Source organism: Amaricoccus macauensis, assembly GCF_014201905.1.
GTDB classification, from domain to species: domain Bacteria; phylum Pseudomonadota; class Alphaproteobacteria; order Rhodobacterales; family Rhodobacteraceae; genus Amaricoccus; species Amaricoccus macauensis.
Genome location: NZ_JACHFM010000003.1, coordinates 1 through 54,832, shown reverse-complemented (window position 1 = coordinate 54,832; position 54,832 = coordinate 1). Strand labels below are relative to the sequence as shown.

The following is a 54,832-nucleotide window of genomic DNA, read 5'->3' as shown; positions in this document are numbered from 1 at the left end:
CGAACGCCGCCACGGCGCTCGATGTCGCCTGGGTGCACTCCAACGCTGCCGCCCAGTCGGAACAGCGCGTCGAGGACGGCTTCAAGCAATGGCTCTCGGAGACCGGCAAGTCCGACTGGAACGTGAGCTTCCTCGACAGCGGCGGCTCGGGCGAGGCGACCGCCTCGAACATCCAGGACGCGGCTAACCGCGGGGTTGGCGCGATCATCATCACCATGTCCGACCTGCGCGCCTCCCGTGCCGCGATCGACGCCGCCCACGCAGCGAATATCCCCGTCTTCGCGGTCGACTCCGGCTACGTCGACGGCGTGGTTGTCGACGTCACTACCAACAACTGGGCGATGTCGGCCGACGTCTCGACCTACCTGCTCGACCAGATGGGCGGTGAGGGCAACCTCATCTTCTTCCGCATGGCCGAGCACCACGGCACGCGCAAGCGTGGTGACACGATGGCGGCGATCCTCAAGGAGTATTCGGGCGTCAAGGTGCTCGCCGAGCACAACATCGATTACACCGCCTTCTTCGAGGACACGAGCAAGTCGATGGAAGACTACGCCGCCCGCTTCGGCAGCGAGATCAATGCGGTCTGGGCACCATGGGACGAGCCGGCGCAGGCCGCCATCAACGCCATTCAGGCGGCGGGGCTCACCGGCGTCAAGGTGGTTGGCATCGACGGCCACCCGCAAGCCATCGCCGAAGTCTGCAAGCCCGACAGCATGATGATCGCCACCGTCTCCCAGCCCTTCGAGAAGATGGGCGTCCAGGTCGGCGAGTGGATCCAGGCGATCGTCGTCGACGGCAAGCCCGCGGCGGAGGTGATCCCCGCGCACACCGTCTACATGGACGCGCCGCTCGTCACCAAGCAGAACTGCGCCGACTTCATGTAATCCCGGCCTCTTCCGATCCCGTCAGGGGCAGGCCACGCGCCTGCCCCGCCCTCCCCTTCAGCGACCGGGCGCGAGTCCGGCGGGAGTCGTCACGTGGACGTCCGTCTTTCCGGCATCACGCAGCAGTTTCCCGGAACGCGCGCACTCAGCGACGTTACCGTCACTTTCCACAGCTACGAAGTCCACGGGCTCATCGGCGAAAACGGCGCCGGCAAGTCGACTCTCGTCAGCGTGCTCGGCGGCAGCCTTCAGCCGACCGCCGGCACAGTCGAGATCGGCGACGCGCCCGTCGCTCTTGCAAGCCCGCGCGACGCGCTCGTTCGCGGAATCGCCCACGTCAGTCAGGAAGGCAGTCTCGTCCCGGCACTGACCGGTGCCGAGAACATCCTGCTCGGCGACGAGCCGCGCGTCGCCGGCGGCGTGATCCGCCGCGGCGCGCTGCGCCAACGGGCTGCAGCGCTCGTGGCACGCTGGTTCCCCAAGGTCGCGATCGACCTCGATCGCCCGGTCGGCGAGCTGCCGATGGCCGACCAGAAGATCATCGAGATCGTTCGGGCGCTCCGGGGCGATGTCTCCCTCGTCATCCTCGACGAGCCGACCGCGACCCTTCCCGCCCGGGAGAAGGAACAGCTCTGGGACATCATCCGCAGCCTGCCCGCCCAAGGTGTCGGGGTGGTGCTGATCAGCCACTTCCTCTCGGAGATCAAGGCGCTTTCCGACCGCATCACCGTGCTCCGGGACGGCCGTCTCATCTGTACCGAGGATGCCGCGCGCCTGGATGAGGGCGCTCTCGTCGACATGATGCTCCGCCGCACCGGCGGCGATACATCTGTACGCGCCAAGGCGCAGGCGCGCGCTCCCGGGCCTGTCGCCCTCGCCGTTCGGGACTGGCGCGTTGGCGGTGTGCGAGTGCCGGAGTTCACCCTTCGCGCTGGCGAGATTGTCGGCCTCATCGGCCTGACCGGCTCGGGCCACTTCGGCTTCGCCCGCTCACTCTACAACGGGTCCGGCGTTACCTGCGCGGCCTTCGAGGTCGCCGGCCAACCGACCTTCCCCGGCCCGCCCCGCACCATGCAGCAGGCCGGCATCGCCCTCGTCCCCGATCATCGCATGGAAAACGCCCTGATCGGCGACTGGGACCTGCGCGAGAACCTCGGCCTCGTCCATCCGGAGCATGCGGCGACCGGTGGCGTGCTTTCCCGCCGCCGCGAGGAAGCCGAGAGCAGTCGCGTCATGCGCCTCCTCAACGTCAAGGCGCACTCCTCGGGCCAGCTCCTGCGCACCCTCTCCGGCGGCAACAAGCAGAAGATCTCGATCGGCAAGTGGCTCTATGGCGCCGAGGGCCGCTACCGGGTGATGATCTTCATCGAGCCGACCGAGGGTGTCGACATCGGCGCCAAGGCCGAGATCTACGCCGAGATGCGCCGCCTCGCCGAAACCGGTGCGGCCATCCTCATCGCCTCTTCCGATCTGCTCGAGATCGAGACCGTCGCCCACCGGGCCGTGCCCTTCGTCAGCCTCGCGCCTGGTGCGGACATTTCCCGCGACCGCTTTTCCGAGGCCACCTTCATCGCTGCCATTTCCGGAGCCGCCGCATGAGCACCACCGCCGTGCCCACCGAAGACCGCGTTCTCGGATTTCGCAAGGAGCACGTCCAGCGCTACAGCACCCTCGTCGTGCTCATTGTGATGTTCGTCGTCTTCGCGCTGACCGTCGACCGCTTCCTCACCCCGCAGAACCTGCTCAACATCGCCCAGCAGATTTCCATGCTGACGATCGTCGGCTGCGGCCTGACCTTCGGCTTTGCCGCCCGCGAGATGGACCTCTCGGTCGGCTTCACCGTCGGCTGCGCGGGCATCCTCGTGCCGCTCCTCCTCGTCGCCGGCACGCCCCTGCCGCTTGCCCTTCTCGCCGGGCTCGGCGCGGGCGTCGTCATCGGCGCGGTGAACGCCGGCCTCGTCACCCTCGTCGGCATCCCGTCGCTCATCGCGACCCTCGCCACCGGCTCGGTGATCTTCGGCATCAATTTCCTGATGACCGGCGGCCGAGCCGTCTACGGCGGCTTGCCACCGGCGTACCTGTGGCTCGGCCAGGGCCGCGTCGCCGGCATCCCCGTCCTCGCCTTCTTCATGCTCGCCGCGGTCCTGGTCGCCTGGTTCGTGATGGAGCGCACCGTCTTCGGCCGCTACGTCTATGCGGTGGGTGGCAACCAGAAAGCGGCCGAGCTCTCGGGCGTCCAGGTCCGGCGCTACAAGTCCGCGGCCCTCGTCGTCTGCTCGGTGTTCGCCGTCCTCGCGGGTGCGCTCCTCGCCGCCCGTCTCGGGTCCGGCCAGCCCAACGCCGGCGAGCGCTATCTCCTCGACGGGCTTGCCACGGTCTTCATCGGCATGACGATGCTCCGGCCGGGAACCGCGACCGTGCTTGGCACCTTCTTCGGCGCCCTCTTCATCGGCATCATCAACAACGGCCTGAACCTCGTTGGCATGGACACCTACGTCCAGTCGATCGTGAAGGGTCTGATCATTCTCGCCGCCGTGGCCGTCGTGTCGCGGTCAACCAAGCTCCAACTGCTCTGAGGCCCGCGCAATGACGAACACCAGCCCCATCGAGCGAACCGGAGAGCGCCCTGGCGCGAGCAACTCCAGGCTGCCCGAGTTCTACCGCACGATGCGCCGCATCCGCACGTTCGAGGAGCGCGTCGGCGAGCTCTTCGTCCGCGGCCAGTCGGCGGGTTCGATGCTGCACCTCTCGATCGGCGAGGAGGCGGCGGCTGCTGGCGTGTCGGCGGCGATGCGGCCACAGGACACCTTCACCACCCATCACCGTGGCCACGGCATCTTTCTGGCGCGCGGCGCCGAGCCCGCCCGGATGATGGCCGAGATCGGCGGCAAGGAAGCCGGCTACTGCCACGGCAAGGGCGGCTCGATGCACATTGCCGACATGGGCCTCGGCCATCTCGGCGCCAACGCCATCGTCGGGGGCGGCATTCCGGCCGTCGTCGGAGCCGGCCTCTCGGCCCGCCATCACGCCAGCGGGGCCGTGAGCATCGCCTTCTTCGGCGACGGCGCCACCGGCCAGGGCGTTCTTTACGAAAGCATGAACATGGCCGCGCTCTGGGGCCTGCCTGTGGTCTTCGTCTGCATCAACAACCAGTACGGCATGGGCACCCGCATCGACCAGGCGACGGCGAACACCGCGCTGCATGAGCGTGCCGCCGCTTTCGGCCTCGAAGCCATGTCCGTTGACGGCATCGACGTCGAGGTCGTCGCCGACGCCGCCCGCACCCTCGTCGAGGGCGCCCGCGCCGGCCGACCGGGCTTTCTCGCCATCTCCTGCTACCGCTTCTACGGTCACGCCCGGAAGGACAAGTCGCCCTATCGCGACGAAGCCGAGGAAACCGCCGGCCGCCTGCGGGATCCCGTCGGCCATGCCCGGGCCCGCCTGATCGAGACCGGACTCGCCGCCCAGGCCGAACTCGACGCGGTCGATGCCGACGTCGCCGCCGAAATGGATGCGACGATCGACTTTACCATTGCCGCCACCGAGCCACCGCTCGCCTCGATGTTCCGCGACGTCTACGCGCCCGACGAACCCGAGCCCGAGCCCGTCCGCACCCGCATCGACCGCGTCCTGGCGAGGGACTGACCATGATCGAACTCACCTACCGCGACGCCCTGCGCAAGGCTCTCGCCGACGCCATGACCGAGGACCCGAGCGTGATCCTCATCGGCGAGGAGGTCGGCCGCTACGGCGGCGCCTACGGCGTGACGAAGGATCTGATCCGCGAGTTCGGCCCCGAGCGGGTCATTGATACGCCGATTTCCGAGCCGTCGATCGTCGGCGCCGCCGTCGGCGCGGCGATGACCGGGCTCCGGCCCGTCGCCGAGCTCATGTACGTCGACTTCATCGGCATGACCATGGACCAGCTCGGCAACCAGGCCGCGAAGATCCGCTACATGTTCGGCGGCCAGATCGGCGTGCCGATGGTGCTCCGCACTCAGGGCGGCACCGGCCGCTCCGCCGGCGCCCAGCACAGCCAGAGCCTCGAAGCCTACGTGATGCACACGCCAGGCCTCCGGCTCGCCATGCCAGCGACCGTCGCGGACGCCTACCACCTGCTGCGCCAGGCGTTGAGGCGGCCCGACCCGGTCGTCTTCATCGAGCACAAGGCGCTCTACACGATGAAGGAGACGGTCGACCTTGATGCAGAGCCCCTGCCGTGGGGCAGGGCTGCGGTGCGCCGCGAAGGCGGAGACCTCGTGATCGTCACCTACTCCCGACAGCTCCACTACGTCATGGACGCCGCGAACCGGCTTGCTGAACAGGGCGTCGAGGCGACGGTGATCGACCTGCGCACCCTGAACCCGCTCGACTTCGACACGATCCGCGAGCGGGTGAACGCCGTCGGCCGCGCCATGGTGGTGAGCGAGGGCGTGATGACCGCGGGCGTCGCCGCTGAACTCGCGGCCCGCATCTCCGAGGAATGCTTCGACTATCTGGAGGACCCGGTCGTCCGGGTCGCCGGGGAGGACATCCCGATTTCCGTGTCCGTGGCGCTCGAGACCGGCTCCGTCCCGGGGCCGGGCCTGATTGCCGAGACCGCGCTGCGCCTCACGGGCAAGCGGGCCGCGGCATGACCACCCTGACCCTGACCCTGACCCTGACCCTGCCACGCCTCGGCGAGACGATGGAGGAGGCGACCGTCGTGAGCTGGCTCGTCGAGCCCGGCGTCGCCTTCCGCCGCGGCCAGCCAATCATCGAGCTCGAGACCGACAAGACCGTCGTCGAGTACCCGGCCCTCGGCGACGGTGTCCTCGACGAGATCCTCGCGGCGCACGGCGCCCGCATCGCCGTGGGCGCACCACTCGCCCGCGCCACCGTCCGCGATGCCGCCGAGTGGGCCGACGAGATGGCTCCCGCAGGCGCTGGCCGGCCAGACACCGATGCCGAACCCGCCGTTGGCATGGCGGCCAGCGTCGCGATGCTGCTGATGCCGCGGCTTGGCGAGACGATGGACGCGGGCACCGTCATCCGCTGGCTGGTGGCCCCCGGCGCCTCGTACGCCCGCGGCGAAGCGCTGCTCGAGATCGAGACCGACAAGACCGTGGCGGAGGTACCCGCGCTCTCCGACGGCCGCATGATCGAATACCTTGTCGCCGAAGGCGCGCGCGTCGCTGTGGGCACGCCGATCGCTACCCTTGAGGGCGAGGTCGAGGATGCTGGCGGACTCGCCACCAACTTCGCCGCCGCCGGGGTAGAGCCCAAGCCGGTCGCGCCCGCCGCGCCCGCGCCCCGCGCCACCGTGGTGCCGGGCACCCGCCGTCGAGCGACGCCGGTGGCCCGACGCCTCGCCCGCGAGGCGGGTGTTTCCCTCGACGCGATCGCAGGCACCGGGCGTCGTGGCCGGATCGAGGCCCGCGACGTGCGGGCGGCCGGGAGCGTTCGGGCGGCGAGCGGCGCCGGCCCGATCGCGTTCGACGCCGTCGGGGCGGAGCAGGCCGAAACCATCCTTCTCCTCCACGGCTTCTCCGGCGATCGGCGCGCCTGGGCGGCGATCTCTGCCATCCTCGCCCGCGCCGGCCGCCGCACCGTCGCCCCCGACCTCCCCGCCCACGGCGAGACGGCAATCGAGGCCGACACCGTCGCCGCGGTCGTGGACGCCATGACCGCCTTCGCCGACGCGCTGCCCGGCCGCCTGCATATCGTGGGCCACTCGTTCGGCGCAGTCATCGCCACGGCCCTTGCCGGTCGCCTCGGTGGGAAGGTCTCCCGGCTCACGCTCGTCACCCCGGCGGGCTGCGGGCGCGAGATCTCCGACGCGTTCGTGTCCGGCATGGCCGCGGCCAGCTCCCCGGGCGAGGTGACGCATCTTCTGCGCCTCCTCGGCCCGAATGGCGGCGCGCTCTCCGATGCCGCCCTCGGAGCGATGGCGAAGGAAACTGCGCGCGGCCGCCTCGTCGCTCTTGCCGCGGATTTTACCGGCCCGCTCGGCCAGCGGCACGACATCCTCCGTCCCCTCACCGCGCTGGCGGGACGCCTTCCGGTCCGCGCGCTCTTCGGCACGGAGGACCGCGTGATCCCGGCCACCCATGCCCTCGCCCTGCCCCCGCAGGCCGCGGTTCACTTCCTGCCGACGGGCCACATGCCGCAATGGGACGCCCCCGACGTGATGGCAAACCTCATTCTCGGAGATACCGACCATGGATGATCCCAAGGTCGCCCTCGCGGCGGCACGGCGCCGCCTCGGTGATCTCGCGGGCACCGCGCCCGCCACCATGAAGGCGATGACCGAACTCACCCGCGCCACCGGCACCGAAGGTGCCTTCAGCCCCGCGCAGAAGGAACTTGTCGCCGTGGCGATCGCGGTGACGAAGGGTTGCGAGGACTGCATCCTCTTCCACGTCGACCTCGCCCGCCGTCACGGTGCCAACGAGGCCGACCTTGGTCAGGCGCTGTCGGTCGCAATCGAGATGGGCGGCGGCCCCGCCGCGATGTACGCGAGCAAGGCTCTCGCTGCGTGGCGAGGCCTCGTCTGAACGCGCGAAAGACGCGGGCGAGATGAATGGGAGGAAGACTTGGCCTTTTACCTGACCGCGGACGGCGGAACCGAAAGCCTCCGGGCCCGCGTCTATGATCTCGCCGGCACCTGCCTCGGGCAGAAGGCTGTCGCCTACCAGACCTCCTTCTCGCCGGGCGCGCGCGCCGAACAGGAGCCCGAGGACTGGTGGCGTGCCTTCGTCGAGGCGGCGCGCGGCGCGATCGCCGAGGCCGACGTCGCTCCTTCCGAGATCGAGGCGATCGCCTATGCCACCACGAGTTGCACGGTCGTCGCGCTCGACGGCGCGGGCCGGGCGCTGCGCCCGGCGCTCCTGTGGATGGACGTCCGCGCCCACGCCGAAGCTGACGCCGTCCTCGCCACCGGCGATCCCGCGCTGAAGATCAACGGCGCCGGCGGCGGCCCGGTTTCCGCCGAGTGGATGATTCCGAAGGCGCTCTGGCTCAAGCGCAACGAACCCTCCGTCTTCGACGCCGCCGCGACAATCTGCGAGTTCCAGGATTTCCTCACCTTCCGCCTGACCGGCGAGCGGGTCGCCTCGCTCGATAACGCCGGTCTGCGCTGGCACTATGACAATCGCGGCGAAGGCTGGGCCCGGGGCATCCTGAGGGCCCTCGACCTCGAGGCGCTCGAAGGCAAGTGGCCGGACCGCGTCGTCCCGCCGGGCGAGGTGGTCGGTACGCTGACCGGCCCCGCCGCCGAAGCCCTCGGCCTGCCGCGGTCGGTCAAGGTCGTCCAGGGCGGCGCGGATGCCCTCATCGGGATGATCGGGCTCGGCGTCGCGCGACCGGGCCAGCTTGCCCTCATCACGGGGTCCTCCCACCTCCAGTTCGGTGTGACCGAGGCGCCGATACATGCCCGGGGCGTGTGGGGCGCCTACCCCGACATCGTCTATCCCGGTCGCTACATCGTCGAAGGCGGCCAGACCTCGACCGGTTCGATCATCAACTGGCTCCGGCGATTCTGCGGCGGCAATCTCGACCTCGCCGTCCTGAACGAAAAGGCCGCCGCGCTCGAGCCCGGTTCCGAGGGTCTCGTCGTGCAGGACCACTTCCAGGGCAACCGCACTCCACATACCGACCCGCTCTCCCGCGGGGCCATCGTCGGGCTCACCCTCGCCCACGAACCTCATCACGTCTTCCGTGCGATGATCGAGGGCATTGGCTTCGGAACCCGGTCAATCCTCGACGCCTTCCGCGCAGGCGGCTACGGCTCGTCGGAGATGACCGTGGGAGGCGGCGCCACCGCCTCGCCGCTCTGGATGCAGATCCACGCCGACACTGCGGGGATACCGGTGCGCATTCCCGCCTCCCCGGACGCGCCCTCGACTGGCTCCGCTGTCCTCGCGGCCAGGGGCGCGGGGCGTTTCGCCTCGATAGACGAGGGCATCGCCGCGATGGTCCGGCCAGGCACCTGCATCGAGCCCCGGCCTCGCGAGGCCGCGCTCTACGAGGAAATCTACCAGCGCTACCTTGCCCTCTACCCGGCGCTGAAGGGTGCGCTCGCATGAACGGATTCCCCTCGCGCTCCAGTGGGCTGGCAAGGTCGACGTCAAAGCCGCCACGCCAGGCCACCCCGGTAGCGACGTCAGCCTTGTCGGCCGCCCGAAGCCTTGGTGGTTCGAGACCTGGCTCGTCGGCGCCGCGGTCGGACGCCTGACGGAACCGTGCCACATCGCCCTCGCGGCAGCTTTTCTCGCCGCTCGCCCCCGATCCCGCGTCACCGGCACGGTGCTGACGGTCGGCGGCGGCCACTTTGCCATCTGAACAGGGAGCTTCACATGACCACCAGGAACGGCCGCGTCGCCCTCGTGACCGGCGCGAGTCGCGGCATTGGCCGCGCGATCGCCCTCGGCCTCGCCTCCCGCGGCTTCGATCTCGCCCTGAACGACATCTCTCGCCAGCGCCCGGAGCTCGAGGCGGTCGCAGCCGAGGCCCGCGCGCTCGGCCGCAGCGCCATGGCCGTCTGCGCCGACGTGTCGAGCAAGCCCGAGGTCGAGGCGATGGTCGGTCAGGTTGCAGCCGAGCTCGGCACCATCCACGCGCTCGTCAACAACGCCGGCATCCTCATTGCCGGCAAGGTCGAGGCCCTGCCCGAGGAAGCGTGGGACGCAGTGATGGACGTGAACGCCAAGGGCGTCTTCCTCGTCACCCAGGCCGTGCTGCCACTGATGAAGGCCCAGGCCTACGGCCGCATCTGTACGATCGCCTCGATCGGCGGCAAGCACGGCGCACCGGAGCAGGCCCACTATTCAGCCTCCAAGGCCGCGGTCATGGGCTTCACCCGCGTCCTCGCGCAGGAAGTCGGCCCTCTCGGGATCACCGCGAACTGTGTCTGTCCGGGCATCATTCTGACCGACATGGGCCGGGTGAACCTTGACGACGCCACTGTCCGGAATGCCTGGCAGGCGAAGACCGCGATGGCCCGCATTGGCGACCCGGAGGATGTCGCCGGCCCGGTCGCATTCTTCTGTTCTGACGACAGCGCTTTCGTGACCGGCCAGTCCCTGAACGTCGATGGTGGCATCGTTCTGAACTGAAAGGGCTGCAAGGGCACTCCGTCGGACGAAGCCCCCCGCCCGGACATTGGGTCCGGGCGATCTGGCTGGCGGCGGACAAGGCCGCCCGGCCTGTCGCGACGACGGGCACTGGCAACAGGAAGGGAACGAATGCCACTGTTCCCGGCTCACTCCCGAAGGGCACAGGATGGCACGGACGGGCAGCGAGACCAGAGAGACCACCATTCGCGCCGGAACGGGTCTCGGCAGCACCGATTTTCAGAGATAGGTCGTCGGCACAACCGTGGTGAACTTCAGCTCCTCCATGGAGATCGACGCGTTGATCTGCGAGAATTCCAGGCGCTCGATCAGGGTCTTGTAGACGGTGTCGTAGGCCTCGATGTCCGGCACCAGGACCTTGAGGAAATAGTCGGTCGAGCCGGTGAGACGATAGGCCTCGACCACCTCCGGGATGCTCTCGACCAACTCCCGGAACTGGTTCAGCCAGGACGTTTCGTGACGCGGCGCGGTGATCCCGATGAAGATGGTCAGCGGCACACCGACCCGCTTCGGATCGACGATCGCGACGCGGCCGCGGATGACGCCGGCCTCCTCGAGCCTGCGGATGCGACGCCAGCACGGTGTCTGCGAGAGCCCGATCTCCTCGGCGAGGAGCGCGACGGGGCGGTCGCGCTCCTGCAGGAGGTCGAGGATTTGCCGGTCGATCGCGTCGAAGCTCGCGCCCTCGCCTGAGCGGCGGCGCGTCCCCGGGGACTTGCGGCCCGCCTGGCTCATGCGCGGACGAACTCAACGATCGTGCCGCTGGCGTCGCCGGGGGCGACCCAGAACGACCCGGCCCCGTCGTGGACCGTCACGCCCGCAGCCAAGGCGGCGCGCGCCCGGTCCGGGTCCGCGACCGCGATCTGCAGGGCGGCGAAGCCGGTGGCCGGGGTCGCGCCAACGGCGGCCCCATCGTAGCGGGCCGCCGCCGCCGTCCGGGACAGACAGAGGATGGCGGCCGATGCGGGGCCCGTCGCGACCGAGAACCCGCCCTCGACCGCGCTGACCTCGCCGGCGGCGAACAGGCGCGCGAATCCCGCCGCCATGCGCTCCGGGTCGTCAGCGGCGGCGACGACGCCGGCGATCCCCGTCGCACCGTTCGGATGCACCTGAAGCTCTGGCCGCCAGACCATGTCCCGGGTCTTGTGCTGGCACATGAAGACGGAGCCGGTCGGGATCTCGTCCGGGGCGAATTCCGTCGTCGCGAAGGCCGCCACCCCGGCGGACCCGTCGGGCAGCGGCAGCGGGCGCGAGAACTCCCCGACCGGGCCGGCCTCTATGCCGATCGCGGCGAGCGCGCTCCGTGCGGCGTTTGCGTCGTCGATGCGGCAGGCGATGGCGCGCAGCCCCTCGCCGTCGCGGGCGATCCGCTCGCGGTGACGCAGGTTGCGGGGGGTGTCGGCGATCATCCCGAGGAGTTCGACGTAGTCGCGCCCGAAGATCATCGTGTAGTTCGCCGAGCCCATCTCGGGGCTGTGGGTGCCGCGCGGCGACAGGGTGAAGCCGAGCCGGCGATACGCCGCGGCGCTCGCGTCGAGATCGGCGACCAGCAGGAAGACGTGATCGATACCCTTGACGGGATGGGTCATGACGGGGTCCTTCACCGGTGATCGCTCTGGACGGGCGCCAGAACGATCTCGTGGATTGCGACGTGGGGGTTCATCCGGGCGACGGCCAGCGCGAGGTCTGCCATGTCCGCGGGCTGGATGGCGCGGGCGGCGGCGGCGGGGTCGTAGCCCGGGCGCCTGAGCAGGAGCGGCGTCGCCACGTCACCCGGACAGAGCGCGGTGGAGCGGATGCCGTTCACGCCCTCCATCGCGTTCAGGCTGGCGCTGAGGCTCGTGAGTGCGTGCTTGGAGGCGCCGTAGGGAACGCCGCCGAGGGGAGCGTGGAAGCGGCCGGCCCAGCTCGACGTGTGAATCATGACGCCCCCGCCTGCGGCCCGCATGATCGGCAGCGTCGCCGCAATCACGTTCATCGCACCCGTCAGGTTGGTGCCGATGATCGCGTCCCACTCGGCAAAATCAATGTCGTCCCAGCGCCGGTGCGACGTATTCAGTCCGGCATTGTTGCACAGGACGGCAATTCCGTTTCGCCAGTCCGCGATTTCCCGGGAAGATTTCACTACGCCGTCGCGATCGATGACGTCGAGCGGAAAGGCTGCGGCATCTCCGCCATCGGCACGAATCCGGGCGGCGAGATCGTTGATCCCACCCTCGGAACGGGCTGAAAGTGCAACGGCATAGCCCTCCGCGGCGAAGCGAATCGCCATCGCCTCGCCGATGCCCGATGCCGCGCCGGTGATCCAGACGGTCTTGCCCCCGATGGAGGGGAAGGATTTTTCATATCACCTCCATTGGGTAGATATATCCACCATCATTGGATCGTATACCGCATCCGTTGACACGCTGAAAGCCAGGTTATTAGTGAATTACAATTGACACGACCCGGGGAAAACCCCCACAAGTGACCTCCGGTCAGGATCGCAGCTTGAAGGGACGATCCGCCCAACAGGAAGGAAGGCCCGATGCAGACACCCCTGACCCGACTCCTGAGTGCGGCCGGCGCCCTTGCGCTGGCGCTGCCCGCCTTCGCGCAGGAGACGCCGCCCGAGGTCAAGCGAGGCGGTACGATCTTCAGCCACATCATCGCCGAGCAGGGCGTGCTGAACCCGGCGCTCAGGGCTTCGACCGGGGTCTATCAGATCACCGGCAAGATGATCGAGCCGCTGATCGACAAGACTTACGATGGCTACGTCGGCGTACTCGCGACTGAGTGGTCGTCTTCCGCGGACGGCAAGGCCATCACCTTCAAGCTGCGCGACGGGGTGCGCTGGCACGACGGCGAGCCGTTCTCGTGCGACGACGTCGCCTACTCGGCAATGAACCTGTGGAAGCCGCTCCTCAACTATTCCTCCACGCTTCAGGCCAATCTCGAATCGGTGGACTGCCCGGATCCGCTGACCGCGGTCTTCAACTACTCGCACCCGATGCCGCTCGCGCTCATGGTCGCCGCGATGCCCGATCTCGGCCATCCGGTGCCCAAGCACCTCTACGAGGGCACCGACATCCTGAAGAACCCGCACAACCAGGCGCCGATCGGCACCGGGCCGTTCAAGTTCCAGGAATACGAGCGCGGCCAGTACATCATCGCGGTGCGCAACGACGACTACTGGCGAGGCAAGGAGTATCCTTATCTCGATCGGGTGATCTGGCGCATCATCCCCGACAAGGCGGCCGCCGCGGCGGCGCTCGAGGCGGGCGAGCTGCACGAGTCCCCCTTCAACGGCCTTTCGATGGCTGATCTCGAGCGTCTGGGCAACGACCCGCGCTTCGACATGGGCACCAAGGGCTTCGAGAACAACGTCGCCCATGAGACGGTCGAGTTCAACCTGCGCAACCCGATCCTCGCGGACGTGCGGGTGCGGCAGGCGATCTATCACGGGCTCGACACCGACTTCGCCATCAAGACGATCATGCGCGGCTATGCCAAACCCGGCCGTGGGCCGATCCCGAGCGCCGGGGGCGAGAACTACACCGACGACGTGCCGACCTACCCCTACGACCCTGCCAAGGCGCGGGCGATGCTCGACGAAGCGGGCTACCCGGCCGACGCCAACGGGGTGCGCTTCAAGCTGCGCCATCGCCCGGCACCTTGGGGCGAGTACACGACGCTCTGGTCGCAGTATTACGCGCAGGCGATGAAGGAGATCGGCATCGAGGTCGAGCTGCTCACCAACGACACGCCGGGCTTCCTGAATGGCGTCTATCGCGACCACGACTTCGACACGGCCAACGGCTGGCACCAGTTCCGTTCGGACCCGGCGGTGTCGACGACGGTCTGGCTGCGCTCGGGCGCACCGGCCGGCACCGCGTGGTCCAACCAGTTCGGCTACGAGTCGGCCGAGATGGACTCCCTGATCGACGCGGCGGCGGAGGAGCTCGACCCGGCGAAGCGCGCCGATCTCTACCACCAGATCCAGCGGCTCGAGATGACCGACCTGCCGGTGATCTTCGCGATCGAGCATCCGTTCATCGGGATCACCAGCAAGAAGCTCATCAACCACCACAACACCCCGCGGTGGGACAGCTCGAGCTGGTACGACCTCTGGATCGACGAGTGATGGCCCGTGCCGGAGGGTTCCCGCCCTCCGGCTTCACCCGAGGCCACATCCCCGCGGGGCTGCCTTCACGCCGGCCCGCGGTTCACCAGGCGGGAGACCCATGCCCTCGATTCTAGTCTACCTGCTGCGCCGTATCCTGCAGGCGGTGCCGGTGATCCTGCTCATCATGGTGGGCAGCTTCCTCCTGATCCAGCTGGCGCCGGGCGACGCGGTCGATGCGCTCGTCGGCGACATGGGCGGCGCCGACGCGGCCTTCGTCGAGCGGATGCGCCAGGAGTACGGGCTCGACCAGTCGGTGCTGGTGCAGCTCTGGCGCTACCTCGTCAAGCTCGCACAGTTCGACTTCGGCTGGTCCTACGTCTACGAACAGCCGGTTGCGACGGTGCTGATGTCGCGGCTGTGGGTGACGATGCTGCTGATGGTCGGCGCCCTGTCGGCGGCCTTCGTCATCGGCGTGGCGCTCGGCACCCTCGCGGCGCGGCGGGCCTATTCGCTGACCGACAACGTGATCTCGACGCTCGGGCTGATCTTCTACGCGATGCCCTCGTTCCTCCTCGCCCTGCTGATGATCCTCGTCTTCTCGGTCAAGCTCGGCTGGCTGCCGGTCAGCGGGATCAAGGACATCGGGGCCTTCCACACCGGCTGGCGCCTGTGGGTGGACATCGCCCGCCATCTCGTGATGCCGGTGGCCGCGCTGTCACTGATCTACATGGCCTTCTACATGCGCCTGATGCGCACGAGCGTGCTCGAGGTGATGGACCTCGACTTCGTCCGCACCGCGAAGGCAAAGGGCGCTGGCGGGCGGCGGCTGATGTTCCACCACGTCATGCGCAATGCGCTGATGCCCGTCATCACGCTCCTCGGGCTGCAGATCTCGACGGTGCTCGGCGGCTCGGTGGTGATCGAGACGATCTTCGCGCTGCCGGGGGTCGGGCAGCTCGCCTATACGTCCGTCATCAAGCGTGACCTCAACACCTTGATGGGCATCATCTTTCTCGCCTCCATCATCGTTCTGGTCGTGAACATCGTGACCGACATGATCTATGCCTGGCTCGACCCGAGGATCGAACTGCAATGAGCGCGACCGATCTCGACCTCACCCGGCCGGCAGCGTCCCGCGCGGCGGTCATGTGGCGGCGCTTCAGGCGCAACCGCGCCGCTGTGCTCGGTCTTGTCATCTTCGCGGCCGTTGCCCTCGCGGCGCTCCTGGCCGGCGTCATCACGCCCGGCGATCCCCTGCGCCTTGCGGGCCAGCCGCTGACCCCGCCGCTGACCGTCGCCGCCTCGCCGTTCGGCACTGACCAGCTCGGCCGCGACATCCTCGCCGGCATCCTGCACGGCGCGCGGATCTCGCTGCTGATCGGCGTGGTCGCGACAGTGATCTCGATCGCGATCGGCATCCTGATCGGTGCGGTCGCCGGCTACTTCGGCGGCTGGATCGACGACGTGCTGATGCGCATCACCGAGGCGTTCCAGACGATCCCGAGCTTCGTGCTGCTCCTGACCCTCGTCGCGATCTTCGGCTCGAGCCTCACGAGCATCGTCATCGGCATCGGTGTCGTGTCGTGGACCGCGCCCGCCCGGATGGTCCGGGCCGAGTTCATGACGCTGCGCCAGCGCGAGTTCGTCGATGCGGCGCGCAATCTCGGGGTCGGCAACGCCTCGATCATCTTCCGCGAGATCCTGCCCAATGCCCTCCCGCCGGTGATCGTCTTCGCCTCGGTGGTGATGGCGACCTCGATCCTCATGGAAAGCGCGCTCGCCTTCCTCGGCCTCGGCGACGCGAACTTCGCGAGCTGGGGCAACATGATCGGTCAGGGCCGCGCGGTTTTGCGCGAGGCGGCATTCTGCACCGTCATCCCCGGCGTCGCGATCCTGCTCACCGTGCTCTCCTTCAGCCTGATGGGCGAGGGGCTGAACGACGCGCTGAATCCGAGGCAGAAGAAGTGAGCGCGACCCCTATCCTGCAGATCGAGGATCTGCGCATCTCGCTGCCGGCCGGCGCGGACCGCCCCTATGCGCTCGAGCATCTCAACCTCACGGTGAACGCGGGCGAAATCGTCTGCCTCGTCGGCGAGTCCGGCTCGGGCAAGTCGCTCGCCGCCAACGCGGTGATGCGCCTCCTGCCGGAGCCGCGGGTACACGTGTCGGCGGGGCGCATCCTTCTCGACGGCGAGGACGTCTGTTCGAGGTCCGAGGCCGAGATGCGCAAGCTGCGCGGCGACCGGATGGCGATGATCTTCCAGGAGCCGATGACCGCGCTCAACCCGCAGAAGACCGTGGGCTGGCAGATCGACGAGGTGCTGCGGCTCCACACCGATCTCGACCGCAAGGGCCGCAAGGCCCGGGTGCTCGAGATCCTCGCGGACGTGCACATCCCCGACCCGGCCTCGGCCTGCAACGCCTATCCGCACCAGATCTCGGGCGGGCAGCGGCAGCGGGTGATGATCGCGATGGCGCTGGTCATGAACCCGCGGCTCATCATCGCCGACGAGCCGACGACTGCGCTCGACGTGACGACACAGAAGCAGATCCTGCGCCTCATCAAGGAGATGCAGGCGAAGCACGGCACCGGCATCCTGTTCATCACCCACGACTTCGGCGTCGTTGCCGAGATCGCCGACCGCATCGTGGTGCTGCGCCTCGGCGAGCTCGTCGAATCCGGCCCCGCCGACCAGATCCTGAACCGGCCGCAGCATCCCTACACCAGGGCGCTGATCGCCGCGGTCCCGGCCCTGACCCCGCCGCCGCACAAGCCGCTCTCCGACGCGCCGGTGGTGCTCCGCGCGAGCAACCTGCGCAAGAGCTTCGCCGCCCGCGGCGGGCTCCTGTCCGGCCGGCGCAACGCGGTGGTGGCGGTGAAGGACCTGAGCTTTGCGCTGCGCCGCGGCGAGACCCTTGGCGTCGTCGGCGAATCCGGCTCCGGCAAGACCACGGTGTCGCGCATCGTGACCCGGCTGCTCGAGTCCGACAGCGGCGAGGTGATGATCCACGACCGGGATCTGATACGCGCCAGCCGTGCCGACCTGCGGAGCCTCCGCAAGGACATCCAGATGGTCTTCCAGGATCCGATGGCCTCGCTCAATCCGCGCAAGCGGGTTGTCGACCTGATCGCGCAGGGCCCGATCGTCCACGGCGTGCCGAAGGCGGAGGCCCACGCCCGGGCCCGCGAGCTTCTCGAGCTCGTCGAGCTGTCGCCCGCCGCCGCCGACCGCTATCCGCACGAGTTCTCCGGCGGCCAGCGCCAGCGCATCGGCATCGCCCGCGCCATCGCCATGCAGCCGCGGGTGATCGTCGCCGACGAGCCGGTCTCCGCACTCGACGTCTCGGTGCAGGCGCAGGTGCTGCGCCTCCTCGCCGACCTGCGTGACCGGCTCGACCTGTCCTTGCTGTTCGTGACCCACGACCTCCGGGTCGCGGCGCAGCTCTGCGACAGGATCATCGTCATGCAGAAGGGCGAGATCGTCGAGGCCGGGCCGACCGCGGAGGTCTTCGCGGCCCCCGAACATTCCTACACCCAGGCGCTCCTGAGCTCGATCCCCGGCCGCGACTGGCAGCCGCCGCAGCTGAGCGTCGCCTGAGGAGCGGAGACATACCCCCATGACCGACGTGATCTTCCCCGACTCCCTCTGGGCCGCGACGGCCCTGCCGCGGACGCCGGCGCCGCCGCTCGACGCGGATACCGATGCCGACACCGTGGTGATCGGCGGCGGCTTCACCGGCCTCTCCGCGGCGCTCGAGCTGGCGCGCTCAGGCCAGCGCGTGGTGCTCCTCGAAGCCGAGGCGGTCGGCTGGGGCGCCTCGGGACGCAACAACGGCCAGGTCATCCCGACGATGACCGCCGCCGAGCCCGACGCGCTCGCCGCGCGCTACAACGCGGCCGGGGAGCGCTTCGCCCGGCTGGTCGGCAACAGCGCCTCGGTGCTCTTCGACATCGTCCGCCGCGAGGGGATCGAGGCCGAAGCCGAGGCCGAGCAGGCCGGCTGGTTCCAGCCCGCCCACTCGCCGGGCCGGGTCGCCCTGTCGCGCGCCCGGGTCGAGGCATGGCAGCGCTTCGGCTTTCCCGCGCGCCTTCTCGACCGTGCCGAGGCGACGGCCCTCCTCGGCTCGGATTTCTGGTACGGCGGCATGCTGAACCCGACGGGCGGCCACATCAACCCGCTCGGACTGGCGCGCGGGATGGCGCGGGCCGCCGAGGCGCACGGCGCCACCCTCCACGAGACGACCCCGGTCACCGGCTGGCAACGCGACGGCGACCGCTGGACCGTCACGACGCAGGGCGGCCGCAAGGTCCGCGCCCGGCACATGATCCTCGCCACCAGCACCTACACCGGCGAGCTCGTGCCCGGCCTCGCGAGCCGGCTGGCGCGGACCGTCGTGCCGGTGCTCTCGTGGCAGATGGCGACGGCACCGATCTCCGACAACGTGCGCCGCACCATCCTGCCCGGCCGTCAGGCGGTGTCAGACACGCGGGGCGACCTGCGCTTCTTCCGCTACGATGCGCGGAACCGGCTGATCACCGGCGGCGTGGTCATTGGTGAGCACGACGTCCGTCGCCGCGTCGCGGCGAAGGCCGCGCGCAATCTCGCGGACGCCTTCCCCGCCCTCGGCGAGCAGTCGATGACCCACGTCTGGTCGGGCTACGTCGGCATGACCTGGGACCGCTTCCCCCGCGTCCACAGCCTCGGCCCCGACGCCTGGACGTGGATCGGCTGCAACGGCCGCGGCGTCGCCCTCGGCGTCTCGCTCGGCCGCGAGATGGCGCGCGCGGTCTCCGGCGCCGCGCTCGACACGCTCGCACTGCCCGTTGTTCCGATCCCCGCCCCCTTGCCCTTCCATTCGATCGCGCGACGGGTCGCGCCAAGCTATCTCGCATGGCTGCGGCGCAAGGACCTGCAGGAAATGAAGTAGCTCCAGCCGAAAGCCAGTGCCATGACCATGCTTCCCATCATTGAACGCCGCCGCATCGAGGCGCAGATCCTGAAGAACGTCCACGAGGTGATCGAGGCGCGCTCCGGCACCGAGGAGGCCGACGCGGTGATCGGCGCGGCCGTCAGCCAGTCGGCGATCCAGCAGGGCAAGAGCTTCGCCGAAACTCTCGACCACGCGCCCAACCTCCGCGACATGGCCGACATCATGCCGAACTGGACCGCCGGCGGCTCGCTCGAGATCGACGTCCTGCACGCCGATGACGAGCAGCTCGACTTCAACGTCACCCGCTGCCGCTACGCCGAGATGTATCGCGAGATGGGGCTCGGGCGGATCGGCCACCTGCTCTCGTGCAACCGCGATGGCGATTTCTGCATCGGCTACAATCCGGCGATGAAGCTGACCCGGACCCAGACAATCATGAAGGGGGCGAGTCACTGCGACTTCCGCTACCGCATGGAGGAGCAGGACTAATGCCCGTCGAGAACTGGATTTCGGACCGCATCGACGAGTTGGTGGCGTTTCGTCAGGATCTCCATCGCAATCCCGAACTGCTCTACGACCTGCCGCGAACCGCGGCGCAGGTCGCCGAGGCGCTGCGCGCCGCCGGCGTCGACGAGGTCCACGAGGGCATCGGCAAGACCGGCGTCGTGGCGGTGATCCGCGGCCGCACCAACCACTCGGGCCGGGCGATCGGTCTGCGCTCCGACATGGACGCGCTGCCAATCCTCGAGGCCTCGGGCAAGCCGTGGGCCTCGCAGACCCCGGGCAAGATGCACGCCTGCGGCCACGACGGGCATACGACGATGCTGCTCGGCGCCGCGGTCGGCCTGGCGGAGAGTCGCGCCTTCGACGGCACCGTGGTGCTGATCTTCCAACCTGCCGAGGAAGGCGGCGCCGGCGCGCGGGCGATGATCGAGGACGGGCTCTTCCGCCGCTTCCCGGTCAACGAGGTCTACGGGATGCACAACCGTCCAGGCCTGCCGGTCGGCGAGTTCATCATCGCGCCGGGGCCGGTCCTCGGTTCGGTCGACATGTTCGAAATCGTGATCGAGGGCGTCGGCGGCCATGCCGCCCAGCCCGAGAACACCATCGACCCGATGCCGGTGATGGCCGCGCTGATCCAGGCGCTGCAGACGATCACCTCGCGCTCCATGAACCCGATCGACTCCGCGGTGATCTCGGTGACGACGGTGCACGGCGGCGACGCCCACAACGTCATTCCGCCGAAGGTCACGCTCACGGGCACGGTGCGCACGCTGCGCGAGGAGGTCCGCGACATGATCGAGGCACGCCTCGGCCAGATGGTCGCGGGCATCGCCGCGGCCTTCGGGGCGACCGGCCGGATGGACTACGGCCGGCACTATCCCGTGACGGTCAACCACGAGGCCGAGACCGAATTCGCGGCACTCGCGGCCGAAGCGGTCGCGGGCGTCGGCCGGGTCGGCCGCGACATGCCCCAGACCCTCGGCGGCGAGGACTTCTCCTTCATGCTGAACGAGGTTCCGGGCGCGATGATCAACATCGGCAACGGGGCGAGTGCCGGGTTGCACCATCCCGCCTACGACTTCGACGACGAGGCCATCGCCTGGGGCGTGTCGTACTGGACCGCGCTCGTTCGCAGCCGCCTGCCGGCGACGAACTGAACGGATCGATCCATGCCCGACCAGCCGCCCACCGCCGCCTCCTCCTTGCCCGAGTGCGGGGGGCGCCCATGGACGCGTCACGCGATCAACGTCCTTTCGGGTGACGCGCACCGGTCGGCGGACACCCATCTGCTGAAACCGCTCTTCGAGGGGCTGCCGGGGATTTCGGTCTATCTCAAGGACGAAAGCACCCATCCGACCGGCAGCCTGAAGCACCGACTGGCGCGGTCGCTGTTTCTCTACGGCATCTGCAACGGCGGCATCCACGAGGGGACGGTGCTCGTCGAGGCCTCCTCGGGCTCGACGGCGGTGTCCGAGGCCTACTTCGCCCGGCTGCTGGGCCTGCGCTTCATCGCGGTGATGCCGCGCCGCACCAGTCCGTCAAAGATCGAGGCGATTGCCCGCTTCGGCGGTGAGTGCTGCTTCGTCGACAGCGCCGGCGAGGTCTACGAGGTCGCGGCCCGGCTGGCGCGCGAGCACGGCGGCTATTACCTCGACCAGTTCACCTACGCCGAACGCGCGACCGACTGGCGCGGCAACAACAACATCGCCGAGAGCATCTTCCGCCAGCTGGAAGGCGAGGAGGAAGCCGTCCCGGAGTGGGTCGTGGTCAGCGCCGGCACCGGCGGGACGGCGGCGACCCTCGGGCGCTTCATCCGCTATCGCGGCCTTCCCACGCGTCTCTGCGTCGCCGATGTCGAGGGCTCGGCCTTCTACGACGCATGGCGAACGCGCGATCGCGGCGTGACCGCGCCGGGCTCCCGGATCGAGGGGATCGGCCGCCCGCGGGTCGAGCCTTCCTTCGTGCCCGGCGTGATCGACCACATGATCCGCGTGCCCGACGCCGCCTCGATCGCGGCGGCGCACGTCCTGTCCGAACGGCTGTTCCGCCGGGTCGGCGGCTCGACCGGCACCAACTTCTTCGCGCTGTGCTCCGTGGCTGCGGACATGATGCGGGAGGGGCGCGGCGGCGCGCTGGTGACGATGATCTGCGACAGCGGCGATCGCTACGCCGACAGCTACTACGATCCGGCGTGGCTCGCCCGGGAAGGGATCGACATCGCGCCGTGGCGGCGCGCGATCGAGGGCTTCCTCGAGCACGGGGGCGATCTTGCCCTGGGCTCCGCGAGCCCGCTCAGCGACACCTCCGCGAGCCCGCTCAGCGACACCAATTGACCCCCCACCTTCCCGCGAAGGGGATCATCCCTTCGCGGGAAGGAAAGCCCGGGCTTCATCGAGGCGGCGGGCCGGCCGCACCGCATGGTTCAGATCGGGGCCTTGTAGCCGATCGCGGGGTGGAGTCGGTCCTCGCCACAGAACCTGCGCCAAAGCTCCACCCGTTCGCAGGCGCCGGCAAGCGTCAGGAACCTGTGCGCCGACAGGGGGACGACCAATCCGAGAATCGACGAAACCATACCCGACGGGTGGATTTTGCGACGGGCGGGGTCTGGCGACGGGCGGATTTGGCGAAAACCCGGCGCGGCCGGTACGATCCCATGACCCTGACTGCCGCAGTCCCAGCGTAGTCCCGGCACAGTCCCCGCCAGGAAGCACCCGGGGAAACCCGGATGGGTCGCGAACTTCATACGGAAATCAGGGAGACCATGGTGCCCGGGGGCGGATTTGAACCACCGACACGCGGATTTTCAATCCGCTGCTCTACCCCTGAGCTACCCGGGCACGGGGGCCGGCCGAACCGGCCGTGGCGCGCTGACTATGGGAAGCGCCGGCGCCTGTCCAGAGGAAAATCAGATCGGCTGCCCGCGTAGCAGCCGCGGCAGATCTCCCGTCACCCCGGCCGCCTCGCTGATGAGCCGGCGGCGCAGGCCCGGCAGCCGGTCGACGAGGCCAAGGCCGAGGTCCCTGCCGAGGCGGAGCAGCGGGTTGTCGTTCGAGAACAGCCTGTTCAATCCGTCGGTCGCGGCAGCCATCATCACCGTGTCGGAGCGCCGCCAGCGGGCGTAGGTCTCGAGCACGTCGGCCGCGCCGATGTCCTGCCCGCGGCGCAGCGCCTCGACCAGCACCTCGGCGAAGGCCGCCACGTCGCGGAGCCCGAGATTCAGCCCCTGCCCCGCCAGTGGGTGGATGCCGTGCGCCGCGTCGCCGACCAGCGCGATGCGCGGCGCGGTCCAGCGGTCGGCGAGCGTGAGGCCGAGGGGATAGCTCCACCGGCCACCCTCCAGCCGAAGCGCCCCGAGGAAGTCGCCGAAGCGCGGGCGCAGCTCCGCGAGGTATCCCGCCGGATCGAGCCCGGAGATTGCGGCAGCGCGCGCAGTGCTCTCGGTCCAGACGATCGACGAGCGGTTGCCAGGCAGCGGCAGGATGGCAAGCGGGCCTGCCGGCACGAAGAACTGGTGCGCCACGCCGCCGTGCGGCCGCTCGTGCGCCACGGCGGCGACCAGCGAGGTCTGGCCGTAGTTCCAGCCGCGCCGCCCGATCCCCGCGCGTTTCGCCACCGCGCTGTCGCGCCCGTCGCAACCGGCGATCAGCGCGCCGGTGAGACGCGTGCCGTCCGCGAGGATCACCGTGGCCGTGCCCGGGCCCGCCTCCTGCCCGACGACGGCAATCCCGGCGCGGTGGCTGACGAGCGGCTCGGCGTCCATCGCCTCAAGGAGTGCCCACCGCAGGAAGCGGTCCTCCAGCACGTGGCCCATCGGGCCCTCGTCGATCTCCTGTCCGTCGAAGTGCAGCGCGAGCGGCGAGGCTCCCTCGCCCGGCCGGCCGTCACTGATGGCGATCCGTTCGATCGCCTGAGCTTTCGGAGCCAGTCCGCGCCAGAGGCCGAGAGCCGCCAGCATCCGCCGCGAGGCAAGCGACAGCGCATAGGCCCGGCCGTCGAAATCCTCGGCCGCGCGCTCCTCGCGGGGCCGGGCATCAAGCACCACGCTGGCGATCCCGCCCTGCGCCAGAGCGAGCGCAAGAAGCGGGCCGTTGAGCCCGCCCCCCACGATCAGAACATCCGTATCCCGCGCCATGGCATCCCTCCGGCCCTCGGCATCCGCAGTATCCGGCACCGCACCGCAATGTCCACCCGGGGGGAACCAACACCGCCGCTGACCTGTTCCGTAAGCAAAGGAGAATTCATGGCACCGCACGATACCAACCCGAAGAAGGAAGTCCGCCGTCACGCGGGCCCGCTCATCGGCATCAGTGCCGTCCTCCTCCTCGTCCTCGTCGGTCTCATCTGGTGGTTATCAAGCGTCTTTTCCGGTCCCGACCCCAATGAGCCGTCCTCGACGATAGAGGTACCGGCCGCTGACACGCCACAGACCGCCGAACCGCAGACGCTCGCCCCATCTGCTGACGGCCCATCTGCTGACAGCCCGTCTGGTAACGCTCCGGCAGGGAACGCGCCGCAGAACTGACGGCACCGCCCGTAGACACTGCTTTCCCCGCCGCGCTACGGTCGCGCCCAAAGTGGCGTGGGAGGCTTAAGCATGTCGGACGAATGGCTCTGGGCGAGCGCGGGGGATCTCGGGCGAGGTATCGCCTCGGGGGCGATCGACGCGCGCGAGCTGACGGAGGTCTATCTCGCCGCCATCGACAGCCATCCCGACACCACCGCGATCTACGCCCGCACCACGCCCGAGCGTGCCCGCGCCGAGGCGTCGGCCGCCGCGGATCGGGCGCGGAGCGGCCTTCGGCGCGGGCCGCTCGACGGCGTGCCGATCAGCTGGAAGGATCTCATCGACACTGCCGGCACCGGCACGGAGGCAGGCTCCGCGCTGCTCCGGGGCCGGGTGCCCGACACGGACGCCACGGTCTTTGCCACCGCCACGCGGGCCGGGCTCGTCTGCCTCGGCAAGACGCACATGACGGAACTGGCCTTCTCCGGCCTCGGGGTGAACCCGATCACCGCCACGCCGCCCAACATCAACGACCCCGAGCTCGCGCCCGGCGGCTCGTCCTCCGGTGCGGCCGCCTCGGTGGCGTTTGGCCTTGCCGCCGCCGCGATCGGCTCGGACACCGGCGGCTCGGTGCGGGTGCCGGCAGCGTGGAACGATCTCGTCGGCCTGAAGACCAGCCACGGCTGCCTGCCGCTCGACGGCACAGTGCCGCTTGCCAGCAGCTTCGACACGATCGGCCCGCTCTGCCGCACCGTCGAGGACGCAGGGCTCCTGCTCGCGGCGCTCTCCGGGCGTCCGGCGCCGGATCTGGCGGGGGCGCCGATCGCGGGCCTCAGGCTGCATGTCCTCGCCGATCCGGTGCTCGACCCGACCCGCGCCGTGCCCGCGGAGGCGTTCGAGGACGCCGTGGCGCGCATCGCCGCCGCGGGCGCCGTCATCACCCGCGGGCCGCTGGTCCCGCTCGCCCCCGCCTTCGCGCTCGCGGGCGCTCTCTTCACCGGCGAGGCCTATGCGATCTGGCGCGACGCGATCGAAGCGGACCCGGAACTGATGTTTCCGCCGATCCGCGAGCGGTTCCGTGCCGGCGCCGCCTTCTCCGCCGTCGATTTCGTCGCCGCGTGGCGTGCGGTCGATGCCATGCGGGTCGAGTGGGCGATCGCCGCCGCCGCCTACGACGCGGTGCTGCTCCCGACCGCGCCGCTCCTGCCGCCGAACGTCGATGAACTGCTCGCCGATCCCGACTTCTTCGTCGCGGAGAACCTCCTCGCCCTGCGCAACACCCGCGTTGCGAACCTCATGGGTCTCGCCGGGCTCACCCTGCCGACAGCGATGCCGGCCTGCGGCCTCAGCGCGCTGGCGCCCGCCGGGGGCGAGGCGAAGCTCCTGCGCGTCGGCGTCGCACTGGAACGCGCCCTCGCCTGAGCCCACATTGCAGGGGCAGCGCCCGGGTGCTACCCGGGCGCCCGGAGGAGCGACATGCAAGGCGAGCGCATCATCCTCGGCATCGAGTCGAGCTGTGACGACACGGCCGTGGCACTTGTCAGGGCGCGCCCGGGCGAGCCCGTGGCCGAGATCCTCGCGTCCGAAGTCACCAGCCAGGACGCGCTGCACCGCATCTACGGTGGCGTCGTGCCGGAAATCGCCGCCCGTGCCCATGCCGAGCGGCTGGACGCAGTGACGAGCATCGCGCTCGAGCGCGCCGGCCTCACGCTCGGAGACGTCGACGCCATCGCGGTCACCGCCGGCCCCGGTCTCATCGGCGGTGTGCTGGCGGGCGTCATGTTCGCCAAGGGCCTTGCCGCCGCGCGCGGCCTGCCGCTCTGGGGGGTGAACCATCTCGCCGGCCACGCGCTCACACCGCGCCTGACGGATCCGGTCGCGTTCCCCTATCTCCTGCTCCTCGTCTCGGGCGGCCATTGCCAGTTTCTCGCGGTCGAAGGCCCCGAGACCTTCCGCCGTCTCGGCGGGACGATCGACGACGCCGCCGGCGAGGCGTTCGACAAGGTGGCGAAGCTCCTCGCCCTCGGCCAGCCCGGCGGCCCCGCCGTCGAGGCGGCCGCCAGCAGCGGCGACCCGAGCCGCTTCGCCTTCCCCCGGCCGCTGCTCGACCGCGAAGGCTGTGATCTCTCGTTCTCCGGCCTCAAGACCGCCGTGCGCCGCGCCCGCGACAAGCTGATCGAGGCACAGGGCGGCCTCTCGCGCGCCGACATCTCCGACATCTGCGCCGGTTTCCAGACGGCCGTGGCGGCAACGCTGGCCGAGAAGTCGCGCCGTGCGCTCGCGGCCTTCCCCAAGGCAACCTTCGCGGTGGCGGGCGGGGTCGCGGCGAACCACACCATCCGCGACGCCCTCGCCGCGGTCGCCACCGAGGCCGGTGCGACCTTCCTCGCGCCACCGCTCCGGCTCTGCACCGACAACGGCGCGATGATCGCCTTCGCCGCCGCGGAGCGGATGGCGCGCGGCGAACCCGACGGCTTCGGCCTGGAGGCCCGGCCGCGCTGGCCGCTCGACGCCCGCGCGGCGCCGATGCTCGGGGCCGGCAGGAAAGGTGCGAAGGCATGATCGGCGTTGTCGGAGCCGGTGCCTTCGGGACCGCCCTTGCCATCGCCGAGGCGGCGCAGGGCACCGAGGTGCGCCTCTGGGGCCGCGATGCCGCCGCCATGGCCGAGGCCGAGGCGAGCCGGACCACGCCCTACCTGCCCGGCGCGACACTGCCGCCAACGCTCGCATGCACCGGCGATCTCGCCGACCTCGCGACCGCCGAGGCGGTGCTGCTCGTCGTCCCCGCGCAGGCGACGGCCAGCTTTCTCGCCGAGCACGGCGCAGCCCTTCCCAAGATGCCGCTGGTCCTCTGCGCCAAGGGCATCGACGCCCGCGACTTCCGCCTCCAGAGCCAGATCGCCGCGGCGGCCCTTCCCCACGCCACCGTCGCTGCGCTGACCGGCCCGGGCTTCGCTGGCGAGATCGCCGCCGGGCTGCCCACTGCCCTCACGCTTGCCTGTGCCGACGGCGAGACCGGGCGCGTGCTGCAGGAGACGCTCTCCACCGCGCGCCTGCGCCTCTACCTGACCGACGATGTGGTGGGGGCCGAGCTTGGCGGCGCGCTGAAGAACGTGGTCGCGATCGGCTGCGGCCTCATCGAGGGCGCGTGTCTCGGCGCCTCGGCCCGCGCGGCGCTGATGACCCGGGGGTTCGCCGAGATGACGCGGCTCGCCGTGGCCCTCGGCGCCCGCCCCGAAACGCTGACGGGCCTCTCGGGTCTCGGAGATCTCTCGCTCACCTGCGGCTCGTCCCAGTCCCGCAACTTCCGCCTCGGTCAGGCGCTCGGCGCCGCCGAGGCCCGGCCCGGCGGCACGGTCGAGGGTGTCGCCACGGCGCGCGCCGCCTGCAAGCTCGGCCGCGAGCGCGGCGTCGAGCTGCCGATTGCCGCCGCCGTCGCCGACGTGCTGGAAGGCCGTCTCGATGTGGAGGGCGCGATGGCCGCGCTCCTCGCCCGCCCGCTCAAGTCCGAATAGGAGGCGCCGCATGGCCCACTGGCTCTTCAAGTCCGAAGCCCACACCTGGAGCTGGGACCAGCAGGTCGCAAAAGGCGATGCCGGTCAGGAATGGGACGGCGTGCGCAACTATCAGGCCCGCAACTTCATGAAGGCGATGGCCGTGGGCGACCAGGGTTTCTTCTACCACTCCGGTGACATCAAGGCGATCGTCGGCGTCGTCGAGGTGATCGCCGAGGCGCATCCCGACTCGAGCTCGGAGGACCCGCGCTGGGAATGCGTCGACCTGCGCGCCATCGGACCCTTCCCCGAGCCCGTGACCCTCGAGCGCACCAAGGCCGACCCGCGACTGGCGGAGATGGTGCTGGTGAAGAACTCGCGCCTCTCGGTCCAGCCGGTCACCGACGAGGAATGGCGCATCGTCTGCGAGCTCGGCGGCTACGCGACGCCCTGACGTGGCTCGGGCGACGTGAGCCCTTCGGCACACCGGACGCCGACGCTGCCCGCGCTTTGCCGGCCGGGGATGCGGCCGGCGCCACGATCCGCTTCGAACCGGAGCGGACCCGGAACGTTGATCCGCTGCGGCGGGCGCCGCATCTTCGGCCCCCGCGACCTGATCATGGGAGATCTCTGACATGGCAACCGAACATCACACCGGCTCCTGCCAATGCGGTGCCGTCGTCTTCGAGGCGGACATCGACATCGCAAACCCGGTGGTCTGCAACTGCTCGCGCTGCCGCCGGCTCGGATCGCGCCTCGCCTTCGTCCCCGAGGGTGACTTCACCCTGCTGAAGGGCGGGGACGAACTCACCGAGTACACGTTCAACAAGCATGAGATTCACCACCAGTTCTGCCGGATCTGCGGCATCCAGCCCTTTGCCTTCGGCACGACACCCGATGGCCGGCAGGTGGTGGCGGTCAACGTGAACTGCCTCGACGGGGTAGACGTGGCGGCGCTTTCCGTCCAACACGTCGATGGTGCCGCAGTCTGACAGGTGGTGCCGAACCGCGCAGGAACGTTCAATGCCGATCGCCATCCTCGTTCTGTTCCTCGCCGGCTATGGCTATGCCCTCGTCGTGCTGCCCCATCTGCGCCTGCCGCTGCTGGTGGCAGGCGTCGTCATCGGCCTCGGGTCCGCCGTCTATCTCTGGCGGCAGGGGCCGCCGGAGGCGGAACGCGCGGCGCAGCGTATAACCGCCGCGGAACTCAGCTTCGACCAGGTGGATCTCGCTCGGAGCGGGCGTGGCGCGACACTCACCGGGCGGGTGACGAACGGCTCCCCGCTCTACCGCCTGCGCGAGATGTCCCTTGACCTGCGCCTGCGCGACTGCCCGACGCCGGAGACCGAACCCGCCGACTGCCCGACGATCGGCGAGTCCTCCGCGATCTCCCGCCCCGACGCGCCGCCGGGGCAGATCCGCGCCTTCTCGGCGCATTTCACCTTCGCGAACGTCCCGCCGGTCGCGGGAACGCTGCGCTGGGACTGGGCGGTGACGGCACTCCGCTCGACGGAGTAGGCGACTTCGCCCAACCGTCGGGGCTGGCGCCCGCGGACCTGTCTGCCGACGGATCCGCGGGAACCGCCGGGTCTCAGCCCTTGTAGTCCGGCAGCGGCGGCAGCGTCCTCAGATAGAGGATCACCGCCTGCAGGTCGTCGGGCGTCATCTTCGCCAGCCAGGCATAGGGCATCGGTGGCAGCATCCGGGTGCCGTCGGGCTTCACCCCCTTGGTGATCATGTCGGCAATCTGGGTGTCGCTGAAGCTCTTCAGTCCGTCATCACCCGAGGTCAGATTGGCGGAGACCGACGTTCCCCAGGGCCCGGGGAACTCGAAGCCGCCTTGCCCGAGGTGGCCGTCATACATCGGCCCCTGTGGCCCCATCGGCGTGTGGCATTCGAGGCAATGCGCGATCGGCCCGGCGATGTAGGCGCCGTATTCGGCCGTCGGCCCGCGCGGAATGTCGGCAACGTGGGTGACCGGCGGGCCGTAGGCCGGCGGCAGGGGGATGTTGTAGACGGATTTCGGCACCGTGTGCTCGATCGGTTTCAGCGTCCGCAGGAAGGCGACGATCGCCGCAAGGTCGGTGTCCGAGAGCCCCTTGTAGAGGCTGAACGGCATCGGCGGGCCAATCAGCGTGCCATCCGGCCGGATGCCCTCGCGTATGGCGCGGGAGAGCTCCGCGTCCGACCATCCGGCGATCTCGCCGGCTGGTGTGATGTTGGGCGCGTAGGCCGTGATCATCTTGTCGTCGATGACCGGGCCGCCCCCTGCCAGTTCCAGTGTCATGTCCGGCCCGTTCGGACCCTGCGACGTGTGGCAGTTGCCACAGCTCATCGGCCCCCGAACCAAGTATTCGCCCCGCTCAAGGGGCGTTTCCGCAATGGCCGCACACGAAAAACCGGCGCCCCAGAGGACCCCGGCCAGAATCAAGGCCGCCCTCATCCTACCACCTCTGATTGTGTCGGCGGTACTGGTCGCCGCCGCGACTTAATGAATCATTTCACACTACACCCATTTCAGTTCCCGGTCTATCGGGAGGCCGCCCCGGCGCGTTGCAGGACCAGCACGACCTGTCTCGCCTCGCCGCGATCGTCCAGGGGACCGCACTGCGGCAAGTCATGCGAGCCGGCGGAGGGTGTTGCCCACCGCGCGGCGGTCATCCATGTATGGACCGCGCCTTGCCTGACCCCGGGCGCGACCAACCTCGCGAGCGCCCTGAGATTGTCCCTGACCGCGCCTCATTCTCTGCGCCAACCCTGGTACCGGGCTCCGGGCGCCCGTGCCGGCGCGGCGGCGTGCCTGATCGCCACGTGACCCGTCCCGAGGTCCTCTTTCCGCTCTTCACCGAGCTGACCGCACTCGATGGTGTCGGCCCGAAGACGGTCCGGCTCTTCGAGCGCATGGAGATCGCGAATCCCGCGCAGCTCGCGCTGACGCTGCCGACCGGCGGCATCGACCGGCACCTGCGCGGCTCGATCCGCGAGGCGCATCCGCCGGAGATCGTCACCGTCGAGGTCGAGATCGGCCTGCATCAGCCTTCCACCGCGCGCAATCGCCCCTATCGCATCCATGTGCGCGACGCGCTGACCGAGTTCCTGCTGGTCTTTTTCCACCCGCGCGCCGACTGGCTGCAACGGACGTTTCCCGCCGGCCAGCGCCGGATCATCTCGGGCCGGGTCGAAATCTTCGACGGCATCGCCCAGATGGTGAACCCCGACCACGTGCTCCGGCCCGGCGAGGAGGATCAACTTCCGGCCTATGAACCGGTCTATCCGCTGACCGAGGGCCTGAGCCTCAAGACCATGGGCAAGGCCGTGCGCTCGGCGCTCGATCGCGCCCCACGGCTTCTTGAGTGGATCGAGCCCTCCGTCAAGCGCAGCCGCGGCTGGCCGGACTGGCACGCCGCGCTCGCGATCGCGCACGCGCCGCAAAGCCCGGCCGATCTCGTGCCCGCGACGATTGCGCGCGAGCGGCTCGCCTATGACGAGTTTCTCGCGCATCAGGTGACGCTCGCCCTCGTGCGCGCCCGCCAGCGCCGGCCGAAGGGCTTTGCGACGAAGGGCGATGGCCGGCTGCAATCGCAGGTGCTGGGGCGGCTGCCCTATGCCCCGACCGGCGCACAGACCCGTGCGGTCGCCGAGATCACCGGCGACATGGCAACGCCGCTTCGGATGAACCGCCTGCTGCAGGGCGACGTCGGCTCGGGCAAGACGCTCGTCGCCTTCCTTGCCATGCTCGCGGCGGTCGAGGCTGGTGGGCAGGCCGCGATGATGGCGCCGACGGAAATCCTTGCGCGGCAACACCTCCTCTCGCTCACCCCGCTCGCGGAAGCCGCAGGGGTGCGGCTCGACCTCCTGACCGGCCGGGACAAGGGCGCCGAGCGCCGCGCGAAGCTCGCGGCGCTTGCCTCAGGCGAGATCCCGGTCATCGTCGGCACCCACGCGCTCTTCCAGAAGGACGTGGTCTTTCACGATCTGCGCCTCGCCATCGTCGACGAGCAGCACCGCTTCGGCGTGCGCCAGCGCATGGACCTCGGAGCAAAGGGCGAAGCGGTCGACACGCTGGTGATGACCGCAACGCCGATCCCGCGCAGCCTGACGCTGGCGCAGTTCGGCGACATGGACCTGTCGATTCTCGACGAGAAGCCGCCCGGCCGCACCCCGGTCGAGACCGCAGCGGTACCGGCTGGCCGGACCAGCGAGGTGGTCGCGCACCTGCGCCGGGCCATCGAGGCGGGCCGGCAGGCCTATTGGGTCTGCCCGCTCGTGGGCGAGTCCGAGACCGCCGAGATGACCGCCGCCGAGGAGCGCTTCGCGAGCCTCCGGGCGACCTTCGGCGCCGATGCGGTCGGCCTCGTCCACGGCCAGATGCCGCCCGCCCGGAAGGACGCCGCCATGGCGGACTTCGTCGCCGGGCGCAGCCGGCTGCTGGTCGCGACGACGGTGATCGAGGTGGGAGTCAACGTGCCGAACGCCTCGATCATGGTGATCGAGGGGGCGCAGTCATACGGCCTCGCCCAGCTCCACCAGCTGCGCGGCCGGGTCGGACGGGGCGCGGAGCGGTCGACCTGCCTCCTGCTCTACGATCCGCCGCTTGGCACAACCGCCCAGGCCCGTCTCGAAATCATGCGCGCGACCGACGACGGCTTTCGCATCGCCGAGGAGGATCTGGCGCTGCGTGGCGCGGGCGACGTGCTCGGCGTGGCGCAATCCGGCCTGCCGCGGTTTCGCATCGCCGATCTGGAGACCCAGAGCGCGCTGATGGCTGTCGCCCGCGACGATGCGCGGCTGCTGCTCGATCAGGACCCGGGCCTCACATCGCCGCGCGGCGAGGCCGTGCGGGTGCTGCTCTATCTCATGGAGCGGGAAAAGGCGTTCCGGTTGCTCGGGGTCGGCTGACGTCGGCTGGACCGGTGTTCCCGCTTGTGGTTGAAATGGAACCCGGCGATGCAGGGAGGATGCGATGACCGACCGGCTTCATTCCGGGCTCGACAGACGCAGCGTTCTCGGAAGCCTCGGGCTCGGTGGCGCCATGGCCGCCGTTGGCACCCCGACGATCGTGCTCGCTCAGGCAGAGGCTCCGCCGATGCCGCGGGAAGACGACGGGACGCTACCAAAGCCCCGGGAGGACACCCTGCCACCTGCCTCGTCCGGCGCCGCCGCCGAGGCGGTGGAGGCGGTCAGAGACGCAATCCTGCGCATCTCCCGCGAAGTCTGGGCGACGCCCGAGCTGTCGCTCGCCGAGGTGAAGTCACACCGCATCCACCTGCGCGAGCTCGAGGCCGCGGGCTTCACCACGAAGAGCCGCGGCACCTCCGGCATCCCCACCGCCTTCATCTCCGAGTGGTCGCAGGGCTCGGGCGGGCCGATCATCGGCTACCTCCCCGAGTATGACGCGCTGCCCGGGCTCGGGAACGCCGCCGAGCCGCGCCAGACGCCGGGGGCCACCGGGGCCGAGGTCGGGCACGGCTGCGGCCACAACATGCTTGGTGCCGGCTGCACCGGCGGGGCACTGGCGCTGAAGCGGCTGATGCAGGCCGATGGCACCCCCGGCACGATCCGGGTCTACGGCTGCGCGGCGGAGGAGACCGAGGGCGCCAAGGTCTACATGGCGCGCGATGGCCTCTTCGAAGATCTCGATGCCGCCATCGCCTGGCACTCCGCACCATTCGCGGGCGCCGGCAACGTCCGCCTCGCGGCGTTCAACCAGATTCAGGTCCGCTTCCACGGCCGCACCGGCCACGCCGGCAGCGCCCCGTGGGAGGGGCGCAGCGCACTGAAGGCGGCGGAGATGTTCGGCGTCGGCATTCAGATGATGCGCGAGCACATCCTGCCCACCTCGCGGATGCACTATATCTATCAGGCCGCCGGCGTCGCCCCGAACATCGTCCCCGACTTCGCGCAGGTCTGGATCGTCGCCCGCGACGCCGATCGCGAGAAGCTCGGCGCGCTCAGCAAATGGATCGGCGAGGTGGCGGAAGCCGCCGCCATGGCGACCCAGACCCGGGCGGAATTCGAGATCTTCTTCGGCTCCCACGACCTGCTGCCGAACGAGCCGCTGGCCCGTCACCTCTACCGCCACATGCTCGCGGTGCCGATCGAGTTTACCGACGACGAGCAGGCCTTCGCCCGCGCCTGCCAGCGCGAGATGGGCGTGCCCGAGGCCGGAATGTCGACCCGGCCCCTGCCCTTCATCGAGGACGTCTCGGCCGGCGCGTCGTCCGATCTCGGCGACGTGAGCTATCAGGTGCCGACCGGGGTCTTCGCCTGGCCGACGATCCCCCTCGGCATCGGCCTGCACACCTGGCCGGTCACCGCCTGCGGCGGCATGTCGATCGGCGACAAGGGCTCGCTCGCCACGGCGCGGATCCTCGCGGCCTGCGGCCACGACCTGATGACCGACGCTGGCCTGCGCAAGGCGGCAAGGGAGGACTTCCGCGCCCGCCGCGGCGACGCACCCTTCGTCTCGCCCCTGCCGAAGGACCGCACGGCACCGCTCGGGCTCGACCCGCACTTCATCAAGACCGGCGACGATGAGCTCTTCGCCGATATCACCGTCGGGACACCCGGATGACGCTCCACGGCTTCTACCTCAGCTCGGCCGCCCATCGCCTGCGAATCGCCCTGAACCTCAAGGGGCTCGCCTACGACACCGCCCCCGTCCACCTGCGCCGCGGCGACCAGAACGGCGAGGCGTACCGCGCGCTCAATCCGCAGGGCCTCGTCCCGGCGCTGGAGGCCGATGGCGCGGTTCTCACCCAGTCGCTCGCAACGATCGAGTGGTTGAACGAGACCCACCCCGAGCCGCCGCTCCTGCCCGCCGATCCGCTGGAGCGGGCCCGCGTGCGCGCGTTCGCTCAGGTGATCGCCTGCGACATTCATCCGCTGCAGAACCTGCGCGTCCTGCGATACCTGAAGAAGAGCTTTGGTCAGGAACAGCCAGCACTCGACACCTGGGCGCGGCACTGGAACGCTGAAGGACTTGCGACCTGCGAGGCGCTGCTCGTCGGGCGGGTGGAGGCCCGATTCGCATTCGGCGATCGTCCCGGCCTCGCCGATATCGCCCTCGTGCCGCAGATGGCCGCGGCCGATCGCTTCGGCCTTGATCTGGCCCCCTATCCCCGTCTCAACCGGATCCGTGCGGCCTGCGAGGACCTCGCGGCCTTCGCCGACGCCGCCCCGGCGCGGCAACCGGACGCCCCGGATCCAGCGGGCCGAGGCGGTTAACCCTCTCCGGTGAAGACGCGTTTCCGGAGCGGGCCAGGGCCGCTATGCTGATGTTCAGGGGGCTGCCGCCGTTAACCAGTTAACCCTGAGACACCGTTTTCCTTGCGCTCCGGATTCCTTGCGCTCAGGGCTGAGGCGCTGCCGCATCGCCAACGGCGACGCGGCCGCCCTTGGTCACGGTGACATAGACCCCGAAGTCCTGATGCCCCCAATGGGCACGCAACGCGCCAAGCGTGTCAGCGTCAGGGACGCCGGTTTCGGGGTCGACGGTCGTCGCCTTGCAGCGGGTGATGCGCTCGGTCACTCGCACCGTCGCCCCGCCAATGCGCAGGTCGCGCCCGATCAGGTCGAACTCGGCGAAGGGCTCCAGCCCATCGAGCCAGAGGTTGCCGCGAAAGCGCGCCTCGCCGAGCGGCTTGCCCATCTGCTCGCCGAGGAGCGCAAGGCTCGCCCGGTTGAGGAGCGACAGGGTCGGATAGTCGCTGTCCGTCATTCCCTGCCGGGCGCGCACCACGAAAGCCGGTGCCGCCCGATCCGGCGACGCCAGCGCCGCGGCCCATGCCACGAGGGTGCGGGCGTCTTCGGGATCGTCGGGGTCGACGTCGAGCGCGGGAACGTCCGGATGCGTCAGATGCACCCGCCCGCGCTCCTCGTCCACCCGGGCCCGGATCGCCATCAGGCGGGGTGACTTCGCGCCGCGGCTGAAGTTCGCGCACGGCGCCCAGTCGCCCGATCCGGCAACGACCCTGGCGGCGCTGTGGGCGATCGCCCACACCCGGTCCCATGGCATCGTCCGGCCCGCATCAAGCGTCACGGCATCGAGCGGCTCGGCGCCATGCGCCTTGATCGGGTGCCGCCAGATCGCCGCGAGCCGCATGGCGCCTCAGCCTGACTTCTTCGATCGCCTGAACGGCGCGGTGACGTTTTCGAAGACGTTCGGTTTGACGCCCTGACTGCGCATGATGAGGTACTGCTGGACGAAAGTGATCGTGTTGTTCGCCACCCAGTAGAGCACGAGACCGCTCGCGAAGCTGCCGAGCATGAACATGAAGATCCAGGGCATCCAGTTGAAAATCATCGCCTGGGTCTTGTCGGCGGGCATGGGGTTCAGCCGCTGCTGCAACCACATGGAAATGCCGAGGAGGATGGGCAGGATGCCGATCGAGATGATCCCGATCATGCTGGTGTGATCCGGCGCGGCCCACGGCAGCAGACCGAAGCCGTTGATCCAGGACGAGGGATCGGGCGCAGAGAGATCGCGGAGCCAGCCGAAGAACGGCGCGTGGCGCAATTCGATCGTGACGAAGATCACCTTGTAGAGCGAGAAGAAGATCGGGATCTGCAACAGGATCGGCAGACAGCCGGCGGCGGGATTGACCTTCTCGCGCTTGTAGAGGGCCATCACCTCCTGCTGCATCTTCATGCTGTCGCCGGCGGTGCGCTCCTTGATCTTCTCCATCTCCGGCTGAAGCGCCTTCATCTTCGACATGGAGACGTAGGACTTGTAGGCCAGCGGGAAGAGGATGAGCTTGATGAGGAAGGTCAGCCCGATGATCGCGAGGCCCATGTTCCCGAGCAGGTTGTGCATGACATGCAGCGCCCGGAAGATCGGCTTCGTCAGGAAGAAGAACCAGCCCCAGTCGATGGCGTCGACAAAGCGGTCAATGCCCTTCTCGTTCTGGTAGTCACGCAGCAGCGACCAGACCTTGGCACCCGCGAACAGCATCGTCGAACTCTCGACCGTCGCGCCGGGGGCGACGGACATGACCGGCATGCGCACGTCGGTCTGGAAGGTGTCGGTCGCGGGCGTGTACTTCGCCACGGCGTTGAAGCTCTGGCCCGGGGTCGGGACGAGCGTCGACATCCAGTAGTGATCCGTGAAGCCGATCCAGCCGTTCTCGGTCACCGCGAGGTGCTGGGTCAGTGCCCCGCCCTCGTTCGGGTCGGGCTCGAGATCCTTAAGCGCCTTGTACTTCAGCTCCTCGAGGGTGCCATCGGTCATCGCGGTGACCCCCTCGTGCAGGATGTAGAAGTTCTTCAGATCCGCGGGCATGCCGTGACGGGCGATGATGCCGTATGGCGCGAGGCGGACCTCGCCACCAGTCGTGTTCTCGACCGTCTGGGTGACGGTGAACATGTAGTTCTCGTCGACCGACAGGATCTGGCGGAAGATCAGGCCGCCACCGTTGTCCCAGCGCAGCGTCACCGGTGTCGCGGGCGTCAGCTTGTCGCCGGACTCGACGGTCCATTGCGTGCTCGGACCCGGAACCGCGGCGGCCGTCCCTGCCGCCGCCGACCAGCCGTAGAGCGCATAGTAGGACTGTGCGGCACCCGCCGGGCTGAAGAGCGTGACCGTCGGCGAGTTGTCGTCGATCGTCTCGCGGTAGTTCAGCAACTGGATATCGTCGATCCGCCCGCCGGTGAGCGAGAACGAGCCACCGAGGCGCGGCGTGTCGATCGCCACGCGCTGGGTGAGGGCAAGTGCCTCGGCCCGTGGCTTGGCGTCGGGTGCGGCCAGCGTCGGGCTCGTGGCGGTGCCCGGGGTCGCGGGTTGCGACGTTTCGGTCGCCACCGGTGCCGTGGGGGCCTGCTCCGACGGCGGGAACAGCAGGAACCACACCAGGATCACGGCGAAGCTCATGGCCGTCGCCAGGATCAGGTTCTTGCTCTGGTCATCCATGGCGTGGTCCCCGATCCCCGACTTGAAAAGCTGTGGGGCGTTCAACAGCCGTCGGCCGGAAAGGTCAAGAGGCCGCGGTTCAGAGCCCGCGGAAGTCGAAGAGTCCCGGGTCGAGCAGATGGCTCGGGTTCACCTGCGTGAGGGCCCGAAAGATGATCTGCCGGCGACCCGGACTGCGCGCCTCCCACTCGTCCACCATACGCTTGATCTGGGCGCGCTGCAGCCCGTCCTGGCTGCCGCAGAGGTCGCAGGGGATGATCGGGTAGGCCATTGCCCGCGCAAACCGAACGCAGTCCGCCTCGGCGACGTGGGCGAGCGGGCGCAGGACATAGACGTCGCCCTCGTCGTTCAGGAGCTTTGGCGGCATCGCCGCCAGCTTGCCGCCGTGGAAGAGGTTCAGCAGGAACGTCTCGATGATGTCGTCCCGGTGGTGGCCGAGCACGATGGCGCGGCATCCCTCCTCACGGGCGAGGCGATAGAGATGCCCGCGCCGCAGCCGGGAGCAGAGCGCGCAGTAGGTCTTCTTCGCCGGCACCTTGTCGACGACGATGGAGTAGGTGTCCTGATACTCGATCCGGTGCGCGATGCCCTTCTTCGCAAGAAACTCTGGCAGGACGGTCGCGGGAAAGCCGGGCTGGCCCTGATCGAGGTTGCAGGCAAGCAGGTCGACCGGCAGCAGGCCACGCCACTGCAGCTCGATGAGCGCGGCAAGCAGCGTGTAGCTGTCCTTCCCCCCGGAAAGGCAGACGAGCCAGCGGTCGCCGGGCGTCACCATGCCGTAGGTCTCGATCGCCTCGCGGGTCTGGCGGATGAGCCGCTTGCGGAGCTTCCTGAACTCGGTCGAGGACGGCGCGCCGGCGAAGATCGGGTGGATGTCGTCGGGCGTGTCCGGCAGGGTGTCAGGCCCCGCCTCGGGGAAGTCCTCGATCTTCACGAATGCGGTCCTTGTGGCGGCACCGGGTCGAAGCCGGAGGCTCCCCACGGGTGGCAGCGGCAGAGGCGGCGGGCGGTGAGCCAGCTCCCCCTGAGCGCGCCGTGGCGGCCGAGGGCTTCGAGGGCATAGGCGGAACAGGTCGGCTGGAAGCGGCAGGAATGGCCGACCCACGGCGAAAGTACCAGCCGGTAGGCCCGGACCGGCACGGCAAGGACATGGGCGAGCGGCGTCATGTCTCTTCCTCGAAGGGATCGGCCGCCGCGTCCTCGGGGCGCCAGCCGAACAGGTCCCAGGTGCGTGCCATGTGCTCGGGCAGCGGCGCCGTCAGGGTCAGCCGGCGGCCGGTCCTGGGATGCTTGAGGCTGAGCGAGCGGGCGTGCAGGTGCAGCTTGCGGCTCACATCGCCGCCGAGCTGGGCGCCCCAGCCGTCGCCGAGGTTTTCCTGGCCGCTGCCGCCATACTTTCCGTCGCCGATGACCGGATGGCCGATCGCCGCCATATGCGCGCGGAGCTGGTGCGTGCGGCCGGTGATCGGCGACAGCGCAACCCAGGCCGTGCGGCCACCGGCAGCGTCGATCACCATATAGTCGGTCGTCGCGCGCTTCGCGCCCTCGGTGGCGGCGATGCTGTCAAACGGAAGAACCAGCATCTTCTCCGCTTCGCCCCCCGCCCCATGGCCGGCCGCCTTGACGAGCCCGGTGCGGATGGTGCCGGCACGCGGCGACGGAGAGCCGGCAACGGCCGCCCAGTAGATCTTGCGCGCCTCGCGGGCCTGAAACGCTCTGGCGAGCCCGGCGGCGGCACGGGCGCTGCGCGCGAGCAGGAGAACGCCCGAGGTATCGCGGTCGAGCCGGTGCACGAGGCGCGGCTTCTCGTCGCGGCCGAAGCGCAGCGCCTCCGCAAGACCGTCGACGTGGCGGTGCGTACCCGTCCCGCCCTGCACCGCGAGGCCCGGCGGCTTCGCGAGGGCGATGATGTCATCATCCTTCCAGATGACCGCGGCCCGGATCATCGCGGCGTCGGCATCGGAGACCTGCGGCGTGGCCGGGCTCGCCATCGGTTCGTCATCGCTGATTGGCGGCAGACGCACGGTCTGGCCAGCCTCGAGCCGTGTCGCCGGCTTCACCCGGCCACCATCGACGCGGATTTCGCCCTTGCGGCACATGCGCTCGATCCGCCCCTGCCCGACGTTCGGGTGCAGACGGCGCAGCCACCGGTCGAGGCGCTGGTCCGCGTCGTCCGGCGCGACGGTGACCTGACGGACGCCGCTCATCGACGGACCCCTGATGCCGGCCCGGGCGCGTACAGGCGATCGCACGCCGTCTCATTGAGCAAGGGTACCGGCAATCCGTCACGACTCCTCTGGGGCCGCGGTCACACGCACGGGCCGCTGATCCGGAGCGATCTAGAAGCGCGCAGGCCGAGGCCTTGTCAACCCGAGCAGCGCCAACCCGAGCGGCGCTGCCACGGCATGGGCTCCCTCGCGCTCGCGCCGGCCTGCCGCCGATCCTGGCAGCAAGCACCCGCGTGGTGCCCCCCGTATACCCGAAATCGACCATTGGCTGATGCCCGGCGGGATCAGCGCTTTCGCTGCGCCAGACGGATGATGAAGTCCTCGGCGGCATTGGATGCCTGGTGCACCGCGGGAAGCGCTCCGAAACTCCAGTTCCCGAAGCGGCGCTGCGCGATCGCTTCTTCCTTCAGGACCCGCACCCCGCCGAGGCGCGGATCGGAAATCATGCTCTCGACCCGGGCCAGCATCCGACGCTCGCTGCCTTCGAGCACGCCGTAGAACGAATCGCCCTGCCGCAACAGGAGGCCGGTCAGCTTGGCCCTTGCATTGGCGCGACCGAGGTCGTCGACGAGCACCTGCAGAGCATCGGGCGTCAAGTTCTGTCCGCCACCGCAGGTGAATACAAGCTGGATCAGGCTCGCCTCAGGGCGCCAGACGACCATCAGGGCTCCTCCGCGATGCGAGCGCGGAGCTCCGCCAGATGCCGCATGTGCTGGCCGAGCTCATCCTCGGCGCCACGCTTGCCCGGAGCGTAGAAGCTCGGGCGCTCCATCCCGTCGGGAAAGTAGTCCTGACCGGAGAAGCCTTCGTCGGTGTCATGGTCGTAGCGATAGCCCGAGCCGTATCCCTCCTGCTTCATCAGCCGTGTCGGGGCGTTCAGGATATGCTTCGGTGGCGGGAGCGAGCCGGTGCGTTCGGCGGCGGCCATGGCCGCGCCGAACGCGCGGTAGGCCGAATTCGATTTCGGCGCCAGCGCCAGATAGATGACCGCCTGCGCGAGTGCGAGTTCGCCCTCCGGCGACCCCAGCCGCTCGTAGGTTGCCCAGGCGTCAAGGCAGAGGCGCTGTGCCAGCGGATCGGCGAGGCCGATGTCCTCCACCGCCATGCGGGTGATTCGCCGGGCGAGGAAGCGAGGATCCTCGCCGCCTTTCAACATCCGGGCGAGCCAGTAGAGCGCCGCGTCCGGATCGGACCCGCGCACCGACTTGTGAAGTGCGGAAATGAGGTTGTAGTGGCCGTCACCCGACTTGTCGAACAGCGCCGCCCGTTTGGTCAGCCGGCGGTTCAGCGCAGCGGGATCGAGTGTCTGGCGCTCGTCCGAAATCTGCTCGACCAGATTGAGCAGCGCCCGGCCGTCGCCGTCGGCGAGATTGATCAGCGCCGTGCGGGCTTCGTCCGTGAGCGGCAGCGGACGGCCAAGCTCGGCCTCCGCCCGCGCGACGAGATCGGCGAGCGCTGCGTCGTCGAGCCGGCGCAGGGTCAGCACACGCGCGCGGGAGAGCAGCGCCGCATTGAGCTCGAAAGAGGGGTTTTCGGTAGTCGCGCCCACGAGAACGATAGTCCCGTCCTCGACAAGGGGCAGAAACGCGTCCTGCTGCGCCTTGTTGAACCGGTGGATTTCGTCAACGAACAGCAAGGTACCGCGACCGTTCTGCCGGCGAAGCCGCGCCGCCTCGAAGATCTTCTTGAGATCGGCAACCCCGGAGAAGATTGCGCTGATCTGAACAAAGGCGAGTTCTGTCGCGTCCGCGAGGAGCCGGGCGATGGTGGTCTTGCCAACTCCGGGTGGCCCCCAGAACACGATCGAGCCGAGACGGCCGTCCGCCAGCATGTGGCCAAGCGGCGCGTCGGGGCCGAGCACATGATCCTGCCCGACCACATCCTCCAGCCTCTGCGGCCGAAGCCGGTCGGCGAGAGGCCGCGCCGGCTCCGGCGCGCGGGCCCGTTGAGGTTCGGGGAGAGGCTTCGGGTCGAGGTCGAAAAGGTCCGCCATTGCGCAGATATAACTCCGACTACGTCAATATGGTAGGGTGCCCAACGGGTTGACGAACATGAATAAACGTCCCACGTATGCCCCGTTGGGCAGAACCATGCACGAAAGGAGCCACGAGATGCAGGACAATGTTCTCTCGCGGAGACAATTTGCTGCGCTGGCGTTCTCTGCAGGCGCGACCTTTGCCGCCAGCCCGTCGTGGGCAAGGGAGGAACTCACAAGCTCGGAAGGCGGCGCGGCGAAGTGGAGAATCTCCGGCCTGCGCAGCCGTGACTGGCGCGACCACTTTCCCTCGCTCAAGAACGACGCGATCCTCGCGGTGATCGACGATCGCGCGCTGCACTACTGGGGCGAGGACGGGTTCTACCGGATCTATCCGACGTCGGTGCCGCTCAGCGACGAGATGACCCGGCGGGGCCGGACCGAGGTGGTGTTCAAGCGTCCGGCGCCCGATTGGCGGCCGACCCCGAGCATGATCGAGCGGAACCCTGATCTGCCGCGCTATGTCGGACCAGGCCCCGAGAACCCGCTCGGGATCCGGGCGCTCAACCTCAGCTGGCAATACTACCTGATCCACGGCACCAACGACATCCGCAAGATCGGGCGGCAGTCGTCCTCGGGCTGCATCGGGCTCTACAACGAGCACATCACCGAAGTGTTCGACCGCGCCAAGGTCGGCACCCAGGTCGTGCTGATCTGACGCCTCAGGCGCGGGCCGAGTACACGTGGACCCGCGCCGGGATCCGGACACCGTCCGGCCCCGCGTAGGGCGAGAAGGACTCGCGGATGGCGGCGAGGATCGCCGCCTTGTCCGCATCGGTGCCGCCCTTCTCACGCATCATCCGGGGCAGCGGCCCGACTTCGCCGCAAAGCGCAATCACGTCGTCGAGACCATTGTGATTGACGATGTGGAGATCGACGGTCTCGGCGCGGGCATCATGCAGGCCGGCCTCTTCAAGCAGGCGGATCACCCGGGCGGTATCGCGGAACGCCATCGGGCCGGGCGCGTCCGGCGCGACCCGGGGGGCCTGTCCGAGGCGCGCGGTCGCCTCGCGCTGGGGCACGGAGAACCACGGGTTCGCCTCCGGCCCGGCCCAGGCGACGAACACCATCCGGCCGCCGGGAGCGAGGCTCCCACCCAGATTGGCAAAGGCCGCGCCGGTGTCTGCGAAGAACATCATGCCGAAGCGCGAGACCACGAGGTCGTTGCCGGCTTCGAGCTGAGCGGTCTGCGCATCGCCTGAAGAGAAGCTCACATTGTCGAGCCCGCTCTCACGACGGCGCCGCTCTGCCAGTGCCAGCAGCGGCTCGGAGATGTCGAGGCCGTGAACGTGCCCTGCGGCACCGGTGGCTTCCGCCAGGCGCAGGGTCGAGCCGCCGGCGCCGCAGCCGATGTCGAGGATGCGCTCACCCGGACGCACCGCACAGGCCGCGACAAGATGATCCGTGATCTCGCTGTGATTGGCGTCGAGTTCGACCTGATGCAGGACCCAGTTCTGGCCAGGGCCGCTGTTCCAGAAGTCTGATTGCTCGCTGTTCGGTCCAGTCATCGCCCGCCCCATCCCGCTCATCAACGAGGTATGACGCGCGGAACCGGAAAAGGCGAGCCCCTCCGGCATGGGCCGACGGGGCTCTGAAAGCCAGATCGTGTGGCGGGAAGCCTCACGCCTCGGCGGCGGCGGCCTCTTCGGCGGCAACGCGTGCCTTGTCGCCGGCGCCCTTGGCACCCGCGTCGCGATCGACCAGTTCGATGATCGCCATCGGGGCTGCGTCGCCGTAGCGGAAGCCCGCCTTCAGCACGCGGGTATAGCCACCGCTGCGATCCTTGTAGCGGGGCGCCAGCGTGTCGAAGAGCTTCTTCACGGCAGCGTCCTGACGAAGCTCGGACGAAGCGATGCGGCGCGAATTGAGGTCGCCGCGCTTGCCGAGGGTGATGATCTTGTCCGCGATCCGCTTCAGCTCCTTCGCCTTCGGCAGGGTCGTCTTGATCTGCTCGTGCTCGATCAGCGACGACACCATGTTGGCGAACATCGCCTTGCGGTGCTCGTGGGTGCGGTTCAGCTTGCGGTAGCCGTGACCGTGACGCATTTCAGTCTCCTGGATAGCTTGTTGTACTTTGTCCGGTGGCCCATGCGGTGCGGACCACACTCCTTGGGGCAGGATTGCCCGGGTCGTGCAGCAGAAAGCCGGAGGCCTCGAAAGGCCCCCGCGAGACTCAGAACTGGTCCTCGTACTTCTTTGCCAGGTCCTCGATGTTCTCGGGCGGCCAATCGACGATTTCCATGCCGAGGTGCAGGCCCATGCCGGTCAGCACCTCCTTGATCTCGTTCAGCGACTTGCGCCCGAAGTTCGGGGTACGGAGCATCTCCGCCTCGGTCTTCTGAATGAGATCGCCGATGTAGACGATGTTGTCGTTCTTCAGGCAGTTCGCCGAACGGACGCTGAGTTCCAGCTCGTCCACCTTCTTGAGAAGGAGCGGGTTGAACTCGAGATCGTCCGCCTCGTCGGTGCGAACACCGGCCTGCGGCTCCTCGAAGTTCACGAACACCGAGAGCTGGTCCTGCAGGATGCGCGCGGCATAGGCGATCGCATCCTCGGGCTTCACCGAGCCGTCCGTCTCGATCTGCAGGGTGAGCTTGTCGTAGTCGAGAACCTGCCCCTCACGGGTCGGCTCGACCTTGTAGCTCACCTTCTTGATCGGCGAGAACAGCGCATCGACGGTGATGAGCCCGATGGGGGCGTCCTCGGGCCGGTTCTTGTCGGCCTGAACGTAGCCCTTCCCGGTCTCCACGGTCAGTTCCATGTAGACACTGGCACCATCGTCGAGGTGGCAAATCACGTGATCGCGGTTCAGTATCTCGATACCGTTGGAGGTCGAGATATCACCCGCCGTGACCACACCCGGTCCGGTCGCACGGATTTCGAGGCGCTTCGGCCCCTCGACTTCCATCTTGATCGACACGCCCTTGAGGTTCAGCACGATGTCGGTCACGTCCTCGCGGACACCCGGCACGCTCGAGAACTCGTGCAGCACGCCGTCGATCTGCACCGAGGTGATCGCCGCGCCCTGGAGCGAGGACAGCAGCACGCGACGCAGCGCATTGCCGAGGGTGAGGCCAAAGCCCCGCTCCAGCGGCTCCGCAACGGCCGTCGCCTGGCGGTGCGGGTCGGCACCCTGCTTGATTTCAAGCGCGGTGGGCCGGATCAGCTCCTGCCAGTTCTTGTGGATCATATGCATTGGCCCTCCATTCCTGTTCGTCGGAGATCCCGCGCCGACGAACGCCCGAGGTCACATCAATAGATCGCGGCCGCCCGCCCGGTGGCTGGCGACCGCTTGTCGTTCGATCGGTCAGACGCGCCGGCGCTTCGGCGGGCGGCAGCCGTTGTGGGCGATCGGGGTCACATCACGGATCGCCGTGATCTGGAAGCCGACGGCCGAGAGGGCGCGCAGCGCGCTCTCGCGGCCCGAGCCCGGTCCCTGAACCTCGACTTCGAGGGTCCGCACACCGTGCTCCTGCGCCTTCTTGCCGGCGTCCTCAGCGGCCATCTGCGCCGCATAAGGGGTCGACTTGCGCGAGCCCTTGAAGCCCATGGTACCGGCGGACGACCACGCAATGGCGTTGCCCTGCGCGTCGGCGATCAGGATCTTCGTGTTGTTGAAGCTGGCGTTCACGTGGCAGACGCCAGTCGAGATGTTCTTGCGTTCCTTGCGCTTCACGCGCGCCTTCTCGCGAGCCATGGTCCGGCCTCCTTACTTCTTCTTGCCGGCGATGGCCTTCGCGGGGCCCTTGCGCGTACGAGCGTTGGTGTGGGTGCGCTGGCCGCGCACGGGCAGACCACGGCGATGCCGCAGGCCGCGATAGCAGCCGAGGTCCATCAGCCGCTTGATGTTCATCGTCGTCTCGCGACGAAGGTCACCTTCGACCGCGAGGTTTGCGTCGATGTACTCGCGGATCTTCAGGACTTCCGCGTCGCTGAGTTCGTTCACACGACGGCTCTCATCAATGCCGAGAGCATCGACGAGCTCCTTCGACTTGGTCCGGCCGATGCCATGAATGTAGGTGAGCGCGATCAGCACTCGCTTGTTCGTCGGAATGTTTACGCCCGCTATGCGCGCCAAGGTCTTGCTCCGTTCCGTCCTCGGGCCTGCCCGAGACCCCTGTCCAAAAGCCACAGCCCACCGATGCTTTCGGCAGGCTTTTCACGCCCACGCCTCTGGGCCCAGCATCCCGCGTCCCCGAGGTGAAATGTAGAGGGAACGACTCTCCACTTGGAGAGAGCGCGGAGTATATGAACGATCCTGACAGGGTCAAGGCCGCGGAGGCGAAAAACTCGAACGTGGGAAGGCATTGGCCGTGGATTGCCACGGCCAAACGCTCAGAGACCGAGTCCGGCCTCGATATCCTTCGCCACCTGGTCGATCTCGCCAAGGCCGTCCACCGTCCGCAGCTTGCCCTTGGCGTAGTAGTAGCCAATGAGCGGCGCGGTCTGGCGGTTGTAGGCGGAAAGACGAACCCGAACCGACTCGGCATTGTCATCGGCACGACGCACGAACTCCGTCGAGCCGCAAACGTCGCAAACCCCGGGCTTCTGGGTCGGTTTCGTGGTGTCGTGGTAGACTTCACCGCACTTCGCGCAGGTGAAGCGGCCGGTGATGCGATCGACGAGCGCGTCCTCGTCCACCTGCATCTCGACCACGGCCTCGAGGGTCTGGCCCTTCTCGGCAAGGAGCGCCTCGAGCGCGTCCGCCTGCTTCAGCGTCCGCGGGAAGCCGTCGAAGATCAGGCCCTGCTTGCCGGCCTCGCCGTCGAGTTGTTCGGCAATGAGGCCGATCACGATGTCATCTGTCACAAGTTCGCCGCGCGCCATGACGTCGGCGACCTTCTTGCCCATCTCGGTGCCAGAGGTCTTGGCCGCGCGGAGCATGTCGCCCGTGGAGAGCTGGACAAAGCCCTTCTCTTCCACCAACCGCCGCGCCTGAGTGCCCTTGCCCGCCCCCGGCGGTCCGAGAAGAATGATGTTCATCGTCTTGGCTTTCCCCGACCCTTGCCGCGCAACCGCGACTTTTCGATCAGCCCCTCATACTGATGCGCAAGCATGTGGGACTGGATCTGCGTGATCGTGTCCATCGTTACCGAGACCACGATCAGGAGGGAAGTGCCACCGAAGTAGAAAGGCACGGAAAGTTTCGAGATCAGCACCTCGGGCAGCAGGCAGACCGCGGTGAGGTAGGCCGAGCCGACCACGAGGAGGCGGGTGACGACATAGTCAAGGAACTCGACCGTCTTCTGACCGGGACGAATGCCCGGAATGAACCCGCCCTGCTTCTTGAGATTGTCGGCCACGTCATCCGACTTGAAGGCGACGTTCGCGGTGTAGAAGTAGGTGAAGAACACGATCAGCGCGCCGAAGACCAGAAGATGCAGCGGCTGGCCACGCCCCATGTAGGCGGCGATCATGTTCACGATCCCCGACGTCGCACCGCTCGACGAGCCCGAGAACGTGGTGATCGTTGCCGGAAGCAGCAGGAGCGAGGACGCGAAGATTGCCGGGATCACGCCCGCCGGGTTGACCTTGACCGGCAGGTTCGAGCTTTCGCCGCCGTAGATCTTCATTCCCACCTGGCGCTTGGGGTACTGGATGTGGATCTTGCGGAGTGCGCGCTCCATGAACACCACGAAGGCGATCACGGCGACGATCATCACCATGATGCCGACGATGACGAGCGGGCTCATGACGCCGGTGCGGCCCTGGGTGAGGAACAGCGCGAGGGCGTGCGGCATCTGGGCGACAATGCCGACGAAGATGATGAGCGAGATGCCGTTGCCGATGCCACGCGCGGTGATCTGCTCGCCGAGCCACATCAGGAACATCGTGCCGCCGACCAGCGTGATGATGACGCCAAGCCGGAAGAACCAGCCCGGATCGTGCGCCATGCCCTCGGCCTCGAGCCCGAGCGCGAGGCCATAGGCCTGGAACGTCGCGAGAAAGACCGTGCCGTAGCGGGTGTACTGGTTGATCTTCCGCCGTCCGGCCTCGCCTTCCTTCTTCATCGCCGCGAGGCTCGGCATGAGCGACGTGAGCAGCTGCACGATGATCGAGGCGGAGATGTAGGGCATGATGCCGAGCGAGAAGATCGCCATCCGCCCGACAGCGCCGCCGGTGAACATGTTGAGCATGCCACCAAGCCCGGCGCTCTGCTGCGAAAAGAACTCCTGCAGCTTCACCGCGTCAACGCCAGGCACCGGGATATAGGTGCCCAGACGGTAGACGATCAGGAGGCCGATCGCGAAGAGGATGCGGCTCTGGAGATCCTTGGCCTTGCCGAAGGTCCCCCAGCTCAGATTTGCCGCCATCTGTTCGGCTGCGGATGCCATCGAGACCTCACGTGGAAAGGCGCCACCCTCCCCTTGCGGGGCGGGGCGCGAAAATCTCCGCTGACCTAAGCCGATCCGGAGTGAGGGACAAGCCCGATTCCGAGGGTTCAGGTGGCCGAGCGGATTGTCGAGTACCCTCCGGAGCATGGGGAACGGGAGCGGCTCGACGAAGGTCCGAGGGGTGCCCTGCCCTCGATCCCTGTCTCAGATGCGCGGAGGGTCGGGTCGCTGCGACGACGGGCGCAGGACCCTGAATGAAAACGGCGACAGCATGTCGCTGCCGCCGTGACGGTCTGCTTCAGGTGCACCCGAGACCGGCCATCGCCGCGGTTTCGGGCGATACTTTCACTCGGCCGCCGCGTCCGCCACCGGCGTGGTGACGTTGAGCTTGCCACCGGCCTTTTCCACCGCGTCGATCGCCGACTGCGAGGCGCCGGTCACGGTCAGGGTGAGAGCCGAGGTCAGCTCGCCCTTGCCCAGGACGCGGATGCCGTCGAGCTTGCGACGGACGATGCCGGTCGAGACCAGCGTCTCTTCGGTGATCTCGACCTTGGCGTCGAGCTTGCCGGCATCGACGAACTTCTGGATGAGCCCGAGGTTGATGACGGCGAATTCCTTGCGGTTCGGCTTGTTGAAGCCGCGCTTCGGCAGCCGCATGTAGAGCGGCATCTGGCCGCCCTCGTAGGCGTTGAGTGCCACGCCCGAACGGGACTTCTGACCCTTGATACCGCGGCCGGCGGTCTTGCCCTTGCCCGAGCCCGGACCGCGCGCGACGCGCTTCTGCTTGCGGGCGGCGCCGGGATTGTCCCGGAGTTCGTTCAGCTTCATGTCGCTTCTCCTCTGGCCGGACGCGCCCCATGAGCGACGGATGCGGGCGGACACGGCATTTCGATTGGATTTCCCTGCGGGAAAGCGGCCGCATACACGGGATTTGCCTCCCGCGCAAGCTCCGAACCGGGAGGGGTCAGGCCGGAACGTAGGTCAGGCGTATCGTGTGGTCGTCCATCTGATCGCTCGCCACGAAACGCAACGCTGGGCGGGCGCCGGCGAAGAAGGGTCTGCCACGACCGAGCACGGCGGGATTGAAGTAGAGCCGATACTCGTCAACAAGGCCAAGTTCCGTCAGATTGCCCGCCAGGCACGGCCCGGAAACGGCAATTTCTCCGGCCAACCGGGTCTTCAGTCCCCTGACGAGAGCGTCGACGCCATCGCGGACGAGCGTGGCATTCGGGCCGACCGATGTCATCGTCCGCGACACGATCCACTTCGGTTGCCGCCGCCACGCCAGAGCAAAGGCGCTCTGGTCATCGCTCCAGCCCGGATCGTCCGCGTCCCAGTATCGCATGAGCTCGTACACGCGCCGACCATACACGCTTCCCGCGAGTCCGCTGACCTGCCCGGTCCAGTGGCGAAAGAGCACGGGACTTATCTGCATCTCCTGATGATCAACGTACCCGTCGAGAGACAGGTTCATGCCAAAGACGAGCTTTGCCACCTGATGCACCTCCCGCCACTTCGAGCCCGCCAAGGTAGCACAGACCTCCGATGGCTGAAGCCGGTGCCCCAGAGTGCGACCTGCCGAGGACACAAAAAAACCCTGCCGATCCGACGATCGGCAGGGCTTTCGGCCATCCTGACCGGACGGCGTTGGTCGAGCGTCGCGAAACGCGGGGCTTACCAGTCCTCGCGGGCGACGAACCGGGTCTTGATCGGGAGCTTCATCGCCGCGAGGCGCAGGGCCTCCTTGGCGATGTCCTCGGCGACGCCGTCGATCTCGAACATGATCCGGCCCGGCTTCACCTTGGCGGCCCAGAACTCGACCGAGCCCTTGCCCTTGCCCATACGAACCTCGGTCGGCTTCTTCGACACCGGCACGTCCGGGAATATACGGATCCACACCCGGCCCTGACGCTTCATGTGACGGGTGAGCGCCCGACGAGCCGCCTCGATCTGACGCGCGGTGATGCGGTCAGGCTCGGCGGCCTTGAGGCCGTAGTGGCCGAAGTTCAGGTCCGAGCCGCCCTTGGCCTCACCGTGGATGCGGCCCTTGAACTGCTTGCGGAACTTCGTTCGCTTCGGTTGCAGCATGTCTCTCTACTCCTCAGCGCGCGCGGTCGCGGTCGCCGCGATCGCCCCGGTCACGCGACGGACGCATGCCGCCACCTTCCTGAAGCTCGGCCTGGCGCCGGTCACGGGCCTGCGGATCATGCTCCATGATCTCGCCCTTGAAGATCCAGACCTTGATCCCGATGATGCCATAGGCGGTCTTCGCCTCGGCGAGCGCATAGTCGATGTCCGCGCGCAGCGTGTGCAGCGGCACCCGCCCCTCGCGATACCACTCGGTCCGGGCAATCTCGGCACCGCCGAGACGGCCGCCGACGTTGATCCGGATGCCGAGCGCGCCCATGCGCATGGCGTTCTGCACCGCGCGCTTCATGGCGCGACGGAACGAGACACGGCGCTCGAGCTGCTGGGCGATGTTCTCGGCCACCAGAGCGGCGTCGATCTCGGGCTTGCGGACCTCGACGATGTTGAGGTGCAACTCGGACTTGGTGAACTGCGCCAGCGCCTTGCGGAGCGTCTCGATGTCCGCGCCCTTCTTGCCGATGATGACACCGGGACGGGCAGCGTGGATCGTCACGCGGCACTTCTTGTGGGGACGCTCGATCACCACGCGGCTGATGCCGGCCTGAGCAGCCTTCTTCTTGATGAACTCGCGGATCGCAAGATCCTCGTGCAGCAACTTGCCGTACTCGGATCCGTCAGCGAACCAGCGGCTGTCCCAGGTGCGGTTGACCTGCAGGCGGAGCCCGATCGGATTGATCTTCTGACCCATTACGCGGTCTCCTCGCTGACCTGCCGAACCTTGATCGTCACCTGGCTGAACGGCTTCAGGATCTTGCCGAACCGGCCACGCGCCCGCGGACGGCCACGCTTCAGGACCATGTTCTTGCCGACGAAGGCTTCGGCGACGACGAGCTCGTCAACGTCGAGGTTGTGGTTGTTCTCGGCATTGGCAATTGCCGACTGCAGCGTCTTCTTGACGTCCTCGGCAACCCGCTTCTTCGAGAAGGTGAGGTCGGCAAGCGCCTTCTCCACCGGCTTGTTGCGGATCAGCTGGGCGACGAGGTTCAGCTTCTGCGGGCTGGTGCGAAGCATCCGGCTGACAGCCATCGCCTCGTTTTCCGCCACGCGGCGAGGGTTCTTTTCCTTGCTCATGGCTTACTTCCGCTTCGCTTTCTTGTCGGCCGCGTGCCCGTAGTAGGTGCGCGTCGGCGAGTACTCACCGAACTTCTGGCCGATCATTTCCTCGGTGACGTTGACCGGGATATGCTTCTTGCCATTGTAGACGCCGAACGTCAGTCCGACGAACTGCGGCAGGATGGTCGAACGCCGCGACCAGATCTTGATGACTTCATTGCGGGTCGATTCGCGCGCTTTCTCCGCCTTCTTCAGGACGTGAGCGTCGACGAAGGGGCCCTTCCAGACAGAACGTGACATGTGCGGGGCTCCTTACCGCTTCGCCTTCTTGAGGTGACGCGAGCGCAGGATGTACTTGCTCGTCGCCTTGTTCGACCGGGTGCGGGCACCCTTCGTCGGCTTGCCCCACGGGGTGACCGGGTGGCGGCCGCCGGAGGTGCGGCCTTCACCGCCGCCGTGCGGGTGGTCGATCGGGTTCATCACGACGCCGCGAACCTTCGGGCGATGGCCCTTCAGCCGCATGCGGCCGGCCTTGCCGAAGTTCTGGTTCGAGTTGTCCGGGTTCGAGACCGCGCCAACCGTCGCCATGCACTCCTGCCGCACGAGCCGGAGCTCGCCCGAGGAGAGGCGGATCTGGGCGTAGCCGCCGTCACGACCGACGAACTGGGCATAGGTGCCAGCCGAACGCGCGATCTGGCCGCCCTTGCCGGGCTTCATCTCGACATTGTGCACGATCGTACCGATCGGCATCGACGAGAATGGCATCGCGTTGCCCGGCTTGATGTCAGCCTTGGCCGCGGCGATGACGGTGTCGCCGATCGCGAGCCGCTGGGGCGCCAGGATGTAGCTCTGCTCGCCGTCGGCGTAGCCGATCAGCGCGATGAACGCGGTGCGGTTCGGGTCGTACTCGATGCGGATGACCTTCGCCGGCACGTCGAACTTGGTCCGACGGAAGTCGACGATGCGGTACAGCCGCTTCACCCCGCCGCCGCGGCGGCGCATGGTGATCCGTCCCGTGTTGTTGCGTCCGCCCTTGCCGGTCAGACCCTCGGTGAGGGACTTGACCGGGCGGCCTTTCCACAGCTCGGAACGGTCGATCAGAACCAGCCCGCGCTGGCCCGGCGTCGTCGGGTTGTAAGTTTTCAACGCCATGAGTTGCTGTCTTCCGTTGCTAGGGAACCCCGTTTCCGGGGCTTATTGAAACTCGTCCGCCGCCCGGGGGGCGGCGAATGTCGCGACTCGGATGTCCGAGAGTGGCGCCCTATAGCAGGGCGTCACCTCAGAGGCCAGTGCTGACGTCGATCGTCGAGCCTTCGACGAGGGTCACGTAGGCCTTCTTCACGTCGCGGCGCCTGCCCGGGCGGCCGCGGAACTTCTTCACCTTGCCCTTGGTGACGGTGGTGTTGACCGCCTTCACCTTGACATTGAAGAGGCTCTCGATCGCCTTCTTGATCTCGGGCTTCGAGGCGTCCATCGCCACTTCGAAGACCACGGCGCCGTGTTCGGACGCGAGCGTTGCCTTCTCGGTGATGATCGGCCTGCGGATCAGGTCGTACTGTTCGGGCGTCACGCTCATTTCAGTCGCGCCTCCAGCGCCTCGACGCCGGCCTTGGTCAGCACGAGCTTCTCGCGACGCAGGATGTCATAGACATTCGCGCCGACGCTCGGCAGCACGTCGATCCCATCGATGTTGCGGGCAGCCAGGGCGAAGTTCGAATTCACCTCGGCGCCGTCGATGACGAGCACCTTCGTCCAGCCGAGACCCTTCAGGGCCTGGGCGAGGAGCTTCGTCTTGCCCTCGGCGAGCTTCGCCTCGTCGATGACGATCAGATCCCCCGCACCAGCCTTCGCCGACAGCGCGTGGCGAAGCCCGAGGGCGCGGAACTTCTTCGTCAGCTCGTGGGCGTGGCTCCGCGGCGTCGGCCCCTTGTAGGTGCCGCCGTGACGGAAGATCGGCGCCTTGCGCGAACCATGCCGCGCGCCGCCGGTGCCCTTCTGGCGATAGATCTTCTTCGTCGAGTAGCTGACATCCGACTTGCCGAGCACCGAGTGGGTGCCGGCCTGGCGCTTCGCCAGCTGCCAGCGCACCACGCGGTGCAGGATGTCGGCGCGCGGCTCGAGGCCGAAGATCGCATCGTCGAGCTCGATCGACCCCGCGGGCGAGGCCTCGAGCGTGATCACGTCGAGTTTCATTGCTTCTCGCTCCCCTCGGCGTTGGTGTCGCCGTCGGCCTTGTCGGACTTGATCTCCGCCTCGGCCTGGGCGAGCGCCGCTTCCTCGGCGGCCGCCTGCTCGGCGAGACGCTCGGCCTCGGCCGCCGCTTCCGCCGCTGCCGCTTCCTCAGCCGCCTTCGCAGCAGCCTCGGCCGCCTTCTTGGCTTCCGACCGCAGCGCCGCGGGCAGGATCACGTTGTCCGGGGTCGCCTTCTTCACGGCGTCCTTGACGATGACCCAGCCGCCCTTCGAGCCCGGAACCGCGCCCTTCACCATGATGAGCCCACGGTCGGCGTCGGTGCGCACGACCTGCAGGTTCTGAGTGGTGACGCGGACGGCGCCCATGTGGCCGGCCATCTTCTTGCCTTTGAAGACCTTGCCCGGGTCCTGGCACTGACCGATCGAGCCGTGCGAACGGTGGCTGACCGACACACCATGCGACGCCCGAAGGCCGCCGAAGTTGTGCCGCTTCATGCCGCCCGCGAAGCCCTTGCCGATCGAGGTGCCCGCGATATCGACGAACTGGCCGGCGAAGTAGTGGTCCGCGGTGATTTCCTCGCCAACCTCGATGAGGTTCTCGGGGGAAACACGGAACTCCGCGATCTTCCGCTTCGGCTCGACCTTCGCCGCGGCGAAGTGGCCGCGCATCGGCTCGCTCACGTTCTTCGGCTTCGCAGCGCCGGCGCCGAGCTGGACGGCCGAATAGCCGTCACGCTCGGCGGTGCGCTGTGCGACCACCTGCACGTTTTCCATCTGGAGAACGGTCACGGGAACCTGCTTCCCGTCCTCCAAGAACAGCCGGGTCATGCCCAGCTTCTTTGCAATCACTCCGGAACGCATCTCAATCGATCCTCAGAGCTTGATTTCGACGTCGACGCCGGCAGCGAGGTCGAGCTTCATCAGCGCGTCCACGGTCTGCGGAGTCGGGTCAACGATGTCGAGAAGCCGCTTGTGGGTGCGGATCTCGAACTGCTCGCGGCTCTTCTTGTCGATGTGCGGGCCACGGAGCACGGTGAATTTCTCGATCTTGTTGGGCAGCGGGATCGGGCCGCGCACCCGCGCGCCGGTCCGCTTGGCCGTGTTCACGATCTCGGCCGTGCTGGTGTCGAGCACACGATAGTCAAAGGCCTTGAGCCGGATACGGATTGTCTGACCTTGCATTTCTCTGGCGCCTCTCGGGTGTGTCATTGCGGCCGGCCGGTGCCGGCCGCGACGCGATTTTTCTGATTACTCGATGATCTTGGAGACGACGCCGGCGCCGACGGTGCGGCCGCCTTCACGGATTGCGAAGCGGAGCTTCTCTTCCATGGCGATCGGCGAGATCAGGGTCACCTCGAACTTCAGGTTGTCGCCGGGCATGACCATCTCGGTGCC

The 54,832-nt window shown here is 68.4% G+C and carries 60 protein-coding genes and 1 tRNA gene (1 of these 61 cut by a window edge); 29 read left to right on the top strand and 32 right to left on the bottom strand.

The annotated features are described in order from the left end of the window. The 10 genes from HNP73_RS14135 to HNP73_RS14090 form a co-directional block, all read left to right on the top strand. On the top strand, nt 1-887 hold the 3' portion of the coding sequence (locus tag HNP73_RS14135; protein WP_184150897.1) for a substrate-binding domain-containing protein. Its footprint begins 61 nt before the window's first position; 887 of the gene's 948 nt are visible here — the last part of the coding sequence; the start codon falls outside the window, past its left edge; the stop codon is at nt 885-887. A gap of 93 nt (nt 888-980) precedes the next feature. Continuing rightward, complete coding sequence (locus tag HNP73_RS23920) at nt 981-2,486, top strand: ATP-binding cassette domain-containing protein (protein WP_184150894.1); 1,506 nt, start codon at nt 981-983, stop codon at nt 2,484-2,486. Continuing rightward, on the top strand, nt 2,483-3,463 hold the full coding sequence (locus tag HNP73_RS14125; protein WP_184150891.1) for an ABC transporter permease: 981 nt from the start codon (nt 2,483-2,485) through the stop codon (nt 3,461-3,463). The genes HNP73_RS23920 and HNP73_RS14125 overlap by 4 nt, the downstream gene beginning before the upstream one ends. Before the next feature lie 10 nt (nt 3,464-3,473). Beyond that, entirely contained in the window at nt 3,474-4,532 is a 1,059-nt protein-coding gene (locus HNP73_RS14120) for a thiamine pyrophosphate-dependent dehydrogenase E1 component subunit alpha (RefSeq protein WP_221288684.1), read from the top strand. Nucleotides 4,533-4,534: 2 nt separating this feature from the next. After that, complete coding sequence (locus HNP73_RS14115) at nt 4,535-5,524, top strand: alpha-ketoacid dehydrogenase subunit beta (protein WP_184150889.1); 990 nt, start codon at nt 4,535-4,537, stop codon at nt 5,522-5,524. After that, entirely contained in the window at nt 5,521-7,095 is a 1,575-nt protein-coding gene (locus HNP73_RS14110) for an alpha/beta fold hydrolase (protein ID WP_184150888.1), read from the top strand. The genes HNP73_RS14115 and HNP73_RS14110 overlap by 4 nt, the downstream gene beginning before the upstream one ends. Next, nucleotides 7,088-7,423, top strand: a complete 336-nt coding sequence (locus tag HNP73_RS14105) for a carboxymuconolactone decarboxylase family protein (RefSeq protein ID WP_184150886.1) — start codon at nt 7,088-7,090, stop codon at nt 7,421-7,423. The genes HNP73_RS14110 and HNP73_RS14105 overlap by 8 nt, the downstream gene beginning before the upstream one ends. 39 nt (nt 7,424-7,462) lie before the next feature. After that, nucleotides 7,463-8,953, top strand: coding sequence for an FGGY-family carbohydrate kinase (locus HNP73_RS14100; protein ID WP_184150884.1), 1,491 nt, complete (start codon nt 7,463-7,465; stop codon nt 8,951-8,953). Continuing rightward, entirely contained in the window at nt 8,940-9,209 is a 270-nt protein-coding gene (locus HNP73_RS14095; protein WP_184150882.1) for a hypothetical protein, read from the top strand. The genes HNP73_RS14100 and HNP73_RS14095 overlap by 14 nt, the downstream gene beginning before the upstream one ends. A 14-nt stretch (nt 9,210-9,223) precedes the next feature. Then, the gene (locus HNP73_RS14090) at nt 9,224-9,982 is read left to right on the top strand and encodes an SDR family NAD(P)-dependent oxidoreductase (protein WP_184150879.1); all 759 of its coding nucleotides are present in this window, start codon (nt 9,224-9,226) and stop codon (nt 9,980-9,982) included. 237 nt (nt 9,983-10,219) lie between these two features. Here HNP73_RS14090 and HNP73_RS14085 read toward each other — a convergent pair whose 3' ends face one another. Genes HNP73_RS14085 through HNP73_RS14075 form a run of 3 tightly spaced genes read right to left on the bottom strand, consistent with a single transcriptional unit; the run spans nt 10,220 to nt 12,305 of the window. Next, nucleotides 10,220-10,735, bottom strand: coding sequence for an Lrp/AsnC family transcriptional regulator (locus HNP73_RS14085; protein ID WP_184150876.1), 516 nt, complete (start codon nt 10,733-10,735; stop codon nt 10,220-10,222). Then, entirely contained in the window at nt 10,732-11,589 is an 858-nt protein-coding gene (locus HNP73_RS14080) for a VOC family protein (protein WP_184150871.1), read from the bottom strand. Before HNP73_RS14080 ends, HNP73_RS14085 begins: the two co-directional genes overlap by 4 nt. An 11-nt stretch (nt 11,590-11,600) precedes the next feature. Beyond that, the gene (locus HNP73_RS14075; protein ID WP_343063358.1) at nt 11,601-12,305 is read right to left on the bottom strand and encodes an SDR family oxidoreductase; all 705 of its coding nucleotides are present in this window, start codon (nt 12,303-12,305) and stop codon (nt 11,601-11,603) included. 222 nt (nt 12,306-12,527) lie between these two features. On the opposite strand from HNP73_RS14075, the gene HNP73_RS14070 reads away from it, so the two are divergent. The 8 genes from HNP73_RS14070 to HNP73_RS14035 all read left to right on the top strand — a co-directional run bounded on the left by HNP73_RS14070 (nt 12,528) and on the right by HNP73_RS14035 (nt 21,874). Then, on the top strand, nt 12,528-14,123 hold the full coding sequence (locus tag HNP73_RS14070) for an ABC transporter substrate-binding protein (protein ID WP_184150865.1): 1,596 nt from the start codon (nt 12,528-12,530) through the stop codon (nt 14,121-14,123). 100 nt (nt 14,124-14,223) lie between these two features. Then, complete coding sequence (locus HNP73_RS14065) at nt 14,224-15,201, top strand: ABC transporter permease (RefSeq protein ID WP_184150862.1); 978 nt, start codon at nt 14,224-14,226, stop codon at nt 15,199-15,201. Continuing rightward, nucleotides 15,198-16,073, top strand: a complete 876-nt coding sequence (locus HNP73_RS14060) for an ABC transporter permease (protein ID WP_184150859.1) — start codon at nt 15,198-15,200, stop codon at nt 16,071-16,073. The genes HNP73_RS14065 and HNP73_RS14060 overlap by 4 nt, the downstream gene beginning before the upstream one ends. Further along, nucleotides 16,070-17,704: a dipeptide ABC transporter ATP-binding protein gene (locus HNP73_RS14055; RefSeq protein ID WP_184150855.1), complete on the top strand. Its 1,635-nt coding sequence runs from the start codon at nt 16,070-16,072 to the stop codon at nt 17,702-17,704. The genes HNP73_RS14060 and HNP73_RS14055 overlap by 4 nt, the downstream gene beginning before the upstream one ends. A gap of 19 nt (nt 17,705-17,723) precedes the next feature. After that, nucleotides 17,724-19,034, top strand: coding sequence for an NAD(P)/FAD-dependent oxidoreductase (locus tag HNP73_RS14050; RefSeq protein WP_184150852.1), 1,311 nt, complete (start codon nt 17,724-17,726; stop codon nt 19,032-19,034). A gap of 21 nt (nt 19,035-19,055) precedes the next feature. After that, nucleotides 19,056-19,526: an L-2-amino-thiazoline-4-carboxylic acid hydrolase gene (locus tag HNP73_RS14045; protein ID WP_184150849.1), complete on the top strand. Its 471-nt coding sequence runs from the start codon at nt 19,056-19,058 to the stop codon at nt 19,524-19,526. After that, nucleotides 19,526-20,698, top strand: coding sequence for a M20 aminoacylase family protein (locus tag HNP73_RS14040; RefSeq protein WP_184150848.1), 1,173 nt, complete (start codon nt 19,526-19,528; stop codon nt 20,696-20,698). Before HNP73_RS14045 ends, HNP73_RS14040 begins: the two co-directional genes overlap by 1 nt. Nucleotides 20,699-20,710: 12 nt before the next feature. Then, nucleotides 20,711-21,874 carry a PLP-dependent cysteine synthase family protein gene (locus tag HNP73_RS14035; protein ID WP_184150846.1) on the top strand — a complete coding sequence of 388 codons (1,164 nt, stop codon included), beginning with the start codon at nt 20,711-20,713 and terminating at the stop codon, nt 21,872-21,874. Between the two features lie 429 nt (nt 21,875-22,303). Here the strand turns inward: HNP73_RS14035 and HNP73_RS14030 are convergent. Both HNP73_RS14030 and HNP73_RS14025 read right to left on the bottom strand, forming a co-directional pair. Next, nucleotides 22,304-22,378, bottom strand: a tRNA-Phe gene (locus HNP73_RS14030). A gap of 68 nt (nt 22,379-22,446) precedes the next feature. Continuing rightward, complete coding sequence (locus HNP73_RS14025; RefSeq protein WP_184150844.1) at nt 22,447-23,673, bottom strand: FAD-dependent monooxygenase; 1,227 nt, start codon at nt 23,671-23,673, stop codon at nt 22,447-22,449. Between the two features lie 108 nt (nt 23,674-23,781). On the opposite strand from HNP73_RS14025, the gene HNP73_RS14020 reads away from it, so the two are divergent. The 7 genes from HNP73_RS14020 to HNP73_RS13990 all read left to right on the top strand — a co-directional run bounded on the left by HNP73_RS14020 (nt 23,782) and on the right by HNP73_RS13990 (nt 29,057). Further along, nucleotides 23,782-24,063: a hypothetical protein gene (locus HNP73_RS14020; RefSeq protein WP_184150842.1), complete on the top strand. Its 282-nt coding sequence runs from the start codon at nt 23,782-23,784 to the stop codon at nt 24,061-24,063. A 72-nt stretch (nt 24,064-24,135) separates the two neighbouring features. Then, nucleotides 24,136-25,467 carry an amidase gene (locus HNP73_RS14015; protein WP_184150840.1) on the top strand — a complete coding sequence of 444 codons (1,332 nt, stop codon included), beginning with the start codon at nt 24,136-24,138 and terminating at the stop codon, nt 25,465-25,467. Nucleotides 25,468-25,521: 54 nt separating this feature from the next. Further along, entirely contained in the window at nt 25,522-26,607 is a 1,086-nt protein-coding gene (gene tsaD, locus HNP73_RS14010) for a tRNA (adenosine(37)-N6)-threonylcarbamoyltransferase complex transferase subunit TsaD (protein ID WP_184150838.1), read from the top strand. Further along, nucleotides 26,604-27,560, top strand: coding sequence for an NAD(P)H-dependent glycerol-3-phosphate dehydrogenase (locus HNP73_RS14005; RefSeq protein WP_184150836.1), 957 nt, complete (start codon nt 26,604-26,606; stop codon nt 27,558-27,560). The genes tsaD and HNP73_RS14005 overlap by 4 nt, the downstream gene beginning before the upstream one ends. 10 nt (nt 27,561-27,570) lie before the next feature. Beyond that, entirely contained in the window at nt 27,571-27,993 is a 423-nt protein-coding gene (locus HNP73_RS14000) for an EVE domain-containing protein (protein WP_184150834.1), read from the top strand. A 181-nt stretch (nt 27,994-28,174) separates the two neighbouring features. Further along, nucleotides 28,175-28,531 (top strand): GFA family protein, encoded by a 357-nt coding sequence (locus tag HNP73_RS13995; protein ID WP_184150832.1) that lies wholly within the window; start codon nt 28,175-28,177, stop codon nt 28,529-28,531. A gap of 31 nt (nt 28,532-28,562) precedes the next feature. Next, entirely contained in the window at nt 28,563-29,057 is a 495-nt protein-coding gene (locus HNP73_RS13990; RefSeq protein ID WP_184150829.1) for a hypothetical protein, read from the top strand. 73 nt (nt 29,058-29,130) lie between these two features. On the opposite strand, the gene HNP73_RS13985 is transcribed toward HNP73_RS13990, so the two are convergent. Next, nucleotides 29,131-29,982 (bottom strand): c-type cytochrome, encoded by an 852-nt coding sequence (locus HNP73_RS13985; protein ID WP_184150826.1) that lies wholly within the window; start codon nt 29,980-29,982, stop codon nt 29,131-29,133. A 368-nt stretch (nt 29,983-30,350) separates the two neighbouring features. Between HNP73_RS13985 and recG the strand changes: the two genes are divergently transcribed. The 3 genes from recG to maiA all read left to right on the top strand — a co-directional run bounded on the left by recG (nt 30,351) and on the right by maiA (nt 34,766). Further along, nucleotides 30,351-32,438, top strand: a complete 2,088-nt coding sequence (recG, locus tag HNP73_RS13980; RefSeq protein ID WP_184152552.1) for an ATP-dependent DNA helicase RecG — start codon at nt 30,351-30,353, stop codon at nt 32,436-32,438. 64 nt (nt 32,439-32,502) lie between these two features. Beyond that, on the top strand, nt 32,503-34,113 hold the full coding sequence (locus tag HNP73_RS13975; protein ID WP_221288679.1) for an amidohydrolase: 1,611 nt from the start codon (nt 32,503-32,505) through the stop codon (nt 34,111-34,113). Further along, entirely contained in the window at nt 34,110-34,766 is a 657-nt protein-coding gene (gene maiA, locus HNP73_RS13970; protein WP_184150823.1) for a maleylacetoacetate isomerase, read from the top strand. Before HNP73_RS13975 ends, maiA begins: the two co-directional genes overlap by 4 nt. Before the next feature lie 124 nt (nt 34,767-34,890). Here the strand turns inward: maiA and HNP73_RS13965 are convergent, their stop codons facing one another. The 7 genes from HNP73_RS13965 to HNP73_RS13935 form a co-directional block, all read right to left on the bottom strand. Then, nucleotides 34,891-35,643, bottom strand: coding sequence for an MOSC domain-containing protein (locus HNP73_RS13965; RefSeq protein ID WP_184150820.1), 753 nt, complete (start codon nt 35,641-35,643; stop codon nt 34,891-34,893). A 6-nt stretch (nt 35,644-35,649) separates the two neighbouring features. After that, nucleotides 35,650-37,446 carry a membrane protein insertase YidC gene (gene yidC / locus HNP73_RS13960; RefSeq protein WP_184150817.1) on the bottom strand — a complete coding sequence of 599 codons (1,797 nt, stop codon included), beginning with the start codon at nt 37,444-37,446 and terminating at the stop codon, nt 35,650-35,652. Nucleotides 37,447-37,525: 79 nt separating this feature from the next. Beyond that, nucleotides 37,526-38,341 carry a tRNA 2-thiocytidine(32) synthetase TtcA gene (gene ttcA / locus HNP73_RS13955; RefSeq protein WP_184152546.1) on the bottom strand — a complete coding sequence of 272 codons (816 nt, stop codon included), beginning with the start codon at nt 38,339-38,341 and terminating at the stop codon, nt 37,526-37,528. A 35-nt stretch (nt 38,342-38,376) separates the two neighbouring features. Then, a complete protein-coding gene (gene yidD / locus HNP73_RS13950) occupies nt 38,377-38,613 on the bottom strand; it encodes a membrane protein insertion efficiency factor YidD (protein ID WP_184150814.1) in 237 nt (78 codons plus the stop codon). Continuing rightward, a complete protein-coding gene (locus HNP73_RS13945; RefSeq protein ID WP_184150811.1) occupies nt 38,610-39,653 on the bottom strand; it encodes an RluA family pseudouridine synthase in 1,044 nt (347 codons plus the stop codon). The genes yidD and HNP73_RS13945 overlap by 4 nt, the downstream gene beginning before the upstream one ends. A gap of 305 nt (nt 39,654-39,958) precedes the next feature. Continuing rightward, nucleotides 39,959-40,336 (bottom strand): BLUF domain-containing protein, encoded by a 378-nt coding sequence (locus HNP73_RS13940; RefSeq protein ID WP_184150808.1) that lies wholly within the window; start codon nt 40,334-40,336, stop codon nt 39,959-39,961. Next, entirely contained in the window at nt 40,336-41,667 is a 1,332-nt protein-coding gene (locus tag HNP73_RS13935) for a replication-associated recombination protein A (protein ID WP_184150805.1), read from the bottom strand. Before HNP73_RS13935 ends, HNP73_RS13940 begins: the two co-directional genes overlap by 1 nt. Before the next feature lie 118 nt (nt 41,668-41,785). On the opposite strand from HNP73_RS13935, the gene HNP73_RS13930 reads away from it, so the two are divergent. Continuing rightward, the gene (locus HNP73_RS13930) at nt 41,786-42,367 is read left to right on the top strand and encodes a L,D-transpeptidase (protein ID WP_184150802.1); all 582 of its coding nucleotides are present in this window, start codon (nt 41,786-41,788) and stop codon (nt 42,365-42,367) included. 4 nt (nt 42,368-42,371) lie between these two features. Here HNP73_RS13930 and HNP73_RS13925 read toward each other — a convergent pair whose 3' ends face one another. From HNP73_RS13925 to HNP73_RS13835, 19 genes are all read right to left on the bottom strand, one after another. Continuing rightward, entirely contained in the window at nt 42,372-43,217 is an 846-nt protein-coding gene (locus HNP73_RS13925; RefSeq protein ID WP_246399837.1) for a class I SAM-dependent methyltransferase, read from the bottom strand. A gap of 112 nt (nt 43,218-43,329) precedes the next feature. Beyond that, nucleotides 43,330-43,755 (bottom strand): 50S ribosomal protein L17, encoded by a 426-nt coding sequence (gene rplQ, locus HNP73_RS13920; protein ID WP_184150799.1) that lies wholly within the window; start codon nt 43,753-43,755, stop codon nt 43,330-43,332. Nucleotides 43,756-43,882: 127 nt separating this feature from the next. Beyond that, nucleotides 43,883-44,899 carry a DNA-directed RNA polymerase subunit alpha gene (locus HNP73_RS13915; RefSeq protein WP_184152540.1) on the bottom strand — a complete coding sequence of 339 codons (1,017 nt, stop codon included), beginning with the start codon at nt 44,897-44,899 and terminating at the stop codon, nt 43,883-43,885. A gap of 117 nt (nt 44,900-45,016) precedes the next feature. Then, nucleotides 45,017-45,406: a 30S ribosomal protein S11 gene (gene rpsK / locus HNP73_RS13910; protein ID WP_184150796.1), complete on the bottom strand. Its 390-nt coding sequence runs from the start codon at nt 45,404-45,406 to the stop codon at nt 45,017-45,019. A 12-nt stretch (nt 45,407-45,418) separates the two neighbouring features. Further along, nucleotides 45,419-45,787 (bottom strand): 30S ribosomal protein S13, encoded by a 369-nt coding sequence (rpsM, locus tag HNP73_RS13905; RefSeq protein WP_184150793.1) that lies wholly within the window; start codon nt 45,785-45,787, stop codon nt 45,419-45,421. Nucleotides 45,788-46,044: 257 nt separating this feature from the next. Further along, nucleotides 46,045-46,692, bottom strand: a complete 648-nt coding sequence (locus tag HNP73_RS13900) for an adenylate kinase (RefSeq protein WP_184150790.1) — start codon at nt 46,690-46,692, stop codon at nt 46,045-46,047. Further along, on the bottom strand, nt 46,689-48,044 hold the full coding sequence (gene secY / locus HNP73_RS13895; protein ID WP_184150787.1) for a preprotein translocase subunit SecY: 1,356 nt from the start codon (nt 48,042-48,044) through the stop codon (nt 46,689-46,691). The genes HNP73_RS13900 and secY overlap by 4 nt, the downstream gene beginning before the upstream one ends. Before the next feature lie 345 nt (nt 48,045-48,389). After that, the gene (gene rplO / locus HNP73_RS13890) at nt 48,390-48,872 is read right to left on the bottom strand and encodes a 50S ribosomal protein L15 (RefSeq protein ID WP_184150784.1); all 483 of its coding nucleotides are present in this window, start codon (nt 48,870-48,872) and stop codon (nt 48,390-48,392) included. A gap of 136 nt (nt 48,873-49,008) precedes the next feature. Next, on the bottom strand, nt 49,009-49,539 hold the full coding sequence (locus HNP73_RS13885) for a dihydrofolate reductase family protein (protein WP_184150781.1): 531 nt from the start codon (nt 49,537-49,539) through the stop codon (nt 49,009-49,011). Between the two features lie 179 nt (nt 49,540-49,718). Then, nucleotides 49,719-50,132, bottom strand: coding sequence for a 50S ribosomal protein L16 (gene rplP / locus HNP73_RS13880; RefSeq protein ID WP_184150777.1), 414 nt, complete (start codon nt 50,130-50,132; stop codon nt 49,719-49,721). Nucleotides 50,133-50,145: 13 nt separating this feature from the next. Further along, nucleotides 50,146-50,880: a 30S ribosomal protein S3 gene (gene rpsC / locus HNP73_RS13875; protein WP_184150774.1), complete on the bottom strand. Its 735-nt coding sequence runs from the start codon at nt 50,878-50,880 to the stop codon at nt 50,146-50,148. Next, nucleotides 50,880-51,263: a 50S ribosomal protein L22 gene (gene rplV / locus HNP73_RS13870; protein ID WP_184150771.1), complete on the bottom strand. Its 384-nt coding sequence runs from the start codon at nt 51,261-51,263 to the stop codon at nt 50,880-50,882. The genes rpsC and rplV overlap by 1 nt, the downstream gene beginning before the upstream one ends. 3 nt (nt 51,264-51,266) lie before the next feature. After that, the gene (gene rpsS, locus HNP73_RS13865) at nt 51,267-51,545 is read right to left on the bottom strand and encodes a 30S ribosomal protein S19 (RefSeq protein WP_184150768.1); all 279 of its coding nucleotides are present in this window, start codon (nt 51,543-51,545) and stop codon (nt 51,267-51,269) included. Between the two features lie 12 nt (nt 51,546-51,557). Then, complete coding sequence (gene rplB / locus HNP73_RS13860) at nt 51,558-52,397, bottom strand: 50S ribosomal protein L2 (RefSeq protein WP_184150765.1); 840 nt, start codon at nt 52,395-52,397, stop codon at nt 51,558-51,560. A gap of 127 nt (nt 52,398-52,524) precedes the next feature. Next, entirely contained in the window at nt 52,525-52,821 is a 297-nt protein-coding gene (locus HNP73_RS13855) for a 50S ribosomal protein L23 (protein ID WP_184150762.1), read from the bottom strand. Then, complete coding sequence (rplD, locus tag HNP73_RS13850) at nt 52,818-53,438, bottom strand: 50S ribosomal protein L4 (RefSeq protein ID WP_184150759.1); 621 nt, start codon at nt 53,436-53,438, stop codon at nt 52,818-52,820. The genes HNP73_RS13855 and rplD overlap by 4 nt, the downstream gene beginning before the upstream one ends. After that, entirely contained in the window at nt 53,435-54,298 is an 864-nt protein-coding gene (gene rplC, locus HNP73_RS13845) for a 50S ribosomal protein L3 (protein WP_184150756.1), read from the bottom strand. The genes rplD and rplC overlap by 4 nt, the downstream gene beginning before the upstream one ends. 12 nt (nt 54,299-54,310) lie before the next feature. Next, the gene (gene rpsJ, locus HNP73_RS13840) at nt 54,311-54,619 is read right to left on the bottom strand and encodes a 30S ribosomal protein S10 (RefSeq protein ID WP_184150753.1); all 309 of its coding nucleotides are present in this window, start codon (nt 54,617-54,619) and stop codon (nt 54,311-54,313) included. 66 nt (nt 54,620-54,685) lie between these two features. Continuing rightward, nucleotides 54,686-54,832, bottom strand: a 147-nt coding sequence (locus HNP73_RS13835; RefSeq protein ID WP_484477030.1) for an EF-Tu C-terminal domain-related protein, incomplete at its 5' end; no start/stop codon positions are given.

Excerpts from the sequence above, each read along its gene's own strand:
- HNP73_RS14125 (WP_184150891.1), top strand. The coding sequence starts at position 2,483 with ATGAGCACCACCGCCGTGCCCACCGAAGACCGCGTTCTCGGATTTCGC.
- HNP73_RS14120 (WP_221288684.1), top strand. The coding sequence starts at position 3,474 with ATGACGAACACCAGCCCCATCGAGCGAACCGGAGAGCGCCCTGGCGCG.
- HNP73_RS14115 (WP_184150889.1), top strand. The coding sequence starts at position 4,535 with ATGATCGAACTCACCTACCGCGACGCCCTGCGCAAGGCTCTCGCCGAC.
- HNP73_RS14110 (WP_184150888.1), top strand. The coding sequence starts at position 5,521 with ATGACCACCCTGACCCTGACCCTGACCCTGACCCTGCCACGCCTCGGC.
- HNP73_RS14105 (WP_184150886.1), top strand. The coding sequence starts at position 7,088 with ATGGATGATCCCAAGGTCGCCCTCGCGGCGGCACGGCGCCGCCTCGGT.
- HNP73_RS14090 (WP_184150879.1), top strand. The coding sequence starts at position 9,224 with ATGACCACCAGGAACGGCCGCGTCGCCCTCGTGACCGGCGCGAGTCGC.
- HNP73_RS14085 (WP_184150876.1), bottom strand. The coding sequence starts at position 10,735 with ATGAGCCAGGCGGGCCGCAAGTCCCCGGGGACGCGCCGCCGCTCAGGC.
- HNP73_RS14080 (WP_184150871.1), bottom strand. The coding sequence starts at position 11,589 with ATGACCCATCCCGTCAAGGGTATCGATCACGTCTTCCTGCTGGTCGCC.
- HNP73_RS14070 (WP_184150865.1), top strand. The coding sequence starts at position 12,528 with ATGCAGACACCCCTGACCCGACTCCTGAGTGCGGCCGGCGCCCTTGCG.
- HNP73_RS14065 (WP_184150862.1), top strand. The coding sequence starts at position 14,224 with ATGCCCTCGATTCTAGTCTACCTGCTGCGCCGTATCCTGCAGGCGGTG.
- HNP73_RS14060 (WP_184150859.1), top strand. The coding sequence starts at position 15,198 with ATGAGCGCGACCGATCTCGACCTCACCCGGCCGGCAGCGTCCCGCGCG.
- HNP73_RS14050 (WP_184150852.1), top strand. The coding sequence starts at position 17,724 with ATGACCGACGTGATCTTCCCCGACTCCCTCTGGGCCGCGACGGCCCTG.
- HNP73_RS14045 (WP_184150849.1), top strand. The coding sequence starts at position 19,056 with ATGACCATGCTTCCCATCATTGAACGCCGCCGCATCGAGGCGCAGATC.
- HNP73_RS14040 (WP_184150848.1), top strand. The coding sequence starts at position 19,526 with ATGCCCGTCGAGAACTGGATTTCGGACCGCATCGACGAGTTGGTGGCG.
- HNP73_RS14035 (WP_184150846.1), top strand. The coding sequence starts at position 20,711 with ATGCCCGACCAGCCGCCCACCGCCGCCTCCTCCTTGCCCGAGTGCGGG.
- HNP73_RS14025 (WP_184150844.1), bottom strand. The coding sequence starts at position 23,673 with ATGGCGCGGGATACGGATGTTCTGATCGTGGGGGGCGGGCTCAACGGC.
- HNP73_RS14020 (WP_184150842.1), top strand. The coding sequence starts at position 23,782 with ATGGCACCGCACGATACCAACCCGAAGAAGGAAGTCCGCCGTCACGCG.
- HNP73_RS14015 (WP_184150840.1), top strand. The coding sequence starts at position 24,136 with ATGTCGGACGAATGGCTCTGGGCGAGCGCGGGGGATCTCGGGCGAGGT.
- tsaD (WP_184150838.1), top strand. The coding sequence starts at position 25,522 with ATGCAAGGCGAGCGCATCATCCTCGGCATCGAGTCGAGCTGTGACGAC.
- HNP73_RS14005 (WP_184150836.1), top strand. The coding sequence starts at position 26,604 with ATGATCGGCGTTGTCGGAGCCGGTGCCTTCGGGACCGCCCTTGCCATC.
- HNP73_RS14000 (WP_184150834.1), top strand. The coding sequence starts at position 27,571 with ATGGCCCACTGGCTCTTCAAGTCCGAAGCCCACACCTGGAGCTGGGAC.
- HNP73_RS13995 (WP_184150832.1), top strand. The coding sequence starts at position 28,175 with ATGGCAACCGAACATCACACCGGCTCCTGCCAATGCGGTGCCGTCGTC.
- HNP73_RS13990 (WP_184150829.1), top strand. The coding sequence starts at position 28,563 with ATGCCGATCGCCATCCTCGTTCTGTTCCTCGCCGGCTATGGCTATGCC.
- HNP73_RS13985 (WP_184150826.1), bottom strand. The coding sequence starts at position 29,982 with ATGAGGGCGGCCTTGATTCTGGCCGGGGTCCTCTGGGGCGCCGGTTTT.
- HNP73_RS13975 (WP_221288679.1), top strand. The coding sequence starts at position 32,503 with ATGACCGACCGGCTTCATTCCGGGCTCGACAGACGCAGCGTTCTCGGA.
- maiA (WP_184150823.1), top strand. The coding sequence starts at position 34,110 with ATGACGCTCCACGGCTTCTACCTCAGCTCGGCCGCCCATCGCCTGCGA.
- HNP73_RS13965 (WP_184150820.1), bottom strand. The coding sequence starts at position 35,643 with ATGCGGCTCGCGGCGATCTGGCGGCACCCGATCAAGGCGCATGGCGCC.
- yidC (WP_184150817.1), bottom strand. The coding sequence starts at position 37,446 with ATGGATGACCAGAGCAAGAACCTGATCCTGGCGACGGCCATGAGCTTC.
- yidD (WP_184150814.1), bottom strand. The coding sequence starts at position 38,613 with ATGACGCCGCTCGCCCATGTCCTTGCCGTGCCGGTCCGGGCCTACCGG.
- HNP73_RS13945 (WP_184150811.1), bottom strand. The coding sequence starts at position 39,653 with ATGAGCGGCGTCCGTCAGGTCACCGTCGCGCCGGACGACGCGGACCAG.
- HNP73_RS13940 (WP_184150808.1), bottom strand. The coding sequence starts at position 40,336 with ATGGTCGTCTGGCGCCCTGAGGCGAGCCTGATCCAGCTTGTATTCACC.
- HNP73_RS13935 (WP_184150805.1), bottom strand. The coding sequence starts at position 41,667 with ATGGCGGACCTTTTCGACCTCGACCCGAAGCCTCTCCCCGAACCTCAA.
- HNP73_RS13930 (WP_184150802.1), top strand. The coding sequence starts at position 41,786 with ATGCAGGACAATGTTCTCTCGCGGAGACAATTTGCTGCGCTGGCGTTC.
- HNP73_RS13925 (WP_246399837.1), bottom strand. The coding sequence starts at position 43,217 with ATGACTGGACCGAACAGCGAGCAATCAGACTTCTGGAACAGCGGCCCT.
- rplQ (WP_184150799.1), bottom strand. The coding sequence starts at position 43,755 with ATGCGTCACGGTCACGGCTACCGCAAGCTGAACCGCACCCACGAGCAC.
- HNP73_RS13915 (WP_184152540.1), bottom strand. The coding sequence starts at position 44,899 with ATGATCCACAAGAACTGGCAGGAGCTGATCCGGCCCACCGCGCTTGAA.
- rpsK (WP_184150796.1), bottom strand. The coding sequence starts at position 45,406 with ATGGCTCGCGAGAAGGCGCGCGTGAAGCGCAAGGAACGCAAGAACATC.
- HNP73_RS13900 (WP_184150790.1), bottom strand. The coding sequence starts at position 46,692 with ATGAACATCATTCTTCTCGGACCGCCGGGGGCGGGCAAGGGCACTCAG.
- secY (WP_184150787.1), bottom strand. The coding sequence starts at position 48,044 with ATGGCATCCGCAGCCGAACAGATGGCGGCAAATCTGAGCTGGGGGACC.
- rplO (WP_184150784.1), bottom strand. The coding sequence starts at position 48,872 with ATGAAGCTGAACGAACTCCGGGACAATCCCGGCGCCGCCCGCAAGCAG.
- rplP (WP_184150777.1), bottom strand. The coding sequence starts at position 50,132 with ATGCTGCAACCGAAGCGAACGAAGTTCCGCAAGCAGTTCAAGGGCCGC.
- rpsC (WP_184150774.1), bottom strand. The coding sequence starts at position 50,880 with ATGGGTCAGAAGATCAATCCGATCGGGCTCCGCCTGCAGGTCAACCGC.
- rplV (WP_184150771.1), bottom strand. The coding sequence starts at position 51,263 with ATGAGCAAGGAAAAGAACCCTCGCCGCGTGGCGGAAAACGAGGCGATG.
- rpsS (WP_184150768.1), bottom strand. The coding sequence starts at position 51,545 with ATGTCACGTTCTGTCTGGAAGGGCCCCTTCGTCGACGCTCACGTCCTG.
- rplB (WP_184150765.1), bottom strand. The coding sequence starts at position 52,397 with ATGGCGTTGAAAACTTACAACCCGACGACGCCGGGCCAGCGCGGGCTG.
- HNP73_RS13855 (WP_184150762.1), bottom strand. The coding sequence starts at position 52,821 with ATGAGCGTGACGCCCGAACAGTACGACCTGATCCGCAGGCCGATCATC.
- rplD (WP_184150759.1), bottom strand. The coding sequence starts at position 53,438 with ATGAAACTCGACGTGATCACGCTCGAGGCCTCGCCCGCGGGGTCGATC.
- rplC (WP_184150756.1), bottom strand. The coding sequence starts at position 54,298 with ATGCGTTCCGGAGTGATTGCAAAGAAGCTGGGCATGACCCGGCTGTTC.
- rpsJ (WP_184150753.1), bottom strand. The coding sequence starts at position 54,619 with ATGCAAGGTCAGACAATCCGTATCCGGCTCAAGGCCTTTGACTATCGT.